Here is a 57,191-nt window from a genome sequence, read left to right as displayed (position 1 = left end):
CCTGATGAGCTCCATTACACTGTTTTAAATAAGTCAAATAAAGAGTGGCAATGGGTCAGCATAGTCGACAAGCAGGTGATGGCTTCATGGTTGGACGATCTGAAAATGATGGGTTGGCTGCAAGTGATTGTGTTGCCTGTAAATAGCTTAATTCCTTTCTGGCCAGAGCAAGATACTGAAGCAGACTTTCTATTTACTTCGGATTTAAATTTGCTTTATAAGGATCAAGATTCGGTTTCTTGTTTACCAAAGCAGGGTGCAAATTATCTTCCTAAACGAGAAAAGTACAATCTTTGCTGTGATCAGGCGGAAGTTGATGGTTTTGGCGCGTTAGCCGCGTCTTTTGAGATTTTATCACCATGGTCTAATCAAAGTGTTAATAGCAAAGGCAAGCTTGAAACCTGGTTATATATTGTCGCTACTAGGGTGCAATCAAATAGTAAATGTTTACTGGCTAACCTGTGTCACGGGGAATTTGGACGTCAAACTCAGTTCTTTTCTCAATTAAAACCTTGGTTATGGGTCGGGGTATTTGCTGTTTTTAGTTTAGCGGTGGAGCTCTACTTAACCCATCAGCAAACACAAGCCTTAAATGCCAAAGCAGATGACATTTACCAAAAAACCAGTACTGCTTTTTTGAAGTTAGCGCCAGATGAAGGGCGTATTTCTTACTTGGATCGACAAATAAAAGGACGAATCCAAAGGGCGAAGCAAGGTGATGCTAAGACGCAGAAGGGGCTGACGGTTTATGAAGTCATGGCTTTGGTCGATCAGGTAAGAGAGCAGGTATCCGGTGAGCATCGCATTACTAAATTTGATTTTGCTAACAAAGAGTACCGTCTAGATTGGCAAGCGGGTCAGCGAGATACATTAGACAGCATTCAAACCGCTTTAGAAAAAAAACCTTTTCAGGTTGTATTTGAGCAGGTAGCTAAACGAGGAGAGGTATATGTTGCCTCTATTAAATTAAAAGAGGAGGCGAAATAATGGCTTGGTTAGAAGCACAAATTCGCAGCAGCAGTCTGCTATTGCCCTTATTGCAAAAGTATCAGGCGCTATCGAAAAGAGAGCAAAAGCTGGTGGCATGCTTAGCGTTCGTTCTTTTTATCTATCTTCTTTATTCTCTTTTATGGGTACCTATTCACCAACAAAAAGAAGTTGCTCAAAAGCGAGTCGATGCAAACTTGAAAAGCTATTATTTATTAGTTGAAAATGCGCCTTTGTTAACTAAAAGCCTTGGCGATTCTGGTGTCAAACTTGAAGATAGAAGTGGTCAAGCGTTACAGGCTTTGGTCAGCCGTACTATGCGAAAACAAAAGTTAGTTGCCCAAAGGATGAATCTTGATGGCGATAGCCGGTTACAAGTTTGGGTTGAAAATACTTCTTATAGCGATATAAACAAGTGGATGACGATTTTGGCAAAAGAGAAGGTTTCAATCTATAGCGTTCAATTTGCTAGTCGTGAGCTTGGGGTTGTCGATATGCGCTTAACTTTAGATTAAGCGCTAACTCACGGGTAGACTTATATTTAACGTCTAATTTAGGTGAGTCACTTACTTATATCTAGATAAAGAGAGGGCGTCGCTATTGCGTCAAGGGGAACGTCCCAATCTTCGATGGGAAGCTTGTCAACTTGTTGGCAATCGTGTGCTAAACCTATCAATCTTGACGACCTCTTAGCAAAGGTTTTGTCATAATAACCTCCGCCCATACCTAACCTTCCACCCTTCAAATCAAAGCCAACTAATGGCATCAAAACCAGATCCATATCATCACCAGATAAAGGTGCTGTATCTATCGGTTCTGCAATGCCAAATTGGTTTTTTTGCCATTGACTATCTGGATGATAATGAGCGAATACCAGTGTTTCGCCATGTATGCTAGGTAAATAAGTGAAAATGTTGTGTTGCCAAAGCCATTGGCAGATAGCGTGTGGTGAAATTTCCCCATCATTGGTGAGATAAAGTGCCACTTTGGATACTGGGGTTAATTCTGCTAGCGGAGCGTGAGCTTGGTCTTTAAGTTGCTTGAGTAAATCGTGAGCGGCGCTTTCTTGCTCTGCTGTTGTTAATTGGTTGCGTGCTTGTCTGAGTTGACGACGTAATTGGCTGCGAGAAGTCATGATAGGGTTTCCCAAGTTGCCGCACCGACTATAGGCCTTGAACCCAGTGGTTCAAGGAGGAAAGAATCGAGACTTTTAAGGCTTTCCGACGCACGGACATGCACACCAAATCCACAGACTCTTTCCAGGAGTATACTCATAGGCTCAAGGGCGTTAAGCCGATTCGTACAACCCAGGAAACGGGCAGAGTATAATGTAAAAAAAATAAAAAAACATCTGTGCGATATCATTTTCAAAGCAAACTAAAATATAATTTTATCGGTTTGAATGCTTTGTAATCAAAGCTGTTTAAAGCCTGATCAATGAGTTAGCTTAAAGTTAACCCGCTTTAGATTTATTTGTTAACGCTGTATCTAGCTGTGAGGTTAATTCTCGCAACTGTTGCTCGTTTTTACGAGTATATTTACGGCTTGAAAGCATGTCGTGGGTGATATTTAGTGCTGCAATTATTGCGATTTTTTCCATCCCAATAATTTTGCCGCTCGCCTTAATTTCTCGCATTTGATTATTAAGATATTCTGCCGCATCTTGCAGTTCTGACTCGTGACCTTTTGGGCAACTAATCTTAAATTCTTGGCCCAGTATGTCGACTGAGACAGTTGGCTTTTCCATGATGATACCTTTTTGTTAATCCGACCCTAAAAAATGGTTTATTTTTAAACATTGTAAGGCTAATAGGATTTTATGATGCTGGTAAATTCGTTACAATCGCAGGTTACGAATATTTACCCTGATTTATAGCAAATTGAAGCCGAGTATGGAAATCAATCCGATCATATCTAAGATAAAAGAACTGTCTGAGCGCTCCCTGACTCTTAGGGGGTATCTTTGACTACGAAACAAAGCAAGAACGACTGGAAGAAGTTAGCCGAGAGCTAGAAGACCCAAATGTCTGGAATGATCCAGATTATGCCCAAAAATTAGGTAAAGAGCGCTCAACCTTAGAAGGGGTTGTTAGTGTTTTAGATACTATGGAAAGCGGTTTGGTCGATGCCAAAGAGCTTTTGGATATGGCGGTCGAAGAAGACGATGAAGATTCTGTTGAAGCTGTCACTATGGAGCTGGAAGAACTAGAGGCTCAATTAAGTAAACTTGAATTTCGTCGCATGTTTTCTCAGGAAATGGATCCAACCAATGCCTTTCTTGATATTCAGGCTGGCTCAGGTGGAACTGAAGCGCAAGATTGGGCAAATATGCTATTACGCATGTATTTGCGCTGGGGTGAAGATAAAGGTTTTAAAGTTGAGTTGATGGAAGTCTCCGCAGGCGATGTGGCTGGTATTAAATCCGCAACAATTCGTTTTGAAGGTGAATATGCCTTTGGTTGGCTAAGAACAGAAACAGGTGTACACAGATTAGTGCGTAAATCACCTTTCGATTCAGGTAGCCGACGTCACACTTCTTTTGCTTCTGTCTTCTTGTCACCTGAAATCGATGATAATGTTGAAATTGACATTAATCCTGCCGATTTGAGAACCGATACTTATCGATCTTCTGGTGCGGGTGGTCAACACGTAAATACAACTGATTCAGCGGTACGTATTACTCATATACCGACTGGAATCGTTGTGCAGTGTCAGAATCAACGTTCTCAACACGCTAACCGTGATTTTGCCATGAAGCAATTGCGAGCAAAACTGTACGAGTTTGAAATGCAAAAACGTACTGAAGCTGCGCAAGCCGTTGAGGATACCAAGTCTGATATAGGATGGGGCAGTCAAATTCGCTCTTATGTATTAGACTCTTCACGCATAAAAGACTTACGTACCGGTGTTGAAAGTTCAAACACAGGTGCGGTGTTAGACGGAAACCTAGATCAATTTATTGTCGCAAGTTTGAAACAAGGCCTGTAATACGGCCTTATTGAAAACAACCAAATATTATTTTATACGAGAATTTAAAACACCATGGCCAATGAAAACAGCCCAGAACAAAACGCTACTGAAGACAATAAATTGATTGCAGAGCGTCGCGCTAAACTGACAAGCATTCGCGAAAAAGGCAATGCTTATCCTAATGACTTCCGTCGTGATGCTTATGCTGAAGACCTGCAAAAAGAATTTGCTGATAAAGAAAAACCTGAATTAGAAGCATTAGATCATAAAGTTAGCATTGCTGGGCGTATTGTACGTAATCGTGGTGCCTTTATGTTGCTGCAAGATATGTCTGGCCAAATTCAAGCCTATGTTAACCGTAAAGCCCTAAGCCCAGAGTTATTAGCAGATCAAAAAACTTGGGATCTTGGTGATATCATTGGTATTAAAGGGCCTGTGCATAAATCTGGCAAAGGCGATCTTTATGTTGATATGCAAGAAGCCGTTTTATTAACGAAAGCTTTGCGTCCATTACCTGATAAGCATAAAGGCTTAGCAGACATGGAAACACGCTATCGTCAGCGTTATGTTGACCTTATCGTTAATGAAGAGTCTCGCAAAACTTTCCAAATGCGTTCACAAATTGTATCTACTATTCGTCGCTTCCTTGAAGACCGTCGCTTTACCGAAGTCGAAACCCCTATGATGCAAACAATTCCAGGAGGCGCTTCTGCTCGTCCTTTCGTGACGCATCATAATGCGATGGATATGCAAATGTTCTTGCGTATTGCGCCTGAGCTTTACCTAAAACGCTTGGTTGTAGGTGGCTTCGAGCGAGTTTTCGAAATTAACCGCAACTTTAGAAACGAAGGTGTTTCGACTCGTCATAACCCAGAATTTACTATGATAGAGTTTTACCAAGCGTATGCAGACTATAAAGATCTAATGGATCTGACAGAAGATATGCTGCGTGATGTTGCTGAAAAAGTGCTAGGTACGACCAAAGTCACTTATCAAGGTTCTGAGTATGACTTTGGTGCACCCTTTATTCGTATGACCATGGTTGAGTCTATTTTGCACTTTAACCCTGAATTAACAGAAGCCGATATCAGTACCTTAGAAGCTGCAACAGAAGTGGCTAAAAAGCTAGGTATTCAGGTTAAACCTATTTGGGGGCTTGGTAAGCTACAAACAGAAATTTTTGAAGAGACAGCAGAATCTAAATTAGATCAGCCTACTTTCATTACCGCTTACCCAGCAGAAGTGTCTCCTTTAGCTCGTCGTAATGATGATAACCCTTTCATTACCGATCGCTTTGAATTCTTTGTGGGTGGTCGTGAGATTGCCAACGGTTTCTCTGAGCTTAATGACCCAGAAGATCAAGCTGACCGTTTTAACAAGCAGGTTGCTGAAAAAGATGCCGGTGATGATGAAGCCATGCATTTTGATGCTGACTATATCAATGCCCTTGAGCATGGTCTTCCGCCTACAGCTGGTGAAGGTATTGGTATCGACCGCTTGGTTATGTTGTTTACCGATGCGCCTTCTATCCGTGACGTTATCTTGTTCCCGCATATGCGTCGCCAAGACTAGTCTAGAGTGCTTTAAAGTTAAACAATAGGGCCTCTTTTGAGGCCTTATTTATTTCTACTACCGTTTTTTAAAATATGATTAGCCCAAATGCATTATTCGTATCTGGGTTCATTTGGAGAGGATAATGAGTCGTTTTTGGACTAATAAAATCGCAAACCTAGACCCTTATGTGCCAGGTGAGCAGCCACAAGATAAGCAATATATAAAACTTAATACGAATGAAAGCCCTTATGGGCCTTCACCTAAAGCCATTGCAGCTATGCAAGAGCAAGTGGGTGATGATTTACGTCTTTACCCTGACCCTAATTGTATGCAGCTTAAAACAGCGCTTGCAAATGCATATTCGCTAGAGACTAACCAAGTATTTGTTGGTAATGGCTCTGATGAGGTTTTGGCGTTGGCTTTTATGGGTTATTTCACTTCAAATGAAGGTGAAGCCAAGCCACTCGCTTTTGCTGATATTACTTATAGTTTTTATAAGGTGTATGCCAACTTGTATGGTATTGAGCCTAAGCTGATTCCTTTAACTGACAACTTTGATATTGATATAACCCACTATCAAGATCTTGATGTGTCAGGTGTCGTTATTACTAACCCGAACGCTCCAACAGGTAAGGCGTTGCCTTTGGATGATATCGAGCAGGTGCTGATAGCTAACCCAGATAAAGTGGTATTAGTCGATGAGGCCTATGTCGATTTTGGCGCGCAAAGTGCTGCGAGTTTGGTTAACCAATACGCTAATTTGCTAGTGGTACAAACCTTGTCTAAATCACGGGCTTTAGCTGGGATTCGAGTCGGCTATGCGTTAGGGCATCCAGATTTAATCGAAGGTTTAGAAAGGCTTAAAAACTCTTTTAACAGTTATCCTATTGATAGAGTTGCGCTTGCAGGCGCTGCGGCATCTGTTGAAGACAGCGACTACCTTGCTGACTTATGCAATAAAACGATCAAAACACGAGAAGTGACGACTGAAGCGCTAGAAGCACTTGGTTTTTCAATCATTCCATCTTCAACTAACTTTGTATTTGTTACTCACCCAGATTACGAAGCAGAAAATATCTATCTGGCATTAAAAGAGGCAGGTGTATTAGTAAGGTACTTTGGTAAGAAGGCTAGGATAGATCAATATCTTCGAATTACCATAGGCACTGATGCTGAAATGGAAGTCTTAGTGGCTGCTTTGAAAAAGGTTTGTGTCTAACAGAAAATGGCTCTAGTTGCGTCGTCTAGCTAATAAGAGCCTAGAGCCATTCTTGATAAAGATTATGTCCGCTCGCTTGACTTTATAGTTCAACAGCAGGCATAACTTGAGTGTTTTTTAGGCTTTCGACCTTATCCGCAATTTGTTTTTGAATCCCATCTTTATCAAGGCCAACACGTTTAAGCATAGCGCTATGACTTGCGTGTTCTTCATATTGATCAGGCAGTCCAATATGTAAGGTTGGGCACTGAATATTATTAGATAGTAAGAACTCACTAACTGCAGAGCCTGCGCCACCCATGATGGAATTTTCTTCCACTGTAACAATAAGCTTATCACCTGCTAAAGCAAGAAGAGTGCTTCCATCGAGGGGTTTTACAAAGCGCATATCTAATAATGTGGCATCAAGCGCTTTTGCAGCTTGCATAGCCGCATGCGTTGGACTGCCGAAACCACAGATAAGAATGTTCGCTTGTCCTGTGTGCAGGGTGCGTGACTTACCTATTGCCAATGTGCTTAGACTCGGGTCGATTTCAGCGCCAATACCTGTACCTCTTGGGTAGCGAACAGCTGCTGGACCTTTATATTCATAGCCAGTATGCAGCATTTTACGGCATTCATCTTCGTCAGAAGGGGCCATCACCAGCATGTTTGGAATACAACGTAAATAGCTTAGGTCATAAACACCTGCGTGAGTGGGTCCATCTTCACCGACCAAACCTGCTCTATCAATGGCAAATAATACATCGAGGTTTTGCAGGGCGACATCGTGAATAAGTTGATCGTAGGCCCTTTGTAAGAAGGTAGAGTAAATGGCAACAACAGGTTTAACACCATCGCAAGCCATACCCGCAGCTAAAGTCACAGCATGCTGCTCAGCAATAGCAACATCAAAATAACGTTTAGGGAAACGCTCAGCAAACTCGATTAAATCTGAACCTTCTTTCATCGCAGGTGTAATTGCCATTAAGCTGTCGTCTTTCTCGGCAGCATCACATAACCAGCGACCAAATATATTGCTGTATTTAGGGTGGCTTTTAGTGGTTTTAGCCTCTTTTAGAGTGGCAGGCTGTGCTTCTGGCTCAATTTTATTAATGGCATGGTAACCAATAGGGTCACCTTCAGCTGGCTCAAAGCCTTTACCTTTTTGAGTGATAACATGTAATAACTGGGGGCCAGATCTATCTTTCATATTGGAAATTGTAGTAATCAATGACTCCATGTCATGACCATCTATGGGACCAATATAATTAAACCCAAGTTCTTCAAACAGTGTGCCTGGTGCTACCATACCTTTCATGTGTTCTTCAGCTTTTCGGGCAAGTTCTAATGCAGAAGGCAAACCTTTCAGTACTTTTCGGCCACTTTCGCGTACGGTTGCATATGTTTTGCTTGCCCAAATCCTGGCAAAATACTTAGATAATGCACCAACAGGTTTAGAAATGGACATCTTGTTATCATTTAGGATAACCATCATATCCGCATTCACATCTCCAGCGTGATTTAGCGCTTCAAATGCCATACCTGCGGACATGGCGCCATCGCCAATAATAGCCACTGCTTTGCGGTCTATACCCATGCGATTAGCGGCAATGGACATACCTAATGCTGCGCCAATTGAAGTGCTTGAATGGCCAACCCCAAAGGTATCGAATTCACTTTCATCTCTTTTAGGAAAGCCTGAAATGCCATGTTCATGACGAATACTGAGTAATTCTTCGCGTCGGCCAGTTAAAATCTTATGAGGGTAGGTCTGATGGCCAACGTCCCATACTAGCCTGTCGTCTGGCGTATTATAAATATAGTGAAGTGCTATTGTGAGTTCGATTACCCCAAGACCTGCACCGAAATGCCCGCCAGTCTGGCCGACACTAAAAAGCATAAATTCACGTAGTTGGCTGACTAGATCAGAAAGCTGTTCTTTTGACAGTTCTCTTAAGTTTGCTGGTGAATTGATTTGGTCTAATAGCGGCGTACTAGGTCGCTGCGTTGGGATTTCTTCGAACATGTGCAAGTTGAGTCTTCACTTTATTAATCAAATTGGCGCGCTAGTATATCAGTGGTTACGGTCAATAATATAGTTAGCTAGGTCGGTTAATGGTTGGCTTTTGTCACCAAACTCAGAAATTTGAGCAATAGCTTGCTCATGAAGCCTTACTACTAGGGCTTTAGCGCCATCTAACCCTAATAACTTAGGATAGGTTGCTTTATTAGCTTCAGCATCTGAAAACTGTGTTTTACCTAAGGTTTCAGTGTCGCTGGTTAGATCAATAATGTCATCTTGAACTTGAAAGGCTAGGCCTATTGCATGGGCATAAGCATCCAATTTCGCTAATTGCTCAGGCTTTACCTGTCCTGTAGAAAGTGCACCCATACGTACGCTGGCTTTTATCAGAGCCCCTGTTTTGTGTACGTGCATTTGTTCAAGTTCAGCAAGACTAATATTTTTATTTTCCGAACTCAGATCTATCATTTGACCCGTAATCATGCCGTTACGACCTGATGCAACGACTAGCTCTTGGATTAATTTTATGGCTAGTTCAGGTTGAGCTGAAGTTGGGTTAGATAGTAACTCAAAAGCGAAAGTTTGCAGGGCATCACCCGCTAAAATTGCAGTTGCTTCGTCAAATTGGATGTGACAGGTAGGCTTTCCGCGTCTAAGCTCATCATTATCCATGGCGGGTAAATCATCATGAATTAAAGAGTATGCATGGATAGATTCTAGTGCAGCAGCACTGGCATCGGTAAGAGAGGAAATGTCTCCAACCAGTTGAGCACTGGCATAAGTCAACATGGGGCGAATACGTTTACCGCCATTAAAAAGGCTATACCTCATTGCATTATGCAGTTGATTTGCTGGAGCATAATCGCTAAGTTGTTGTTCTAAATATTGATCGACGCGACTTTGGGTGTAGGTAGAAAATTGCTTTAGGTTCACTGATTCGGTTCCGGATCAAAAGGCTCTAGGCTTTCATTGCCCTGTTGCTCAAGTAATATTTGTACTTTCTGTTCCGCTTGAGTAAGTACAGATTGGCAATCTTTACTGAGTTTGACGCCTTTTTCAAATGCTTTTAAAGCATCTTCAAGAGATAATTGATTTGACTCTAACTGGTTGACTATATTGTCTAACTCAACCAAATTATCTTCGAAGTGTCGAACGCTGGTTTTACGTGACATAGTATATTCTCTTAATAAGACTACATTTTGTAACAGAAAATTGATTATTCTTCGAGCTTTCTGCTGTAAGAAATACAAAAATCTAGAGTAAGGGTCTAACCCTATCTCATTACTTTGGTTTAGAATTGTACCAAGTTTGGCATAGCAATCTACTCGTTAGGAGATTAGTTTGGATTTAGCAACGTTAGTCGGTTTGGTTGGGTCGTTTGCGATCATCATTTCGGCAATCATATTAGGTGGTTCTGCGGGTATGTTTTTGGACCCCGCCTCCTGCCTAATTGTGTTAATCGGTTCTACTTTTGTAGTGCTAATGCAGTACCCGCTGAGTCAGTTTCTCGGTGCAGGTAAAGTGGCGGCTAAAGCCTTCATGTTTAAAAGCGTACCACTCGATGCGCTTATCGATGAAATTTTCAATCTTGCTGATGCTGCCCGTAAAGGTGGTCTCCTGTCTCTTGAAGGTATGGATGTTAGTCACCCTTTCATGTCTAAGGGCATACAAATGCTTGTGGACGGTCATGACGGCTCTGTTGTTAAAAGCCAAATGAATAAAGACATGAAAATGGCTTTTGAACGACATGATGCTGGCGCTAAAGTTTTCAAGGCTTTAGGTGATACAGGCCCTGCTATGGGGATGATAGGGACTCTGATCGGCTTGGTTCAGATGCTTGCTAACATGGATGATCCCAAGTCCATTGGTCCTGCGATGGCGGTTGCGCTTTTAACGACACTCTATGGCGCTATGCTCGCAAATATGGTTGCTATACCGATTCAGGCAAAGCTTGAAAATCGGGCAAACGAAGAGCTAAAAGCACAACAATTGATTATTGATGCCTTGCTTGCTATTCAAGCAGGTCAAAACCCTCGTGTAATTGATGGTCTACTGAAAACCTATATTGCCGAAGGCAAACGTATTGAACGTGAATAAAAGCAATTTAGCTGCTGGAATACCTAACTCATGAGTGATGAAGAAGAATCGGAATGCCCCGAGTGTATCGAGGGACTCCCCGCCTACATGGGAACATTCGCCGACTTGATGTCGCTATTAATGTGTTTCTTTGTATTGCTACTGTCTTTTGCCGAAATGGATGTGTTGAAATTTAAACAGCTTGCTGGTTCTATGCGAGAAGCTTTTGGTGTGCAAAAGCAAATTGAAGCGAAATCGATTCCGACTGGTACCTCTATTATCGCGCAAGAATTTAGCCCAGGTAAGCCTGAGCCAACACCTATAAATGAAGTTCGTCAGAAAGTAGATGAAAGGCCTGAAAATACACTTGAGGTTCTATGTAAACCTGGTGAAGACGATTTAAATGAAAAAGAGGGTGTTGGTGCTCAAGGGGAAGCATATGTTGATAAGTCAACTGCTGACCTTGAAAGAGAAAAACAGGTTAAGCAAACAGAAGAAGATGCTAAACAAATTTCCTCTGTTTTAAGGGAGGAAATCTCTAAGGGGACCGTTGAGGTAGAAACGCAAGAGCGTACTATTACTATTCGCTTAAAAGAAAAGGGTTCATTTGAATCAGGCTCTGCCGAGTTGAATTTTGACTTTATCCCCATTATTGACATGATTCGAGACGTGCTAATTGGTATTCAAGGTACGATTGCAGTGGAAGGCCATACAGATAACATTCCCGTCAATAGTGGACGTTTTGGTTCTAACTGGCAGTTATCATCAGCGCGTGCCATTTCTGTTGCCGAAGAGTTATTCGCTACAGGGCAGTTAGAGCAGAAACGTTTTTCTGTGACAGGTTATGCAGATACTAGACCATTAGCACCAAACGACACCTTTTTTAATCGTGCCAGTAACCGTCGAGTTGAGCTGATTATTAAGCAAAATGATCTCTCAGAAGCGCGTTTTAATAATGCCTTTGATAGCTTTAATAATGCTTTTGAAAACTCTGAAATCGATGGTAATGACGATGATGCTGCGACATTTGAGCTGACTCCTGACGAAATATTTTAGCTTTATTGATGACATTTCTATTGGTTAGAAATGTCATCAAGTATCTCTTCATACTCTGATAGTTTTTTAAGTATTGCTGCTATCTGTTGCTCATCTGCGTATTGCCAAATACGGTACCAATCTTCTTTTTCGCTATAGTTATTCTTGGTAGAAGGTTCCATTGTTTGTAACAAAATAGATTTGATTGATTCTGTTCTTTCTTCTTGGGGGAGCATGCTTGCTGTTTTAAATGCCTTTAACCAAGCGCGATTCTCTGCATGCCAGAGAGGCCTCTGAGCACTGCGTTTGGTATTGATTTGGGTAAGAATCTGAACCTGTTCTTCATTGAGTGATCCATACCAATCTTCTGTTCTCTCTTTCATCTTGCTTAGTCTTTCTTTAAGCGTTTTTGCATTCGAACTCTTTTCATTAATCTGATGAGTGAGGTTCTTAGTAATTTGTTGATACTGCTTATCACTTAACGTTGCTAAAAGGGGAGCTAAATTCGGCTCGATATAATCTCGAATATTCTTCCAAAACTGTCTTACTTCTTGGCGATAATAATCTGCTTTTGTCGGGGAGATGGTCTGTTGTTTGATATCTTGTTTAAACTCATTAAAAAGCCTTTGATACTTAGGAAGCTCACTGCCTCGATGCCACTGAATAAAGCTGTTTGTCGCAGCAGATAAGGCCGCTTTTTGTTTCTTTTCAAGACGGACATAATCAGCAGCATACCAGAGAACAACATAATCAAAATGTTTGTAAGCTGTGCTGCCTAGACTACAAGCAGTTAAGATGACACTGATAAAAATGATCAAGAAGACTTTCATGTTTACTTTCCATGGCTTAAACAGATACTCCTTATCTTATCCTAATTGCTGTCGGAAATAGCTGAGATTTTATTCTGTTTTTGTTATTGTTGGCGGCATAATTAATGTGGGATAAAAAGATGATGCGAGTGGCAATTATTGGCGCTTCTGGGCGTATGGGTAAAAATTTAATTACGGCAGTAAATGATGCCGCTGGCTGTGTTGTTGGTGCTGCAATTGTTAAAACTGGCAGCAGCTTAGTGGGAGCTGATGCGGGTGAAATAGCAGGTGTAGGCAAGCTTAATGTTGCTATGGTTGATTCTCTAGCGGCTTGTGTAAATGATTTTGATGTGCTGATTGATTTCACTACCCCAGCATTAACAATTGAAAATGCTCGGTTTTGTGCTGCTCACCAAAAAGCGATTGTTGTGGGCACAACAGGACTCACTGAAGATGAAAAAGCGGCCCTTGATGAATGTGCTACCCAGACTCAGGTGGTTTTTGCGCCTAATATGAGTGTTGGTGTTAACCTAACGCTAAAGCTATTAGCGACTGCCGCTAAGATCTTGGGTGACGAGTATGATGTTGAAATAGTTGAAGCACATCATAGACATAAAGTGGATTCACCATCTGGCACAGCTATTAAGATGGGCGAAGTGGTTGCCGAAGCATTAGGCCGTGATTTAAAAGAGTGCGCAGTGTATGGCCGTGAAGGTCAAATTGGCCCTAGAACTCAAAAAGAGATCGGCTTTGAGACAATTCGTGCAGGGGATGTTGTGGGTGATCACAGTGTGTGGTTTGCAACCGAAGGTGAGCGTATTGAAATCGTTCATAAAGCGAGTAGTCGTATGACATTTGCTAAAGGCGCTGTGAGAGCTGCTGAGTGGCTAAAAGGCAAGTCTGCAGGTATGTATGATATGCAAGATGTTCTAGATCTTAAATAGCAGAGTAGCGCTACTTTTTAAGAAAAAAGAATATTAAAAAAGGCCGTATTCAATGAATACGGCCTTTTTAGTTTTTGCGATTTGCTTGCCTTGATTAACCTAGTTTGTCGGAAGCAACGGCATAGCTTGGATCTTCTATGTAGTTAACTTCTACTAGGTTGCCTGCTTTTTTCAACAAAAGCTGGCATTCGCGGCTTAGGTGCCTGATATGTAATCGTTTACCTGCTTTTTCATATCTATCAGCCAAGGCGTCGATGGCTTCTAAACCCGAATGATCAGCTACACGAGAACGTAAGAACTCAACGACAACATCATCCGGGTCATTCTTAGGGTCAAATAACTCCATGAAGTTGCTCACTGAACCAAAGAATAATGGACCATCAAGTTCGTATACTTTCCAACCATTCTCATCAAGATAAGACTTGGTTTGAATGTGCTTTGCATGTTCCCAAGCAAATACAAGGGCCGCCACGATAACACCAACAAATACGGCAATCGCAAGGTCTGTAAATACGGTAACAGCAGAAACAAGCACAATAATGAAGGCATCTTGCTTTGGAATCTTTTTGATGATCCTAAAGCTAGACCATTCAAACGTGCCAATAACCACCATGAACATAACACCCACAAGGGCTGCCAGAGGAATCTGTTCAATTAGGAAGGCACCAAATAAGATAAACAACATTAAGCCTACAGCAGCACTGATACCCGATAGTCGACCACGACCACCAGAGTTAATGTTAATCATGCTTTGGCCTATCATGGCACAACCGCCCATACCTCCAAAGAAGCCTGTCACTATGTTTGCAGAGCCTTGAGCAATACATTCTTTGTTACCACGGCCACGGGTTTCTGTCATTTCATCAATCAGACGTAGTGTTAGCAGAGACTCAATCAGACCAATCGCTGCAAGAATAAAAGCGTAAGGCGCTATGATAGCAAGTGTTTCAAAGCTGAAAGGCACCATAGGAATAGAGAAGCTCGGTAATCCACCGGCAATAGAGGCATTGATATCACCTGTCATGGTTGCGACAAAATCAACCACGGTTCTTGCTTCTAAGTTTAGGAAGGTCGATAAGAAGGTAACAAATACTATCGCCGCTAAAGAGGAAGGAATTGCGGTGGTGAATTTAGGTAGGAAGTGAATAATCGCCATTGTTAATGCGACTAATCCTAACATGATGTATAGCTCTGACCCTTGCATCCAGACAAGCGCACCTTCAGCATCTGGCACTTTGAACTGACCTAATTGTGCTAAGAAAATCACAATGGCAAGACCATTAACAAAGCCTAGCATAACTGGGTAAGGTACGATTCGAATGAACTTACCTAAATGGAGTACCCCAGCAAGTACTTGAATGATCCCCATTAGGACAACTGTTGCGAATAGGTATTCAACACCATGATTTGCAACTAGCGCTACCATGACAACAGCCAGTGCACCTGTGGCACCAGAAATCATGCCTGGACGACCACCAAATGCAGCCGTAATAAAACCAACGATCGCTGCAGCGTATAGACCAACAAGTGGAGCAACACCTGCAACAAAAGCAAATGCAACCGCCTCTGGAACTAGGGCAAGTGCAACCGTAAGACCCGATAATAAATCGTTCTTAATATTCGATTTAGACATTTAGTCAGAATCCTGATTAAGTTAGGAAGGAAGGCCGATGATTTTAGTTCAGTTTTTAGTCTGCTTCATCTAAAAATTCAATATTTTCGGAGAAAAACAGCTAGCAAACCATCATCGTCGTAAATTTGGCGCAAGTTTATCAGATTGACATGAGTCATCCAAATATCATTCAGTTAAGTTCGCCTTCTTGCTCTAGTATTGAGTAGCGCAAGTTGCGCGAAAAGCCTGGGGCAAATTAGATCTTGGCTTTTCTAATTAACAAGCGCATCAGCAGTTTAAGCTGTGGTTAAATAGACCGAGACTAAGTTGTGCTCCTGTTGCGCTTTTTGTCATAAGTTAAGTGATTTGACCTAGTCGCTGGATTGGAAGGCTTATTCGCGTCACCTTTTTGCCGCCTATTAATGAGTGGCTGGATGTTTTTGGAGTTTTCGCTGTAAGGTGCGTCTATGCATACCTAGCGCCCTTGCAGTGGCTGAAATATTGCCATTATTTTCTGCCATTACTCTGTGAATGTGCTCCCACTCCATACGGTCAACGGATAAAGGTTTGGTTGCGATACTTACTTCTTCAGTTTTGTTACCAAGCAAGGCTGCATAAATATCATCACCAGAGGCGGGTTTGCACAGATAGTCTTGAGCGCCACGTTTAATAGCTTCGACCGTGGTTGGGATACTGGCATATCCCGTTAGAACCACGACTTTTAAGTCTGGCTGAATACTGAGAAGTTGCGTCAGTATGCCAAGGCCAGACTCGTGTTCTAGTTTTAAATCAAGGGTGGCGTAGGTAAAACTTTCTTTTTCTAATAAAGCATAAGCTTCAGCGCCATTCATCGCTGTAGAGACAAGAAGTCCTCGCCTTTCCATTGCCCGCTTAAGGGTGGAAGTGAGTACATCGTCATCATCAATTATTAACAGCTTAGTATTCATCGTAGTAATTTTTTTCCGTTGCTAGGTTTGTTTTTCGGCAAAAGGGATGGTGATACGAGTTAGGGTTCCACCTTCTTCTACTGGGTATAGCGCAACCGTACCGCCGCGTCTTGCAACAGAGGCATTGGATAGGAAGAAACCGATCCCCATTCCATCTTTTGTCGTTGTTAGCTTTTGTCCCAGCCTTTCAAGTACCTGATTTGATATGCCAGCCCCGTGATCTTTTATGGTGAGAATGAACTCTTCAAGATTCCACTTTGCTTTAATTTCAATGGCATTTGGGTTTGCATCAGCAGCATTGTTTAATAAATTTAAAAAAGCCTGATCTAAAGTGGGATCTACTTTAATAAAAGGGGACGCTCCTGCTTTTACTTGATAGTTTAAGCTGACATCAGGCCTTAAAATTCGCCATTTATCTAATACTTTTTCCATATATTGAGTCGCGTCAGTAATGTCATTATGCCAATGTTCATTAATACGCGCCTCTTCAGACAAGTTGCGCAGGATTTGCGTGCAATTATCTAGTTGAGTTTTTAATTGTTGAACATCTTTATGTGCTGTTTCGTTGTCTTTTATATCTAATAGGAGCTCTTCAATAATTAACTTCATACTGTTAAGTGGCGTTCCTAGCTCATGGGCTGTTCCTGCAGCATGGGTTGCTATGGCCAAAATCTGTTCGTCTTGAAGTAGATGTTCACGGCTATCTGAAAGCCAACTTTGCTGCTTTCTCATATAACCTACGATATGGGTAATAAAGCCAGTAATAAAAATACAGCACATGGCGAAATTAAACCAAAGCGCAAAGTGTGACAGGGTTAGGTTTAAACTTTTTTCAGTAAATTCTGGTAAGGGTAAGTTGTAAACACTCAAAAAACTGAAAGCTATAATGGCACTCACCGCCACACAAACAACGTGGCTTAAGGGCAAAACAACAGCCGAAATACTTAAGGGAACAAGGAAGTAAAAAATGAAAGGGTTATCCGTGCCGCCACTCAAATAAAATATGGCGCTGAGCTCAGCAATATCGAGCAGGATTTGGAATAGATATGATTTGTTACCTGGTAATTCTGGGTTGCGAAGCTGAACCCATAAAATGCCGTTAATTAAGGCATAGACAGCAATGATAGCCGCCATTAATGCGGTGTTTTCAACCGTATCGAAAAAGAGAAAAATAATCAGAACACAAATCGCTTGCCCCATGATGGCAATGGCTCTTAATTGGAGTAGCACACGCCAATTGTGTCTTGGTTCTAATGCTGGATTATCCATAACTTTCCCTCGTGTATGCTGGCCTAAAAATAGATGCGGTATGAGAGTGACTGCTTGTTCTAATAGATTATTATAAGCGAATTAAAGTTTAGATGAAGAATTAGTATTCAGTTCTTAAGAAAAGGCTGATATTTGAAGGGATAGTTTGGATAAATCAAGCTCAGGTTAGTGTCTTACTAACCTGAGCTGGCTTTGGCTAGATTAGGACTCTAGCACTTGAGCTATTTCTGATCTTGGAATACTGCCAACCAACTTGCCTTCTTCACAGGTCACAGGGAGTGCAAAGTTATGACCTAAAGCTTCAGGAATGGCTGATTGCAAAGATTGATCAGGAGATACGCTAGGAACTTTAATCAATAGTTCATCACAACAAATATCCATGGCATTGTCGTTAGCAGCAACTTGTTCTAGTTGTACGCGAGTGACGACTCCTTGATACCCATCTTGGTTGCTAACAAATCCATATTCCTGTTGATTTTCATTCAATGAATGAATTGCAGATTCAACACTTTGAGAACCTAAGATATTACCTATATCTTGCATCAGAGTTTGCGTATTTAATGCACGAGCTCGGTTAACGTCTTTAACAAAAGCTTCGACATAGTCATCAGCTGGATGAAGAAGAATATCAACAGGTTTACCTACTTGAGAAAGAATGCCATCTTTTAAGATAGCAATACGATCACCGATACGTAGCGCTTCATCTAAATCATGGGTGATAAAGATGATGGTTTTTTTCAATTTAGCTTGAAGCTCAATCAGTTGATCTTGCATTTCACTACGAATTAGCGGGTCAAGAGCTGAAAATGCTTCATCCATTAGCAGGATTTCCGCATTTGTGCACAAGGCTCTTGCCAGGCCAACCCTTTGTTGTTGGCCCCCTGATAATTGAGCCGGATATTGATCTCCGTAACCTGCGAGTCCAACCGTTTCTAGCCATTGATTCGCACTTGCAAGACGTTCTTTTTTATCCACATTTTGTATAGCAAGACCATAGGCAACATTGTCCAACACGGTACGGTGTGGCATTAAACCAAAGTGCTGAAATACCATGGACATCTTGTGACGGCGAAACTGAATCAGTTCTTCGTCAGATAATTGCATGATGTCTTCACCTTCAACCTTGATTTGACCTTCAGTTGGGTCAATCAGGCGGTTAAAGTGTCGAATCATGGTGGACTTACCTGAACCAGATAATCCCATGATAACGAAAATCTCACCTCGTTTTACATCTAGGTTAATGTCTCTTAAGCCAACAGTGTGTCCTGTTTCAGCAAGGACTTCATCTTTGCTTTTACCTGCTTTTACCATAGGGAGTACAGACTTGGCTTTGTTGCCAAATACCTGATACAAACCACTAATCTCAATCAGGGTTTCTAAATCAGTAGAGGCCTTATTTAAACTAGTCATTATTCATGCCTCCAAGGTGTTTTTGAGTGCGTTTTGCATAAGTCTGAGATACTCGGTCAAATATGATTGCCAAGGCAACAATTGCCAGACCATTGAAAAGACCTAAAGTAAAATACTGGTTGGTGATTGACTTAAGAACGGGTTGCCCCAAACCTTTTACACCTATCATAGATGCCACCACAACCATGGCAAGTGCCATCATAATTGTTTGGTTAATGCCTGCCATAATAGTTGGCATGGCAAGAGGCAGTTGAATACCGAATAAACGTTGTTTTGCCGTCGCACCAAAGGCGGTAGCGGCTTCTAATGTTTCTTTGTTTACTAGGCGAATACCTAAGTTAGTTAAGCGAATGACAGGTGGAACCGCATAAATAATGACTGCGATAACGCCTGGGATTTTACCTATCCCAAGTAGCATAACGACAGGGATTAAATAAACGAATGCAGGCATGGTCTGCATTACATCAAGTATGGGGGTTACGATAGCTTGTGCTCTATTTGAGCGAGACATCAGAATGCCTGTAGGAATACCTATGCCAATGGAGAGTAAGGTACAGACTGTAATAATACTCAGGGTACGCATGGTGTCATCCCACATTCCCAAAATACCAATTGCCAGTAGGGATGCTAAAACACCGGTGCAAAGTTTCCAAGAGCGGCTCGCTCCGTATACGATAGCTAGAATCACGCCAATGGTAAGCCACCAAGGAGAAGCAATAAGGAGTTTTTCAAACCAAATTAAAAATGTTAGTAAAGGATCAAAAAGGCTTTCAATTGTGTCGCCATAATTGCGAGAGAATTCCCTATAAGCGCCATCGAGTGTTTTTCGTATGGCAATCAGATCGCCACGTTCTAGTTGTGGAAACTTACTTAACCAAGAAGTATCTGACATAGTGAATGTCACCCCGTTATTCGTGTTGCAAAAAATCTTAAGAAAACCCCTATCTAATTTAAATTAGATAGGGGGATAACTAATGTACCGAGAAAGTATTAATTTAGAGACGCTTTAATTTTTGCGGCAACGTCAGCAGACACCCAATTGGTCCACATTTCTTCATTGTTCTTCAAGAAATACTCAGCAGCAATCTCACCATCAGCTTGGTTGAACTCCATCCAAGCTAACAAAACATTCATTTTGTTGTTGGTAAAAGAACGTTTAGTGAAGTAATCATATGCAGCAGGTTCACGTGTCGCAAAGCTTTCTGTTGTCATAGTTTTTACAGGTGCAGGCGGCCACATGCTAGGGCGAGGATCAAGACAGTCTTCTTGGGTTAAACAAGTGGTAAAGTGCTCTTCATCGATGCCAGAACCAAAGTCCACTTTCACCATTTCGTACTTACCTAGTACAGCCGTTGGTGCCCAGTAATAGCCTAACCAACCTTGTCCACGCTCATAAGCACGAGCAATCGAACCAGATAAGCCAGCAGAAGAACCAGGATCAATAATATCAAAGCCTGCTTCTTCCATGCCTAATGCAACATAAAGGTTTTGGGTTGAGATTTGGCAGTTCCAGCCAGCTGGGCAGCTGTATAATGCGCCTAGGCTATCGTCTTCAGGGTGTTTGAATAGTTGAGGGTTTTTCAGGATGCCATCAATGGTTGCTAATGAGCTGTCCATTTCGACTAGGTATTTAGGTACCCAAAAACCTTCTTCGCCACCATCGGATAATGAACTACCAGCAAAGCGTAAACGTTTATCATCAACACCTTTTTGTAGTGCATCACGCATAGCGTTACTCCACATTTCAGGAGCTACATCAGGTTCGCCTTTTTCTATCATGGACGCGCCTGTTGGCATGGTGTCACCAGGAATCAGTTCGATTTCGCAACCATAACCTTCTTCGAGGATGTATTTATCAATATTGGCCATCAAGGATGCTGAATTCCAATTCATATCAGCAATGGTTACTTGACCGCATGAATCAGCAGCAAAACTAGCAGAACTTAATAAGACCATAGCTCCAGCGACAAAAGTTTGTTTATGCATAGAGGGGTACCTTTCTTGTTTAGTTGTTCTATTTAAGGAGATGATTAGTGTTCAAAACATTGAATAGTTTACATCTCTAATTATTAGTGCGCAAATGAATTCAGTAAACGGGCAAGGCGTTGTTTGTTAAAGGTTAGTCGTGATTGGGTAAGTTTTGATCAAATAAAAAAAGCCCTTAAAAATAAGGGCTTTTTTATTGAACTAAAAAAAGAGAAATGCTATTAAAAAGTGTCGCTTGAAACTTCACTTAGTGGGGCTGTGTCGATATTTTCTGCATCCATCATGCTAGCAATTCTTTGTAGGGTAGAAAGGATTTGGTTTTTTTCCCAGCTTTCTAAGTCTTCAAAACGATCAATAAATTTCTCATTTAAAAGTGGTGGGGCATTGTCCAGCATGGTGCGTCCTTCCTCTGTAAGGCGCGCATTTACGATGCGCTTGTCTTTTTGCGCTCGAACCCGCTCTACTAACACCCTGTCTTCTAAGCGGTTTAGGATAGTTGTTACTGTTGCTTGGCTTAGGGAGACATTGTCAGAAATGCGTTTTACCGTGACATCGCCTAGTTCATGGATAGCACTTAACACCATTATCTGCGGTATGGTTAGACCACACTTTTTGACAACTCGCTTAGACTGCAAATCAGTTGCTCTAATTACGCGGCGTAAGTTAATAAGCACATCATGTAATTGTTGTGAATCAGGCATAATTACTTTCTATACAACTTAAAGGTGAGTGTTAAAAATAGTTCGCGGATTATAGGGTTTTGTGCGAACGGTGCAATAGGTATTTAGTAGTTACTAGAGCATTTAGCTCTAATGATTAGATCTCAAAACATTATAGTCATAACTAAATTTATTCAAATGTCATTAAAATGTAAATAGCATTTAATTATTTTTGAAAGTGTTTTCTTCTGCCCGCTGGCTAGCTTCTGCCGTAAATAACTATCAAGACGATTAATAGAATGCATTATCACTGTGTGATTTTCTCGACTAGTATTAAAAAACACAAGCAGGAGTTGGAGCGAATGATGATGGAACCATTAAAATCTAATCTAGAAACTAACAGCATAACCCAATCATTTTTTGATGGCTTAATAGATGTGTTACTACAAAGCTATGAAAGCTACGCCATGAAATAGTTTTTAACATAAGCAATGATATCTTGAGGAAACTGCGATTAAGTCACCTCTTCTAAAAGACATAAAAAAGCCCCAGCCTGGCGTAAGGCGGGGGCTTTTTTTAGCTGAAAGTATTTATTTAAGGTTTAAAACAAATACGATGCTGACAGCAATAGGTGCTACGAAGCGAACTGTAAACATCCATAGGGTATGAAGGCTTTCAGAGATTGCTGTTTCTTCAAGGCTGACTTTCTTAGATACAACCCAACCAGCAAAGAGTGCAGTTAAAATACCACCTAGCGGTAGCATGATGTTTGCGGTTGCATAATCAAGTAAGTCAAACATATTTTTACCGAAGAGTTTGAACTCAGACCATTCGTTAAAGGCTAGTAGGCAAGAAATACCAATCGCCCAAACAATCACACCAAGAATGATCGACGCTTTCACACGAGACCATTTTAGTTTTTCAACTAGGTAAGCAACTGTTGGCTCAAGTAGCGAAATAGCTGATGTCCATGCTGCTACACCCACTAGTAGGAAGAACATGAAGCCAAAGATCTGACCACCAGGCATTTGTCCGAAGGCAACTGGTAAGCTGACAAACATCAGACCTGGGCCTGCACCTGGGTCCATATTGTTAGCAAAAATGATTGGGAAAATCGCTAGACCGGCAATCAAAGCAACAACCGTATCAAGCACTGCAATCGTAATCACTGTATTACCGATAGAGGCTTTTTTCGGCATATAAGCACCGTAAGCCATGATAGTTCCCATACCTAGAGATAAGGTAAAGAAAGAGTGGCCAAGAGCAATTAGTACCGCATCCCAAGATAGCTCACTCGCATCGAAATGGAACATGAAGTCAAAGCCTTCAGCGAAACCATCTGTTGTTGCTGAGTAGCCTAGTAGTATAAGAAGCAAGACGAACAGTGCAGGCATCAAGATACGTGTCGCACGTTCTAGACCTTTATTCACACCACCAATTACAACCACAACGGTCATAATGGCAAACACCGTGTGCCAAAGAAGCATGGTTTTTGGATCGCCTAGCAAACCGTTGAAGATTTCTCCGGCCTTTTCAGAGCTTGCACCAACAAACACACCGCTTCCCATTAGGGCGATATAATGAAGAACCCAACCCGCTACAACAGAGTAGAAAGAGAAAATCATTACGCCAGCTAGCATGCCCATCAAACCTAGGATTGACCATTTGGTTGATTGTTTCGCTTCTTTAGCTAATTCAGTAATGGCATTAATGGGGCTCTTACGTGCACGACGGCCAATAAATACTTCTGCCATCATAATTGGCACGCCCACAAATAAAATACATACAAGGTACATAAGAACGAATGCGCCACCGCCATTCTCACCTGTGATGTAAGGGAATTTCCAAATGTTACCTAGACCAACGGCAGAACCTGTTGCCGCTAAAATGAAGATCCAACGACTCGCCCAGGTGCCGTGGATGGATTGCTTTTCTTGCATAGTTATCTCAACTTATTATCAGTTATCTCATCTTTTTATATGAGCTTTTTTAGGTTGCAGCAAATTAGCTAAAGTTAAATCAAACATGAGACATACCCACATGTCATGTCTGTATTAACACCCTTTATGGGGGGCAAAATGTGCAGGGTGGCGATTATTTCAAAAAGGGCCTCTACTAAGCAACATCTATCTAGTGGATAGCTCTTATTTGTTGAACTTTTGTAGAGAATTTGACGTGATTTTAAGTATTTTAGGTGTTTTTTGGTTAAATTTTGTACTTATTTAGTAGATCTAACAAGGTGTTAAGTTGTTCTGAAGGGAGGGCTTCATTGGATTTATAACAGGTTTGTTCTAGTTGGCCTGCTACCTGAGTAATATCATCAAAACCAAAATTACCCCCACTGCCTTTTAGGGCGTGGGCAAGACGTGCTATTTGCTTGATGTCGATATCGTGTGCGGCAGCTTTCAGGTCAATGACATATTGGTTTAAACCTTCTTGATAGCTCTTTTTCATCTGGGCTAACTCTTTTGCATCAAAGGTGATGTCTTGATTATCTGCTTGGTTATCTAAATAGGTAACGAGTATCTCGTTTAATTTTTTCCTATCGATTGGCTTTGCTAGCCAAGCGTTAAAGCCTAGCTCAAGCAATTGGCTGACTTCATGGTCAAAGACCTGTGCGGTAAAGGCAATAACAGGCGTCTCGCAAGCGGTAGAGCGCATTAATTCTAGCGCTTCCATACCATCCATCACTGGCATTTGAATATCGAGAAAAATTAAATCAAACTCTTGCTCAAGAGTCGCCTCTAGGGCTAATTGACCATTTTCTGCTGTGCTGACCTTGTGCCCCATTTTTTCCAGTAAGGCTTTAATGACCTGACGATTATCTGGATTATCATCGGCACATAAGATGTGTTTAATACGGCTTTCAGATTGTGCTGCGAGTGAATCGAGTGAAAAATTAAGTTCAAGTTGGTTGTTTATATACTCTAAGTGAACTTGATCAATCAATTGGCTAGTTTGGTTAAGTTTTTGGTAGCTGTCACTATCAATTAGAGGCGCTGAAATATTGCTCATGATGAGCTGTGCTTGATTGCTTTCGGTTAGTCGCTCAAATTGTAAACGGCTTGATCCTGCTTGGTAAGATTCTATGTGTAGCTGGATGATTGCGATAAATAGGCGTTGCCATTCATCACTTTGATCTGTTTCACAAAGAGCGAAAATATTCTGGCCCGTTATCTCAAGGTCTATCTCTATACGTTTAGCTTTTTTGCTTAGTCGCCTTTCGCATTTAGTTAAAATCTCAAGAATATTAAAGGCCATGATTACTGCTTCCTACCGTATTTTTTTAAAATAAAATCGATTTTATTAAGAGTGAAAGGCTTCACTAGAAAGCCTTTAGCGCCTAACTTCTTGGCTTTAACTATGTTCTCCACCGTATTGTTGGCAGAGAACATGACGATAGTCGTATTAGGTGATTGCTGTAAAAACTTTGGAATGAGAGTAATGCCTTGCTGATCAGGCAAATCAATATCTAAAAAAATGATATCCGGTCTTAGGAAGGTCATGGTGCGTAATGCTTGTTTGGCATCCGCCGCATCATGGATTTCATAGGTGCCCAAATGGTGTAGAGCTTGCTTGAGAAATTGCCTGACAGAAGAAACGTCATCAACAATTAAAATAGAACTCTCAACTTTACGATTCATAATACATATCTCTTCAAATCAGTCATAAAGCTGAACAAAGAAAAATAATTAGGGAGGTAATTCAGCTGTAGTCATTTTATCTATGAGTCGATAATGAAGCCAGCAAAGCTTACAAAATCCATAAAAATGCTCAAAAAATCAGCATTATTATGGATTTGTAGAGGATTTTTTGCGAATCAGTGCTTTAAGCACCTAATGCTAAGAAGAGTCCTGATAAGGCAATTAAGCTGCCTGTCATACGTGAAACGAGTATTTGATTAAGCGGTGCAATTGCTTTGTTAAACAAAACACCAGCGAGATGGAAAGCAATTGATGCCAATGCAAATCCCATTGCAAAGCCGGTTGCGTGAGCATCGGAAGGAAGCTCCATACCATGCGCTGCACCATGGAAGAAAGCGAAGATGGCAACCAAGCCACTACTAAATACTAAAGGTAGTCGTGCCGAGAAAGCTAATACTAAACCTAGAAAAATCACAGAGGCGATGATGCCTTGCTCAATATAAGGAATGTTCATGCCCGCAATCGCAAGACTAAAGCCCATGATCATAGTAGCAACAAAGGCAAAAGGTGCGGCAAAAATGGCTTTACCCCCAAGGCGTGCTCCCCACAAACCCACAGCAAACATAGCAATAAGGTGATCAAATCCCATCATAGGGTGAAGGAAACCAGACATAAAAGGCATACTGGCATCATGTCCTGAATGGGCGAATGCGCCTGTGGTTAAACTGCCTAGGGCAGCTATCACTAAAAAGTGACTCTTTCTCATAAAGTGTGCTCCATTTAAAGAGAGGTTAAAATTACACAACCGCTTTCGCTGCTGGAATTGTTTTGGATTCTAACATGCCTTGATCAACGATGAATTGAATTATATCGTCTAAACCTTCGGCTTTTTTCAAGTTGGCAAAAACAAAGGGTCTATCTCCTCGCATGCGTTTAGCGTCTTGATCCATGACCTCGAGCGAAGCGCCAACAAGCGGTGCTAAATCGGTTTTATTGATAATCAATAAGTCGGACTTTGTAATACCTGGGCCTCCCTTACGTGGAATCTTATCGCCAGCAGAGACATCAATTACATAGATTGTTAAATCCGATAATTCAGGACTAAAGGTCGCACTTAAATTATCCCCACCGCTTTCGACAAAAACCAAATCTAGGGTTTTATGTCTCTCTAATAAGGTATCTATTGCGGCAAGGTTCATAGACGCATCTTCACGGATAGCAGTATGTGGACAACCGCCGGTTTCTACACCAATGATTCTATCGGCTGACAAGGCCTCATGATGTGTTAAGAATTTGGCATCTTCTTGGGTGTAAATATCATTGGTGACGACGGCGAGGTCATAGTATTCCCTAAGGGCGCTGCATAATGATCTTAATAATGCGGTTTTGCCCGATCCGACTGGGCCACCGACGCCAATTCTTAAGCATTGTTTTTTAGATGTAGACATTTTATTTCCTTGTTAAATTTATTGTTAGGCTGATTTAGGATCTAAATAACCTTGAATACTGTTGTTCATGTCGAGCACTTAAAATGGCAACCATAGGTAAGCCTGCGCCTATATCATCGATAGTCAGCTTTTCAGCCTGCTTTATCGCATGGGGGATGTCGCTTTGCAGCTCCCTTAAAAGTTGTTGTGCTTGTGTTTGGCCTAAGGGAACGAGCTTAGTGGCCGCAGCAACTTGGTTTTCTAACCAGGACCAACTAAAACCTAGAGCCGCAAGAGGATAATCGATTTGCCAATGAGCACATGCAATCGCAAATAAACAGACAAAACTGACTTCGTCTCCTTTTTGAAAAGGAATCCCTATCTCTAAACTCGTTAATAGTCGAGCTAACGCTTCACCCATTGCGGTATCGGTTAACCTGAGTTCTTTACTTTCTCTACAGGCTAAAGATAAGTCGTTAAGTTCATTTAAAGCAGGCCAATCTTTTGCTCGTGCAACAGTCAGGGCATGGTGTAACAGTGCTAGATCCAATTGGCTTAAGTTATGCTCTAATTGAGACTGGATCCAGCCATGTACATCTGCTTCTTTTTTGAGTAAGCCTGCTTCAATAGCAAACTCCATTCCTTGGGAGAAGGCATAACCGCCAACGGGCAGACTAGCACTGCTTAGCTGCAAGAGTCTGAGTAGGCTAGTGTCCGTGGTGAGCATCTTTATACGCTCCAGATTCAGGGACAAAAATGGCCTCTTTATGAGACAGTGTCAGTCCTAAATTTTGTAACATCTCCTCTAGCACATGATCTGGTGTAATGCGCAACCAGCGTTCGCCTATTTGCATTTTGACATGTCGATTTCCAAGGTGGTAACAGGCTTTACTAAAGGTATGCCAGTCTTGGCATTCTGCTTGGGCGACAGCTTCTATTTTACCCGCGACTTGGATATATTTGCCGCATTCAGATTTTAGGTATTCACCGACTTCAAGCGTCTTTCCTCTTTCTAAAAAAATCCGCACTTCTTCCCCGTTTTTACCCAATAGCTTTAACCGTCCTTTACTTCTTTGTTCATGATTAAGCTCTATTTGAGTATGAATATCCTGATGGCAGTGGGTGCCTAGCCTTTGATAAATTTCTAGCATCTTAAAATCCTTAAAATAGACAATACAATTGTGCTAAAGGCAGTTCATTAGATGGCTCACAGGTGAGTAATTCCTTATCTGCCTTTACTTCATAAGTTTGAGAATCAACACTGATATTGGGAAGCCAATCATTAAGTATCATGTCTTTCTTGCTAATAGATCGGGTGTTTTTACAGGCAACCAATTTTCGCTCTAGCTTGAGCTCTTCCTCAATGCCATTGTCTAAGGCTGCTTGGGAGACAAACGTTAAGGACGTTTTGGCTCCCGCTTTACCAAATGAGCCAAACATAGGGCGGTAATGCACTGGTTGCGGGGTAGGAATTGAGGCATTTGGATCTCCCATAGGTGCATTTGCTATCATGCCTCCTTTGATAATAAGAGAAGGTTTAATGCCAAAAAAAGCGGGCTTCCAAAGTATTAAATCGGCAAGCTTACCGGCTTCTATAGAGCCTACTTCATGGGCTATACCATGAGTAATTGCTGGGTTGATTGTGTATTTTGCAATATAGCGACGTGCTCTATAATTATCAGCTTCACGCTCTTTGTCTTCTTTTAAATATCCAAATTGTTGCTTCATTTTATGGGCAGTCTGCCAAGTCCGAGTGATAACTTCACCCACACGTCCCATTGCTTGAGAGTCTGATGAGATCATACTGAAAGCGCCACGGTCATGAAGGATATCTTCAGCAGCAATCGTTTCTTTACGAATACGCGAATCTGCAAAGGCAACATCTTCGGCAATATTAGCGTCCAAGTGATGGCACACCATCAACATGTCTAAATGTTCGTCTACCGTATTATGGGTATAGGGTCTTGTCGGGTTGGTTGATGATGGTAATACATTTGGGTGCGCGCAGGCTTGAATGATGTCGGGAGCATGGCCCCCACCAGCACCTTCAGTGTGATAGGTATGAATCACTCGATTTTTAAAGGCACCTAAAGTGGAATCAACAAAGCCAGACTCGTTTAACGTATCCGTATGTATTGCCACTTGTACATCGTATTTATCTGCCATACTCAGACAATTATCAATTGAGGCTGGCGTGGTGCCCCAATCCTCGTGTAATTTAAGGCCACATGCACCTGCTATTAATTGTTCTTCTAACGCTGCATGTAAACTTGCGTTTCCTTTACCTAAAAAGCCTAAATTCATCGGCATGCTGTCCGTTGCTTGTAGCATCTTATGCATGTACCAAGGACCGGGAGTGACTGTGGTTGCATTAGTGCCTGTGGCAGGTCCAGTACCGCCTCCTATCATGGTGGTGACACCAGAGGTTAGTGCTTCTTCAATTTGTTGCGGGCAGATAAAATGAATATGCGCATCAATACCGCCAGCGGTTAAGATTGAGCCTTCACCAGCGATGACTTCCGTACCTGGGCCGATATTAATATCAATATTATTTTGGATATCTGGATTACCGGCTTTGCCTACTTTGTGAATACGACCATCTTTAATACCGACATCTGCTTTAACGATACCCCAATGATCTAAGATCAAGGCATTGGTAATGACTAAATCAATACTGTCTTTACGAGTTACTTGGCTTTGACCCATGCCATCTCGGATGACTTTGCCGCCACCAAATTTCACTTCATCTCCATATTGAGTAAAATCTTTTTCTACCTGTATCCAAATATCCGTATTACCTAAACGGACTTTATCACCTGTTGTTGGGCCGAACATCTGAGCATAACTTTCTCTATCCATAGTGACTTGATGATGGCTAATAACGCTGTCGGGAATTGTTTGTTTGTGCTCAGTGACAGGCCCCATTATTTCACCGCGAAAACCATAAATGGTCTGACTGCCCGCGTATTCAACTAACTCGACGCTACGGGCTTGACTTGGCTCAAAGCGAACCGCTGTGCCAGATGCAATATTTAGGCGATAGCCTTTAGTCACTTCTCGTTCAAAAGAAAGCGCAGGGTTAACCTCGTAGAAATGGTAGTGAGAACCAATTTGTACGGGTCTATCTCCGGTGTTTTGTACCGTGATTTTAATTTTATTGCGGCCTTCATTAAGCTTGATATCACCAGAAGCGACTCTAATTTCGCCAGGAATCATAGTATGTGTAGATGTCATCTGCTTTCCTTAATGAGGTATTAATTTATTGGGTTATGTACAGTGACTAACTTGGTTCCATCCGGAAAAGTAGCCTCAACCTGTACTTCTTGAATAAGCTCAATGACCCCATCCATAACCTGTTCAGCATTAAGTAGGGTTTTGCCATAACTCATAAGCTGAGCCACGGTTTTACCATCTCTTGCACCCTCAATAATCTCCATGGTGAGATAGGCCATGGCCTCAGGGTAATTTAATTTCAATCCTCTATTGAGGCGTCTTTCAGCTAATAAAGCGGCGGTAAAAACAAGCAGCTTATCTTTTTCTCTTGGTAATAATTCCATCTTATATTCCTTTTATGTCGCCCAAATTCGGGGTATACAAACGTCACGTTTAAGTAGTAAAGGGCGGACTTTTTGCCAACACGCCAGATACATTTGTTTGGCTTGTTCCGATGATTGGCCCAGATAACGAATCAATAGGAAATTTCCAGTTAAGCTCACGCTGGCCATTGCACGGGTATCTTGGCACTGATTAATCTCTTCACAGCTTTTTTGTAAGCTGTCTATCAGGCTTTCAAGTGTGGAATCTTGTTGGTGGCCGTTTGATTGCTCAAAAGGACCGGCAACCATAAGCCCATTGACGGTTTGCTGATTTAGCCCTGCTAGTTGAGTTAATAAACTCAATTTTTTCTGATTGATAAGGATGCGTTCTCGTAATTTGATCCGGCCCTGTTGGCGTATTTCGAGCGTTTGATCTAACTCTCCTTTTTCAAAGGTCTGCTGACTTGCCGGTAAGCCAAAACATGTTATCTCCCAAGCAATAACTTGAGCGCCTTTGGCAAGGTCGATTTGTGTTGTTAGTTTCGCTTTAACATCTGGAAAAAGGATGGTTTCTTGTGGCAGCCATTCTAATTTTGCATTCTCATTTAAGTGAAAGTGATTAGATTGTGATTGCAAACTTTTATCTTTTCTTGCCTTGTATACTCGACCAGCACCTGGAGTGGTGATTAACGTATGAGTTTGCTTTTCTTGTCTGCACTCTAATGTGAGTTGGTCCCCAGACACTAAGCCGCCTGGGGGATGTAATATGTATAAGTGTGCGACTTGTCTACCTTCAGGGTAAAAGGGCTTTTGGATATAAAGTGGCCCTTTATGCTCGCTGTGTTTGAGTACAACGCCTCTCTCTGTTAACGCTAAATTAAGATGTAGAAATGCGTGCCATTGGCTCCCAGTAAGCTTGGCTTTGGGTTCTGTTTGAATAGAACTTGCCTCTAAGGTCGTCGCTAAAATCGGGCTCATTAATTTGGGTCTATCCTTGTTTAAAACAGATTAATTTAGGATAGATAGCAATAAATATTCCAATATCTATAAATGTTGAAATTTAAGTATCGTTGAGAGAGGGAGGCTTAGATTTAGTAGACTAAATCAGGTTTGAAAAATCAAAGCTAGTGAAGAAATGCTTTGTCTTAATGTGTTGGTGCCTTTTTTTGGTGCGATTTGCTGTTTTTATCTAGGTGTGTTGAAAAATAGTGTTCATTATTGGTGCGTTGTGAATGTTTTACTCTTTTTGTCTATTCAATAGGTGAATAAATGAATGAATGTTCTAATGCTCGAAATACTAAGTAATGCTTGAAGTACTACGTAATGCATGGAATAAAAAGCGAGAAACCAAACTCAGGCTCCCTAACTTTCAATGAGTCACTTAATGCGTTATCAAGTTTTAAGTTAGGGACGCTTTTGATTATTAATCGCTTGTTTAATTCCAACTTTTCAGTTACAAAACTCCCTATTAAAACTCTGTACACCTTGATCAACTGCACAATTACTCCATAAAACTTTAATACAATTGTCATAGGTAAATTTGTTATAAATCACTATGACTTAGCCCATGTTTATTAAACAAAGGCCATATTTGATAAGTGGGTTAAGTTGAGATAGTTAGCAATTTCGAAGAGCATTAAAGGGTAAGTAATTATGACGATCACAAGTAGTGTATTAGCCTCGCAAAAAGAGGATGCACTACAGCAAAAACTTAATGCTTCAATGCGTAAAAAGTATTCTGGGCAAAGGGCTTATTTACAAAAAAAGTCACCAGAACAGCTCATCAAACAAGCATTAAGGCTGGACGAAATAGAAGTTGCCGCGCGTAAAAATCGTGGCAAAATTCTAAAACGATTGGATTCGAGTACTCATCTTAGCCAAGGGTACCCCTTGCTCAATCAAGAGTCGTATGCTGAAGCGATTAAAATGCTTCAAGAAAAAATCCGTGGCCATGATAATAATGTTTGTGCCAGGTGGATTTCATTATTTGGCCCCTATGTTGATATTGAAGCTGATCGTAAAATTTTGATTATGCTGACTGATCCCAGTGCAATTGAAAATTATGTCCCTGAAGAGACTCGTAAACGTCTAAAAGAAGGTTATGCCCTAACAAGTCGTGATAGGCGTTTTGTTGCAAATACCAAGTTCAAAATGAAAAGTCTGTTTATGCAGTTTGAGCGAATGAAAATTGCGCAGGCTCAACTTGTTTCACTCTCAAAAGATTTAGCGGCAGAATTTCACGGACGTATTTCTTGCCCACCTGGGGCATTCAATGGGTTAAAAAGCTTTAATGGTGCTTTAGATAAAATCACTAACCGTGAAAGAGAATCAGACTTTGGCGATTTAAAAGATATTGCTCGTATGACGGTTGAATTCGACAATGAATTTGATATGAATATGGCCAGAGATAAAATTGAAGGCAGTGATGAATTTAAACAGGTTCGTCAATATGCCAAGTCCTTAAAAAATCGTTATGGCACGTCTTCTGGTGGCAGTGAGCAAGACCCGCATAACTCTGGTGCGTTAAATTCTGGTTATCAAGATATTAAATTTTTCTTACCTATGGATAATGGCATCATAGGTGAGCTCCAGCTCAATACTAAAGGCATGCTGGTGGCAAAAGAAAAAGAACATCTTATTTACGATCTTATGCGTGCTGCTCCAAAAGGCACGGTAGATGGGGCCGGTTTTACCGTCAACAATCCAGAGGTTTTAAAACCTGTGATGCGTAAGATGAATGATGATTGGTTTAAATTTGTTGGGACTAAAGCGCCTATGACCCGCCAATATTTAATTACCATGAGAATCATGATTGCTAGGCTTGTTAAAAATCAAGGTAGGTCCCTAACCATCACTAAAGCTGAAGTGGCTGCTATGAGTGCGGTAAGTAAGCTTATGTACGCGCAGATAGGGAAGGGCCATAAGATCACTAAAAAAGATGCGATGCCGCCTGAATCTATTTCTATGTATCGTCGTATCTGCAATTACTTTTTCCCTTAAGTATTACAAAATACCCTATCAGGCTGATTTTTTAATCTGATTTTTGCTAATCTACAGGCCTTTAATCCTTCTTTCTTATGGAACTTAGATGCGCGCAGATAGTCTAGTCATTCTTGATTTTGAAACCACGGGATTATCACCAGATCAGGGTGATAGAGCCATTGAAATTGGAGCGGTAAAGCTAGAGGCCGGTGAAGTTGTTGCTGAGTTTCAAGCCCTGATGAATCCTGGGTTTAGTGTTACTTCCTTCATTGAAGGTTACACAGGGATTAGCAATGCCATGTTAGCTCAGGCCGATTCTTGTCGTGAAGTGATGGAAAGCTTTGCTGAGTTCATCGCAGATAATAACCTCATCGCGCATAATGCATCCTTCGATCGTCGTTTTCTAGATGCTGAGTTTTCCCGTTTTAATCATGTCTATCAGGGTGACTTTTCTTGTTCTTTATTATTATCCCGTCGAATTTTTCAAGATGCCCCTAGCCATAGTTTAGGGGCACTTGTTAATTATATTAACTTGAGTGGTACTGGTGATTTTCACCGAGCCTTATATGATGCCCAAATGACAGCTAAATTGTGGATGGCAATGTTAGATAACATTGGGGAACGTTATGGGTTATTTGATCTCAACTTTGAGCAGATTCAACAAGTTTGCAAAACGCCTAAAAAGTCCGTTCATAAGCGTCTTGAAAGTTGGCAATGAGTGATAAGGCTAATGACATTATCATTAGCCTTATCTATTTTAAGCTTATAAATTCAGTGAACTGTGGGAAGGTAACGTGCCTTATTAGAAAGGTAATTTAGTCCAGGCTTGTTTGATTTTAGGGAAACGCATAACTAATAATTTGAGAACCCATTTTACAATCGGGTTGATACCGATACCTGAACGAATCTCAAATACTTCATAATGAAAGCGCCTGCTTGGGACTGATTCAGACTTAAACCAAGTTTGCAGGGTTTTACGAAGTTTAGTCGGGCCACAAAACGAGATCGAAGCCTTTTTAATATCAAATCCTATAGCCTCTTTTATTTGCTCAAGACTAATACGCTTACCTTGTGACGATTCACAAAGGTGCAGATGAAAGCGTGAGCACTTAGCGGCAATTTTTTCTAACTCTTCTAAGTGAACGGCTTGTTCTTTGTTTTGAACGCAGTAAAACAGGTGAGTGCTTTTATCCTCGGTGTCTTTTTGTTTTGATAAGGCTTGAGCCATGGCGACAAAAGGTGTGATGCCTATGCCTGCAGCAACCCAAATTTCATCGCGTTTTCCTAACTTTTTGCCAAAATGGCCGTAAGCTTTGCTCACATTGGCTGTCATACCAATTTCTAAATGTTTAGGGAGCTCTTTAGTGTAATCTCCCAGTGCTTTGATGCTGAATCTTAAGTTGCCCTCTTGGGTGGGCGCTTTACTAATTGTAAAAGGGTGAATCTCTTTTAATTTAGGATGATCAAAAGAAATAAAAGAAAATTGGCCCGCCTGATGGCGAATACTTTTTTGTATTGGCGCTATTTCAAAACTGATGATGTCACCAGTAACCTCTTTGTTAATCACTTTATATGCACGAGTTCCCTTTAATGGATTCTGTTTTTTTGATGCCCTAGCAAAGCCAGAAGTTAGGGTGTAAAAATAAGATAAAATACCTAAACCACATATGCTTAAAATGTACAAACCAAGTGGCGAGGTGAGGTCAAAGGGTTTTGGCATCCAAGCAAAGTGTAAAACAGATATGATAAAGAGTACGCCAATAAACTTATGGGTAAATTTCCATAGTGCGTAAGGGATGAGTGTTATAACTGTGATAAGCAATAAAATTTGTAAACCATCAAACCCCAGTCCGCCTAAATCTTCTGCCAGTTCACCCATACTTGGGGAGCCAAGGCTTTTAATCTCGGCATCTATCTGATCATGTAAAAAAATGACGGCGAGAGAACCTAAACCTAACCATTTATGTAAGACATAGGATTTATCAAGGCCACAAAATAGGGTTTCTACTAATTTAAAGCGCGTGGCTAAAATATAGCAATATGACATACCTAATAAAGCTACAAGTCCAAGATAGTGACTGAATGCTGCTTCCATAGGTAATCCGATATAGCTTTGTATTACGCCGAGTGCCGGTATGATTAAGCAAGAAACAATGAGAATGGTGATAGCAATAAACATAGAAGAGTTACCAAGGTGATAATGAAATTTTTAGTATGTTAACTATGAAAGCTTAAGGTTATATTAAGGATTGTTCGATCAGGGAAAATAGAAAGGGGTTAACATGAAACGAATAATAGTGTTTGGCAACTCAGCATCAGGTAAATCAAGTTTAGCTAAAAAGCTTAGTTTGATTCATAAGCTAGCCCATTTGGATTTAGATACCCTTGCTTGGCAATTAGATGCAGATGTTCCCAAAAGAGCCTCTCTAGCAAACTCAAAAAAAGTGATTGATAGCTTTATTCAAGGGAATGATAACTGGGTTATCGAAGGTTGCTATGCTGACTTACTTTCTCTTGTAACTAAGGAGTCTACACAAGCTTATTTTATGGATCTTCCTATCTCTGAATGTATTGAAAACGCAAAAAAAAGACCTTGGGAGCCTCATAAATATGAATCAAAACAAGCCCAAGACGCTAATTTAGATATGCTTATTGAGTGGATAAGGGCTTATGAGACCCGCGAAGATTGCTTCTCTAAGCAGGCGCATATGGCTTTGTATGATGCATTTGAAGGAGAGAAAACTCGCATAGTCAGGAACGATTGAAATGATAATTTCCCATAACTCATGGAATCAAATACCGTGATAAAAAATGAGCCAAACTTAATGACGTTTGGCTGCAAGTGCCTGATATTCAGGTGTGCTTTTGTCATTTTCGATACATAGACTTAGCATATCTTCAATGAAATAATTCAGTGCTCGTCTCTCTATCTTCTGTATTCCTTGTTTTTGATAATCTAATAGGTGCTCATATTTTGAAGCCGCACCGAAATCTCCAAATAAAATATGGTTTTCTTTATTAATTAGGACGTTGTGTGCGTATAAATCACCGTGGCTTATCGCTTTATTTTCAAAGTGTTCAAGCAAGCTTTCCATCTGGAACACTATGCTAGATATTTCATTGATGTTAAAACTTTGGCCTTGAGTAAAGGTATCTCTTGTACAGCTTAAAAGACTTGGCGGCTGACCTAAATTGTAATAATCAGCAGGAATGAGTTCCATGACTAAAGCTGAGTAGTCTGCTTCATTAATTTGGGCTAATGGTTTGACCAAATTAGCGTGGTCACCTATTGATAAGCAGGCATCTAATTCGTCTTCTGGGTATCCATCACTGGTGACTTCACCTTTAAAGACTTTAATAGCAACCTCATCCGGAAAAGCATGCTTGCTCTCGGTTAATGTTGCTTTTGAAATAACGCCAGAAGCACCTTGTCCTAATATTTGATGTAGGTTAAACAAGCTCTTATTTACCGTTTGAATTTTTTGCTCAACTGCATTTCGTTGACAAAAAGGGTTACCAGCAAAAGCAAGCCAAGCTAACTTGGGAAGGTCTAGCAATACATCTGGAAAAGTTTTTAATTCATTTGCAGATAGACGAATTAAGCCTAACTTATGACATTGCGATAAGGATTGAGGTAAAGCGGTTAACTTATTGCCAGATAAGGCGAGCTTTTCTAATTGTGATAGCTCCCCTAGGCGTTTAGGTAACTCGACTATTTGATTGTCAGTGAGAATTAACCAACGGGTTTTCAGGGGTAAAGATGACGCTGGTACTTGCTCAATTTTATTTGATTTAAAGCCTATCATCTCAAGTTTTGGGCAAAGAGACAGCATAGGAGGAAGGCTGGTGAACTGATTGTTTGAACAAAATAGAATCTTTAGCTTTTTCAGCCTTCCTAAATCTTGGGGGAGTTCGCTTAATTGATTATTGGATAGATCAAGTATTTCAAGACTATCAGCAAGGTCAAAAATTTCAGTGGGGAACTGGCTAAGATTTTCACTTAGGTTTAAGCGAACTGTGCCTTTAAGTTCACCATTTTTTAATTGCTCTAGCGTCTGCACTTTAACTTCCTATGATAATTTTGGACGCATGATAACAAGCTAGGGGAGTGGAGAATAGCTCTCTTATCCATCCACATTAAAAAAGCAGGCTCTAATTTTCTAAGGCAAGCTCGTTGAGTTTTAGTTGAATATAATCTTGCATGTATTCTTTTAAACGCTTGGCTCTAGGATTAAGTAAACGACCCGTAGACCAGACGGCAAAGAGCTCTCTTTCTGGCCCCTTCCAGTCTTTTAACACTTGGACAATACGACCCGATGCTAGATGATCTCTTGCTTCATTGATTGGTAAGAGTGAAATTCCCAGACCATCACAGACAAAGTGAGTAATCAGGCTGATGTCATTGGTGAGTGTGGATATTTTTGGGTGATATACACAGCTTCTTCCTGTGCTAATTTGATTGAGCTGCCAATTAGGTAGGGTATGGGTGGCAAGTAAGGTGTGCTCTTCTAGTTCCTCTAGTGTTTGAGGTTCACCTTTTAGTGTTAAATAGCTAGGTGCTGCGACAAATAAAGTGGATAGACTGCCTAACTTTTTTTGATAAAGCTGAGAGTCACTTTGTGGACCAATACGAAGTGCAATATCGGCCTTAGCGGCCAGGAGATCTTCTCTTTGATTATTGAGCTGAAGCTCTAGCCGAATATCTGGATATTGTTTAATAAAAGCTGACCACATGGGCTGTAAAAAGCCTAATGAAATATTAGTAGGGGTAAAGACTTTTAAGCTGCCACAGGTTTCTTGGCTTTCCATATCGAGTGCATTTTTAGAGGCTTCTAATTGCTCAAATATAGGTTCGTAGGTTTGATAATAGGTTTGTCCCTCTGGGGTTAAAACAAACTGCCTTGCCGAGCGGTGTACCAATTGAGTGTTAAGGGTTTGCTCAAGTTTTTGTAAGCGTCTAGTGATGGTTGCAGCGGACATATTTAGTTTTGTAGCTGCTTTTGCTAAGCCTTGATGCTGAACAATTTGTATAAAGAGATTGAGGTCGTCGTACATAGGGTGCCAAATATTATTATGATTTCAAAAATGCAATTTGTTGTTCTGATTTTGTCTATATAAAACAATAATGGAAATAAATATACTTTAAGTCTGTTCAAATTGTTAGGAAATAAGCAATGAAAGAGCGCTTAATTTTTACCCTCATTATGTCTTTTCAACTGTCATTGCTAATGAGTTTTTGGGTGACCTGGTTCAATATAGGTTGGACTGAAGTGTTTGTATTTAGCTGGTTTAAGGCGTTTGCTTTTGCTTGGCCGCTAGCGATGGTGATCTCTTTTATGATTACCCCTTTGTCGCAAAAGTTGACATTAAAGTTATCGGCAAGATAAGCGTTATTTTGCCTCAAGGCTACTGTAATGAAACAAGGAAGGTGCAAAGTAATCGCACCTTCTAAAAAGACTAGCTTTGTTTTTTATCTAATTTAAGGTGTCGGCTGATACCTTTGATTTTATCTTCAGCATGGTGGTTGACGTAAATAACCGTGGTTTCGCTACCTGCACAAATCTTTTCAATGAGGGCTAATACTAGCTGTCTATTAATATCATCTAGTCCTAAGCAGGGTTCATCAAGAATTAATAGGGGAGGGTGCTTTACCATGGCTCTTGCTATTAAGATAAGCCTTTGATCACCATAAGATAACTGGTTGAAAGGTTGATCTGCTTTATGTCCCATGCCTAATAGTTCAAGCCATTGATTAGCAATCGCTTTTTCAATGTCTGTGCTCTTATTATAAAGGCCAATACTGTCGTAAAAACCAGAAATAATGACATTTTTCAAACTGGTTCCTACTCGGTACTCCCATTGTAGAGCCGTCGATACATAGCCAATATACTGCTTAATTTGCCAAATGCTTTCACCGTTACCGCGCTGGAACCCAAACACAAAAATGTCATTAACATAACATTGAGGGTGGTCCCCTGTAATTAAGGATAATAGGGCGGTTTTACCACTGCCATTTGGGCCGCTTAATTGCCAATGTTCTTGTCGATTAATACACCAATTTATGCCATCGAGTATGATGGCATCAGCATATTTTACACAAATCTCTTTTAGGTTTACCAGTGGCTGTGATGCATCAAGGCTATTTAATAAAGACTCAGTACTCGCTTCAGGAATAGAGAGGTCAGTGCTTTTTAAATGCAAGAGTTGGTAAAGGTCATCAAATGCCGCTTTATCGGCTTTAGCAACAGTATGTTTTAATTCCCCGTGATCTACATAAGCGACATGAGTTGTGAATGCCGGAAACTCATCAAACCGATTAAGCACCATAACAATTTGAATGCTGTCTTTTATTTGATCTAGATAGTGTTGCAGCATGGCTAATGTATCAGCATCTAAACCGTCAAAAGGCTCATCTAAGATCAATAACTCAGGTTCACTGGCAAGTGCTCTAACTAGCATGACCTTACGGCTTTCGCCAGTAGAGAGTTTACGAAAAGCTCTATCCAAAAGGTAACCGAGCTGAAATTGTGAGATCAAGTGTTCGACAATTTGAGTATTGATGGCGGTCTCTTGGTCACCTTGTAAAATGTCTCTAACAGGCGTTCCTACTGCCACAACATCCATAATGTCGGCGTCATCTTTTTTAAGCTCATTGCTAATTATTTCTGCTTGAGCTTCAAAGGAAACGATGGCTACTTTTGTGGGCAAACCCATTAATTCACCTTGAGTAATATCACCGTAGCCACATAAGCTTGCGGCCAGTGCTGATTTTCCTGCGCCATTATTTCCCGTAATTACCCAATGTTGCTTTGGCTCTATGGTCCAGTTGACCGTTTTGAGAGTAAATTCATTGTCAAATAAAACGGATAAATTACGAGCGTGAATCGTGTGCATTGATCTCTCTTTCAGCAAAAAATTAAATACCCTATTGTAGCCCGAAAACCACTAGTAGCAGTGCTTGTATTTATTTAAAATCCCAGTGATTTCTTTTAATAGACAAGGTGTTAGTAGGGTTTCGTACTTTCACAAGGTATTTGAGGAGAAAATTCTATTTGTTTTATACGCGACAAATGAGTTTAGTTTTTATCTCTAAACGACTTTTTATCTTCCTTTCTTCTTTCTGATATAGATTTGCTTTTTAACTCTAGCGACTAAATCGCCATTTTTATCAAGAATACGGACTTCATATTCAGGTAAGAATTTTTCTCCAGATTCTGTTTTTAAGCGGGCTTCAGCTAGCATTGAATCACTGATGTCAAACTCACAAGTTACCTTACTTGTGCCTGGTTTAATAAACACAATTGCAGCTTTACTATCCCAAACAAGATAATCTTTGCCCAGTATTTGCATGAACATCAGCATAAACCATGGATCTGTCATCGCAAAAAGGCTGCCACCAAAGTGAGTGCCGACATAATTTCGGTTATACCAACGTAAGGGCATCTCGACGTTTAAGTTTCTAAAGTCGCGACTAATGGATGACACCTTGATACCTGTGAATAGATAGGGTGGGTAAAGGTTTATGAGATGTCGAAACAGTGTACTTGGGTGAATTAAGGGAGTCATAAATAGCCTGTTGTTAAATCTTGCTAGGTCGCTTTTTCGTTATGATATAGATCAATCTAAATCTAATACTGACCCTTTTTTAAATTTAGACAATAACAAGCTGGCTCAAAAACAATAGCAATTTCCAGCAAGTTGTTTTCTTATTCGCATCTTCCTTAATAAATATGTGATCTTTAAGGAGGGCTTAATTTAATTACTGAACGCTAATTCAACTTTATAAAGATGTAGTGTGATTATAAAATTTTGTTTGGGTTTCAAATAGCTCAATTTATTTTAAATAATCTTTTCTATTTATTATCAAAACGCTTACGAATAAATGACCTATTTAGCTGTTTTGTATCCTTCCTGAATGTAAATCAAAAAAGTCAGTTGATAGGTTTTTGATGAGCTGGTAACGTATTTTTTTGCTAACTGAGATTTATTTAAGTATTTGACTATGTGAATTTACGTAAAGCGTACTAGTTTTATATAGTTCCGTATTCATTTATTTAATTGAAGAATATGTTGAGGTAGAAAATGGAAGATCGAGTCAATCTAGGTAAAGCAAGTCCCGTCATGTACAAGTCAGTCGTGCAGCTTGATTGCATCGCGACGCAATTCATCGAAGATGCTGGTATTAATGAAGGCTTTAGTCATCTGTTAAAGCTTCGTGCGTCACAAATTAATCAATGTGCTTTTTGCATTCGTTTACATAGTAAGGATGCTTCTGACAGTGGTGAATCTATTGAGAGGATCAGTTTAGTCTCCGCTTGGCGAGAGTCACTTTATTTTGATAATAAGGAAAAGGCGGCTTTTGACTTACTTGAATCTATCACTTTAATTGCTAAAGGGCAGGTACCTGAGTCTGTTTATAAAGCGGCTACTAAGGTACTGACGAAAACACAAATTGCTGCAATAGAATGGTTAAGCATAGTTATTAATGCTTGGAATAGAATTGCGATTTCAAGTCGTTATCCTGTTTTGCCTTCTAGTCCTGATCTAAAACTTCAATTTACTTAAATAGAACATTCTTTGTTTTTGTCGGAACTCAAAAGAAGTAATTTAGTCACTTCTTTCTAAAAGTAAATCGATTTATTGTTAATGATTTCGCTCTTCATAAAACAAAAAAAGAAAGCTAGGCTTCCTTTTTTTGTTTTCATTTATCTGAGCCAGTTAAGAGGCTTGGCAAATATATTCTAAAATACTGACAACTTGCTCAGGTGTTTCTGTGACTGCTAGCGCTTGCGCATCCACTTCTTTGAGTGGGTGGGTTAACTCTGGAGAGTGCATGGTAATTAAGGACTTGCCCAATGCAACGGCTGTACCCGCATCAAAAGCGGCATTCCATTGCTTGTATTTGTCACCAAATCGAACCACGACTATATCGGATTTTTTAATCATATTATTAATGCGAATAGCATTAATTTTGACGGCTTTATGGTCTTTCCAAAAGGCTTTATCTTCTTCGCCTAAAATCACAGACCCCACTTCGTCACTGGATTCATGGTGGCAGTTAGGAGCAAAAATAGTAACAGGAAGGTTTTTTTCAGCGATGCCTTTTTTAATCTGATCACGCCAATCCGAATGAATTTCACCGGATAAATAAACATTATATTGCATTTTAGTCTCCTAGCTTAGAGCCTTTACGGCTCATCAATAATGGCTACATTTTAGTGAAACTAGACCTTAATTGGTATGTAATCATATTCCTTATTCTAAATCTCGATTTCATATGGTGGTTTAAAATCAAGATATGAAAGTGATAGAGTACTTTTTATTAGTGTTTTGAGTTTGCTTATTCGTCTGTGATTCTCTGTCTTATGCGATGATTTTTGAGAAAAATGTTTTCTCTTGATTCACAGGTTCTCTAGAATAGCATTAAATTTAAAGGCGAGTTTATTATGAATACTGAAGTGATCATCTTTGCTTATTGGCTCTTATTTGCCGCAGCGATAGGACGTGTGATTTATATACGTAAAAAAATTATCGTGCCGACATTAAAAGAGTATGGCGCTGATTATCAGGAGTACTTTAGTCCTGTTAAACAGAAAGAGCAGTTACAAGAATACAAAAATATATGCGTCACGCATCAACTAACGAATAAGTATTGGCGTTATATGGAGCTAAGCAGAAAGCTTCATTTCGTTTTGTTTATAGGTTGGATAGCTGTTGTGGCTATCTTCAGCGAGCCCTAGGGTCTGAATAGAGAAGAGAAAGACGCAGTTTGATGCGAACTAATTTTCGCAAAAAAAAGCCAAGACCTTGGTCTTGGCTTTTTTAATCTACTTAAAGAAATCGATTAAACGATTTTCTTCATGTCAGCCATGTGGCCACGTAGCGTATCACCAATTGCTTCAACTGGGTGTGAACGAAGTGCTTTGTTTACTTCGATCAAACGCGCGTTATCAACGCCAGTTTCGCTTGATTCTAGACCACGGCCAATTACGTCAGTCTTGATGTCTTTCATGAAGTCAGCAAGAAGCGGTAGGCAAGCGTGGTTGTATAGGTAACAACCGTACTCTGCAGTATCAGAGATAGTTGCGTTCATTTCATAAAGTTTCTTACGCGCAATCGTGTTAGCGATAAGTGGCGTTTCGTGTAGTGACTCGTAGTAAGCAGAGTCAGCAACGATACCCGCAGCTGTCATTGTTTCGAAAGCAAGCTCAACACCTGCTTTAACCATAGCAACCATCAAGATGCCATTGTCGAAGAACTCTTGTTCAGTGATTTCAACATCGCCTGCTGGCGTTTTTTCGAAGTTAGTCTCAGCAGTCTCTGCACGCCAGCCTAGTAGGTTAACGTCATCGTTAGCCCAATCTTCCATCATAACTCGAGAGAAAGTGCCGTTGATGATGTCATCTTGATGCTTGTTGTATAGCGGGCGCATGATGACTTTCAGCTCTTCAGAAAGATCAAATGCTTTGATCTTAGCTGGGTTAGAAAGGCGATCTAGCATGTTAGTTACGCCGCCATATTTAAGCGCTTCAGTAACCACTTCCCAGCCGTATTGTACCAATTTAGATGCGTAGCCTGCGTCAACACCTTCTTCAACCATTTTGTCGAAGCAAAGGATAGAACCAGTTTGCAACATACCACAAAGGATAGTTTGCTCGCCCATAAGGTCAGATTTAACTTCGGCAATGAAAGAAGACATAAGAACACCGGCTTTATGACCACCAGTACCTACAGCGTAAGCTTTCGCTAGTGCAAGGCCTTCACCTTTAGGATCATTGTCTTCGTGTACAGCGATTAGTGTTGGAACACCAAAGCCACGTACATATTCGTTACGCACTTCAGAACCTGGGCACTTAGGTGCAACCATGATTACGGTTAGGTCATCACGGATTTGCATGCCTTCTTCAACAATGTTGAAACCGTGAGAGTAAGAAAGACAAGCGCCTTCTTTCATAAGAGGCATTACAGCGTTAACAACAGGAGTATGCTGCTTATCTGGTGTTAGGTTAAGAACAACATCCGCTGTTGGGATAAGGTCTTCATAAGTACCAACAACAAAACCGTTCTCAGTTGCATTTTTCCAAGATTGGCGTTTTTCAGCAATGGCAGCAGGACGAAGAGCGTAAGCAACATCACAACCACTATCACGTAGGTTAAGGCCCTGTGCTAGACCTTGTGCACCACAACCGATAACGACCATTTTCTTGCCTTTAAGTGCTTCAACGCCATCGCTGAACTCATCCATAGACATGAAACGACATTTTGCTAGTTGTTCTAGCTGCTCACGAAGTGGCAGGGTGTTGAAGTAATTATTTGACATGAAATCGTCCTAAATAAATAAGATTAAACGGGAATATTATAATAAGGATAATGCTTTTTCCTTAAGGTTGAGCACACTCTACAGAAAGCTTAGTCTTGTGTATATTGATATATAATCATTATAGTGTTGCATTTTATGCAATGATTGTGGGTTTGGCATTAATCATTAAAGGCCGGAGGCTGTGCAGGGGATTTATACAATGTTTTTAACCCTATTTGTAATGTGTTAGTGTGCTTGATTGAGCTTGATCTTATATAGCTTAAACCATTGTTTAGACACGAATATAAGGAAAATTATCATGTCAAATATAAGCCTAAGCTTAAAATTAGGGCTGATCTTTAGTGCCGGATTTTTGCTTGCTTGTCAAAGTACTCAGCTACCCTCAACCGCAAAACATGCAACCACCCATGAAGCGTTAGCACAGACTTATCCTGCTGCAATTATTGAACCTAAGTTGGTGCGCGATGCGATTAAGATAGAAAAGGTCTTAAACGAAAGGCAGGATGTGCCTTTACCAGCCGACCAAAAGAGTTACAAAATTGTAGCTGGTAGCCAGCCTATTATCATTACGGCGCCCCATTCGGTGAGGCCGTATAGAAATGGAAAGTATCGCTTTTCAGATGGGGGTGGAACAGCCGCTTATGCGTTAGCCTTAGCCGAACTTGTTGGTGCTCATGTGATTTATGCACAATATGAGAATAAGACAGATGCCAATTTCGAAGATAATAATGAATTTAAACGTCAGTTAGATAGCTTAATTGAACAGGTAAAACCCAAACTAGTGCTAGATATCCATGGCAGTAATCCAATGCGTTCTTATGATGTTGATATAGGTAACATGAATGGGGATGCTGTGTTAGGGCAAAATGAATTGGTTGCTGATTTGATTGAGCAATTGGCGAAAGAAGGTATTAGCAGTATTTCGTATAATCGCTTTAGTGCAAGTACACAGCAAACTATTGCTAAGTTTGCTAGCAAAAGAGGCGTACCAAGCATTCAACTTGAGGTTAACGCTACCTATTTGATGCCAAGTGAAGGCTCTCTTGAGGCGCAAAGGTTTGCTATTTTGTTACAAGCCTTGACCCGCTACCTTGCTGAAGATGTATTAGATGAAGGTGCTGTGACTTTATAAAGTCAAAATACGTACTTCAATGCAAAAAAGGCAGATTTTTATCTGCCTTTTTTGTCATCAAAGTGTCTGTCTTAAGATACTTTAAATTGTTTTATTAAGTCTTTAAGTTGATGTGCCAACTGGTTTAAATTGAGACTGGCTTCTTTAGTCTGCTCAGCGCCTTCGTTGGTCTGTTTCGTCATTTCGCTGATTTGACTAACATTTAGGTAAATATCGTCTGTTACTGCACTTTGTTCTTCGGTGGTACTTGCAATAAGGGCATTCTGCTCATTGATTTCATGAATCGCCTTGTTAATGCCGATTAAAATATCACTGGTCATTTTCGCTTTTTCAGTCGCCATACCTGCAGTATTTTGACTTTGCTCCATTACGCTAACCGCTTCTCTTGAATCAGTCTGAAGCTTTAAAATCATTTGATTAATTTCTTCAGTAGAAGATTGAGTTTTGCTAGCAAGGTTACGAACTTCATCCGCTACAACAGCAAAACCACGTCCTTGCTCTCCTGCTCGTGCAGCTTCGATTGCTGCGTTTAAAGCCAGAAGATTAGTTTGCTCTGCAATGCCTTGAATAACGTCTAAAATTGAACCGATTTCTTCACTGTTTTGTTCTACTTGAGCGATAACACTGCCAGCATCGCCCACATTTTTTGATAAAACATCGATCTCTTCAATGGTATCTTGCATGGCTTCAAGGCCTTGCTGTGTTCGGCTATTGATATCAACGGTTGATTCGGATGCCGAATTGGCATTAAGGGCAACATCCCTAATGGATTGGCTCATCTGATGAGAGGCCGTAGCGAGTAGCTGGGTTTTATCTGATTGATCTTTTACCGCAGCCGTTGTTTGTTCCGTGATAGCTGAGGTTTGTTGTGAGGTGGCTGAAAGTTGTAGTACCACATCAGACACTTCATCTAGACTTGTTTGAAATTTGCTAAGCATACTGTTAATGGCATCAGCTGTTTGCGCAATTTCTGTTTTATTATCGATGGAAACTCTCGCGGTTAAATCAGACTCTTGTTCAATCTGAGTGATGCTACGAGTTAATGTGTTAAGCGGCCTTAAGATGTTGTTAAGCAAGATGATGGCAATAAAAATCCCAAAGCCAACCGCTACTGCAATAATGATAATGCCTGTGGTAATGGCATTTTCTCGTGTTTTACCTGCATTTTCTCGGTAAACTTCTGCATTATGTACAGAGAACTCAATGATTCTTTCTAGTTCGCTATCAAGTTCATGGAGTTTATCTTCTGCTAAATCGATTTTGTCTTGGGCTGCTTTATTATTAAGGCTAGTCAGAGAAAGAATCTCTTCCTCAAGTTCTATCCAATCTTCAAAGTGCTCAATACTGCTTTTTATTTGGCGTTGAATCTTATCCCCAATAGCTCGTTCCTGAACAAGTTTAAGATCCTGCATGATAAGATCTTCTAAATGATGAATTTCATCTTTTGAGGCTTGTGTTTGGGTCGCTGCATGTCTGTTTTTTTCAACCAAAAGCTCCAACTGAGTTAGCTCAACTTCAGCGGTTAAAGAGGAGCGAGTGACAGTAAAAGGATGATCAAAAACTTTTTCTGTTAGATGGCTTAAGTTCGATATTTGATAGAACGAAAATGAGCCAAGGGCAATAACGATGGAAATAAGTAAAGCCAAACCAAAAACAAGTTGTTGTTTGATTGTTAACTGCTTCAAAATTGACATTGTTCTTCCTGTAAATTTTAGTGGGGGCCTAAATTAGGCGGTTCAAATCCGCAGAAGTTGGTAATTAATAAGTGGCGCTATTCTAGGGTATTTAATTTCTTTTAGTACTTATAATTGTAACTGAAGCATTTACAAAAAGAATATAAAAAATAAAATTACTACTCTTGAATATTGCGATTTTATGATTTTTTTAGGTTTTTTCTGTGTTTTATCAATGAAAGGTATATTTGTTTTAAAAAATATTACTGAGTTGCGTTCAGTTTTTTGCTTTGGATGTTATTTTTTGCATGAAAATTGATCAAACATACTAACTTTTTTGTGATTCAAGTTCTAAAAAGCTCGGTATTTAGATTTTTTAACTCTTTTGCTGTAATACGAATTAATACTTATGCGCTGTTTCCTTAGATAGTTAAAGTAACTTAGACAGCTAGAGCAAGTAGTGCCGATAGCTTTTTGTTGTCTGTATGCTGTTTAGGATAGATCAGGTGTGATTGGAATAAATATGGTGTGCCTGTTACTTGTATTTGGACCAAACTTCCGCGTTTAATTTCCTCTTCTACAACACACAAAGGTAATAGACCAATTCCCATTTTTGCAAGCAAACACCTTTTAATAACTTCTACATTCGAAAAGCTCTGCTTTGGCGTTAGAATAAATCCTGATTCCACAAAATGAAGGTCTGCCGCTCTTCGATAATTGCATTCTGCTTCGGTTGTGATTAACGGGTATTGATTAAGCTCTGCAACCGTCAAAGGGGTACTTGCCCGACAAAAATCAGGGCTAGCAACATAAATAATAGGTTCTAATTTCAGGTGTTTTGACCCCCATTTTTTCTCTTCAATCGCAAGTTCTGATGTTTTACTCATAATGATGGCAGCATTTATGTCATTTTGTTTGAGCGCTGTCTCATAATCGTAAGGCTCATGAATCAATGTAATTTCTAATTCTGGCTCTGATTCTTGCAACTTTTCAATCAGCTTAGGTAATCGATAAATACAGAGTGAACTTGGAGCAAACAAGGTGATATTTCCCTTAAGCGAGCCCTTAAAGTTTTGTGCTATTTGTTTTATTTGTATTTCTTGAGAACAAAATGCCTGAAATTTCGGTAACAGTGAGAGGCCGATGTCACTGAGTTGAATGTTGCGTCCTTTGCTTTCAAAAAGTGGTACTTCTAATTCTGCTGCAAGCTCTTTTAATTGAGCGGAAATGCTTGAAGGTGCTAAGTGTAATCGTTGGGCGGCTTTATTTATGCTGCCATCTTGATGAACTGCGAGTAAGCTGCGGACTTGTTTTGGTGTCATGGAAAATATCTATTCGCTTTTTTCGAATGGTTTGTTCGGATTAATTCGCTTTTATTGTTCTTTATGTCAGCCTAGCATGAGGCTTCTCTTAATCACAAACTTTATAAAGGGGTTTGATAAATGGAATTGTTTATTGCTTATAAGAACTACTCTTCTTGGTCTTTAAGGCCTTGGCTTGCGATGAAGGTGGCAGGGCTAGCCTTTGAAGAAACCATTTTCCCTTTTTATCACGATACATCATTAACAGATTTTGCAAGGCAAGAAGTGATTCCGGCAAGTGTGCCGATTTTAAAAATTGATAATCAAGTTGTTTGGGACTCCATGGCGATTATGGAGGTTTTAGCCGATACCTACCCAGAGGCAAATTTGTGGCCAGAATCTAAACTCTGGCGAGCATTGGCTCGATCGGCATCCGCCGAGATGCATTCAGGTTTCTTGGGGCTCAGAAGTCAGTTTCCTATGAATTGTCGTCGTCAAACTAAGGTAAGTGCAAACGCAGAAAGTTTAAAGGATATTGCGCGTCTCGCTGATTTATGGCGGCAGTTTTATCAGGCTGATGAGGAATTGATATCAAGTCGTAGTCAGGGGCCGTTTTTATGTGGCGCTTTTTCAATAGTCGATGCTATGTATGCCCCCGTTATGTGGCGAATTAGAAATTATGGTTTATTTGTCAGTGATGAATTTGAAGCCTGGTCAAAGGCAATGTATGCACTGCCTGAAATGCAAGAATGGTTGCAAGCAGCAGAGGCTGAAAAGTGGATAATAGAAGCTTATGATGCTGTTAATTAAGATTGTCGCCGATAAAAAAACCGGAGTCATTTTTCATGATTCCGGTTTTTTTTATTTTCGTGTTAGTGGCTGCTTTACAAGTTTTTAGCTAGTTCATCACAATACCAATCAACAAAGTTGATGACCCCAAATTCATAGGTTGGGTGATAGGGGCCTGGTTGGTATGCAATAGAGTTAATACCTTCTTGTGAACGCTCGGCAAGGTCTCTATCTTGTTGATTGGTGTGATCCCATACATGGCGCATGCGCTCCACATCATAATCAACGCCTTCTACTGCATCTTTATGTACTATCCATTTTGTAGTGACGAGGGTTTTTTCAGGACCTAGAGGAAGGACTCTAAAAGTAATAAGGTGATCGCCTTGAAAGTGATTCCATGAATTAGGTAGGTGTAAGAAACGCATTGCACCCATATCTTCATCAGGAATATTACCAAGTAACTTGCTGCACGCGCGTTTGCCATCCATTGTCATAGAGACAACGCCATTTAACAGCGGCATACGAACAATACGATTTCTTAGGCCTTCTTCAATATGCTTATAAGGCACACCTAAACTTTCCCATTTAGCTTCTTTTTCAGCGCAAAGGGCTTTAAATTCATCGGTTGCTCTTGGGTCTGTTGTATCATCAAATTCGATCAAAGAGTTGAGGAGCTCTGGGTGGGAACCATTACAGTGATAACACTCACGGTTATTCTCAATGACTAGTTTCCAGTTGGCATCTTCAACGATATGACTTTCAACAGCGACTTTAGCATTTTCTAAATCATGGATGCCGATATGTGCTTGGGCTTTTTCTGCAAAAGCACCAAAAGGTTCTGGCTCATCTGCAAGGCTGACAAAAATATAGCCTTGTAACACCTCAACAGAGATGGAATGTAAGCTAAATTCTTTTTTATCAAAACCGTCGGTTAGCTCCATAGAGTTAGCAAATAACAATTCACCATCTAGTTCATAGGTCCACTGATGATATGGGCAAACAAGCTTAGCGACTTTACCCGCTTCACCTAATACCACTTTATGGCCACGGTGACGACAAGTGTTATGGTAGCCTTGTATATTGCCTTCTTTATCGCGTACAAGAAAAATAGGATTGTTGCCTATTTCCAATGTCATGTAATTGCCTGTTTTAGGAATTTCACAGGTTAGGCCTGCAAAAATCCAACTCTTACAGAAAATCTCAGACATGTCTAAGTCGTATATCTCTTTGGAGTTATAGAAAGGAGCTTCTAAACTAAAATTACGCTTACGAGATTCTATTAACGCTTTAACGTCTTCTCGAGAGAGGGAAGGGTTGGTGATGTCTGTGAGTGTTATTTTATTTCCCATTGCGACTTCCTCATTATGTATTGGGATTCGAGCGACCTAGAGCTCAAATGAATTTAAAGGGGTAAAGCGTCGTCGCCTTCTCTCGATTATAGTAATTATTTGTATCTTAACTCATAATTTTTTGAGTTAAATTGTTGCTGTAAAGCGTGTGTGCGACTGCGAGAATTCTCGCTTTGAGAGGTTTTTATGGGAATGTTCAAAAACGACACATATTTATCTGTTTATACCTGGCGTGGTCGTTTTTAGCCGCAAGTGACGTTATGTAGAAATAATCGTGAGGAAGCCATTTATTTCTATAAAAAGAGAGAGTGAAACGAGGTGATAATCGCCATATTTTGCTTGCGCAAATATATGGCGAATACTCAATGCCTAAGCAGGCAGTGGAAGTACTGTTTGGTGTTTAATTTGATCTAGAATAACCGTTGATTTTACTTGGCTAACACCCGATAGCGAGACCAGTTGGTCCATCATGAAATCGGAGAAGCTTTTAAGGTCTGCACTGACAACTCTTAAGAGGTAATCGGTATCTCCTGTCACTGAGTAGCATTCAAGAATATTATCTATCTTGTTTATTTCTTCTTGAAATTCCATCGCTGTTTTACCACCTTTTTTGTCTAAGGTGACATTAACGAATGCCATTACATGAAAACCAAGTGAGCTAGGGTTTAAATGAGTAATGTAATTCTCTATTAATCCGCTTTGTTCTAAGCGTTGCAATCGTCTTGAGCATTGTGAAGGGGATAAGCTGACCGTTTCAGATAGGGCGACATTAGACAGACGCGCATTTTTCTGCAGCGCTTTTAAAAGCCTCCAATCATAGTGATCAAGTTCTATAGCTTGCATGTACTCTCCTAAACTAACATCTTAGAGACGATGGACGAAGTAACAATCTTCGCTTTATGATCAATAAGTTATTCCATTAATCTTAATTCTACTGGTTTAGCATAAAAGATAAAGGCCAATAGGTTTTGATAGTGAAAAAGTTATTCTTTTTATAGCGAACTTACAATGCCTAGAACTTCTAATTTAACTTTTCTAGGACTAAAGTAGGGAGCACGATCATTAGCACTATATTATACAATACTAATTAACATGTTCCCAATTTCCTTAGTGTGAAAGATGCCCTGTTAACCAAGATAGGGCTTGATTATAAGGGGTTGGTAGCTTGTCTAATTTTATAAGTGCGTCTTTTAATTCTGCTTGATCGCCACTACAAAAATTTAAATGACCGACTTTACGACCCACTCGGACCTCTTTTTTATACCAATATAGCTCTAAACCGGGAATAGACAACCAATCGTAATCCACAGGAACGCCGATGAGATTAACCATCAAGCTTTGGTTTTTAATGACAGCTTTTGCTAAGGGTAACCCTGCTACAGCGCGCATATGGTTCTCAAATTGGCTTACGCTTGCCCCTGCTTGAGTCCAATGGCCACTATTATGAACTCTAGGGGCTAGCTCATTAATCATGAGTTGATCGCCAACACGGAAACATTCCATTGCCATCACACCAACATAATCCAGGTCATTCATAAGCTTGGCTAGCATCTCTTCAGCTTTAGCTTGTAATGGTGCTAAGCGTTTTAATGGTGCGATAGACGCATACAAGATGCCGTTAATGTGTAGGTTCAGAGTCAAAGGATAAAAATAGGTTTCACCAGACTTGCCTCTTACGCCAACAATAGAAACTTCTTCATCAAAGCCAATACCTTGTTCTGCAATCGCGCAACCTTTCCAGTCATGAGGAACTTCGCTTGGCTGAGACGCTTTTAACCAATGCTGGCCTTTGCCGTCATAGCCACCACGGCGTTGTTTTAATAAGACGCGTTCACCTAAATCCTGGTGTAGTTGCTCTGCACTGGTCTCTTCTGTAACAGGAAACCATGGCGCAGTGGCAAGCTCAAGCTTGTCCAGTAATTGCTTTTGCGTTAAGCGGTCTGCAAGTTGAGGAAAGGTTTGCAAATTAACAAAATTAGCATGTGTTGCTAATTGGTTAGTCGCTGTGGTGCTAGGCCACTCTTCTCTCTCTGCGGTAACAACGTCATCAGCCGCTAAGCTAAGTTGTGCTTGGCTCTCAATATCAACCGTTTCAACGTCAAGTCCAAGTGGATTTGCTGCTTGTTTTAGCATGGCGCCGAGTTGCCCTGCGCCTAATACCCATATTTTAGACATTAGGCCTCCCTAGGATCTGGGTTAGCAAGCACTGTGTCTGTTTGTTCTGCACGGAAAGCTTGAATGCGAGCGGTAAGCTCAGGGTCTGTAATCGCTAAAATTTGGCACGCTAGAAGGCCTGCATTAAATGCACCTGCTGTGCCGATCGCTAACGTACCAACCGCAACACCTTTAGGCATTTGAGCGATAGATAATAAGCTATCCATGCCGCTCAGCGCTTTACTTTGTACTGGTACGCCTAAAACAGGTAGGTGAGTGTGTGCAGCTACCATGCCTGGTAAATGCGCTGCGCCACCTGCGCCGCCAATAATAACTTGAATACCTTTGTCTGCTGCTTGTTCAGAGAATTCTGCCAGTTTTACTGGTGTTCTATGGGCTGAGACAACTTCCACATGATATGGAACCTGAAGTTGGTCCATGATTTGAGCGGCACCTTCCATAGTAGGCCAGTCACTTTTTGATCCCATGATGAGGGCAACTTTAGCTTGCAAAGTAATTCTCCTATAGCACGTTTCCAACCTGGTGGGGGCTCTATTCACTGAGTCGAAACGTTTATATGTGATAGATAGATTGTTCGGTCGAGCTGTTTTTACACCTAAGAAGCAGTGAATGCCGGCTGCTGTTCAAGTGTAAGGATATTGCGGCGCTAATATAGCCGATTATGGGCTTGCGAGCGAGAGAAACAGGGAGTTTAAGTCTGATTCATAAAAAAATTAAATATAAAAAATATGAATGTTGAATATTTATTTCATTGATGTTTATATTTTACAAATAGAATTAATAACTTAGCAAAAGTGAAGGGCGAAATGACAACGCAGAACTATTTTCGATCGTTAGATAAATATCGTGCATATGAGGATGTTATTCACGACCTATTGGCCTCCATTTTAACTAGTTTAGATAGTGAGGTTCTATTGAATGATCCAAAATCACAAAGAGAGACGATTGAGCAGCTTAGTCGAGCTTATCCTTTTGTCGAACTTATTTACTGTCTTGACGTAAATGGTATTCAGCAACAAGAGACAGTATATAGCCCTATGGTGAGTGCAAGAGGGCGGCGCTCTTTTAGTAAGGGTAGTGATCGTAGTCGCAGACCCTATTTTTTAGCAGCTCAAGAAAGCCAAAGTAAAGTGGTAGTGACTCAGCCTTATTTGTCTTCAGCGACGCATCAATTAGCGCTCTCTTCTGTGCAACATGTTATTTCGGCTGAAGGGAAAGATATGGGCTATTTAGTGATTAACTTTAGTTTGATACGTCTCTTATCTTATTTGTTAGGTGATGGCTTAAGAAATCGTATGCACCCTTTCTTTCAAGCTATTTATAGCTTGATTGGTGGTTTTTTGATCTTGGTTTCCTTGTGGCTTCTAGCGGCTGCTTTCATGTCGTTAGTGAAGGGGTTTTCATTATTAGAAGATACGACGAGTAGCTCATTTAGTGTGGTAGTCATGATTACTTTAGGCTTGGCAATCTTTGACCTAGGTAAAACCATTTTAGAAGAGAGGTGTTAGTCAGTAAGGATATTAATCATTACAACTCCACTACGCGCACCATAATGCGTTTTATGTCGGCCATTATTATTGCCGGTGTCGATGAGCTCTTTGCTATGTTCAAGTCGGTACTGAATCCTGCTAATGGGCAACTGATGAATGGGGTTTGGATGTTGTTTTCGGGGGTAGGTTTGCTCGCAGTTTGGGGGTGTATTTAAAACTGAGCCGAGATAGTGAATAGGTAGCGAATAAAGTGAATGGCTGTTAGGTGCTGCCATTCACTATGATCTGGATAAAACTAAAACATTATCAACAATTAATCATCAATACGAGCGGCCAAATAAGCGTCGTAATCAGGTACTGTTCTTTCATATTCGCTTGCAAGTAAAGGTGAAGAAATCAAAAAGTTAGCCGAACTCACACTACAGGCAATCGGAATATTCCATACTGCAGCAACCCTCAGCAATGCCTTAATATCTGGATCATGCGGCATAGGTTCAAAAGGATCCCAGAAGAAGATAAGCACGTCGACTTTACCTTCTGCAATCATGCCGCCAAGCTGTTGATCGCCGCCTAGAGGTCCACTGATTAAAGGGGTAACGGCAACACTTAGTTGTTTTTGGAGTAGATTACCTGTGGTGCCTGTGGCTAATAGTTTATGGCCAACCAGCTTCTCTTTATGGATGTCAGCCCACTCAATTAATTCTGCCTTCATATTGTCATGGGCAACTAGGGCAATGTTTTTAATCGCACTAGTCGTCGCTTGTTTCTTTTGCATTTTCATTCTCCAAACTCGGCATCTTTCTACTCATAGAAGCAAAATAGCCCAGTTTGCTTCCAAACTGGGCTATTTATCATAACAACTAATGGCTTTGCTTGCTTAGTGAACATCACCAATGCGTACAATTTTCATCGCATTAGTGGTGCCACAGCTCACTAGATGATCACCTTTCGTTAAGATCACAAGATCACCATCTTTGACTAAACCTTGAGCCTTAAGTGCATCAACCAAACCTTGGTTTAGGTTGTCACGATTGTATTCCTTAGATGGGAAAGCAATCGGCGTCACACCACGATAAAGGGCTACACGGTTAAGGGCTTCTTGATTAGGTGAAAGCGCATAAATAGGTAGACCAGAACTGATGCGCGACATTAATAGTGGGGTGGTGCCCGATTCAGTCAAGCTAATGATGGCTGACACACCTTCAAGGTGGTTAGCTGCATACATAGCAGACATGGCAATGGTTTCGTCAATGCTGGTAAAAGTCACATCTAAACGGTGCTTAGAGCGGTTGATTGCAGGTTGCTTCTCAGCCCCTTTACACACGCGCACCATGGTTTGGATGACTTCTTCTGGATAATCCCCCGCCGCAGTTTCAGCAGAAAGCATCACAGCATCTGTGCCATCAAGTACAGCATTAGCAACGTCAAATACTTCTGCACGAGTTGGCATCGCACTTGTAATCATGGTTTCCATCATTTGAGTTGCAGTGATAACGGGGCGGTTCAATTGACGACAACGCTTGATCATGTGTTTTTGCACACCGATCAACTCAGCATCACCGATTTCAACACCTAGATCGCCACGAGCAACCATGACAGCGTCAGAAGCAAGAATGATGGCATCCAGTGTTTCATTATCAGCAACGGCTTCAGCGCGTTCTACTTTCGATACTATGCCTGTTTCAAGACCTGCAGCGAGAGCCAGGCTGCGAGCTTCTTCGATATCTTCTGCACTACGTGGGAAAGAAACCGCTAGGTAATCTGCCTTAAGTGCTGCTGCTGTTTTGATATCTTCTTTGTCTTTATCTGTTAATGCTGCAGCAGATAAGCCACCACCTTGACGGTTGATGCCTTTATTGTTTGATAATGGACCACCAACAATGACTTTAGTAATGACTTCTTGGCCTTTAACTTCAAGGACTTCAAGTACCACACGACCATCATCTAATAATAAAATGTTGCCAGGTTCTGAGTCGGTTGCTAGTTGTGGGTAATCAATACCAACACGGGTTTCATCACCGTTATTCTTATCAAAACCGACATCTAAAACAAAGGTGTCACCATCTTTAAGGTTTACCTTGGTGTTTTTAAAACGAGCAATACGAATTTTAGGGCCTTGCAGGTCGCCTAGAATCGCAACATGCTTGCCATTTTTTGCCGCCATTTCGCGAACAATATTGGCACGATTAATATGATCTTCAGGTTGACCGTGAGAAAAGTTAAGGCGGAAAACATTTGCGCCTGCATTAATCAGCTTCTCAATCATTTCTGGTGAACTAGAAGCGGGACCTAATGTTGCGACAATTTTTGTTCTACGAGTCATATTAATATTACCAAGATAAAAAATTAGAAGAAGGGATTATAAGATAGGGAAAGGGCTGCGTCAGCAGCCCTTCAACTAATTACTTAGCATTCATCAAAGCGATGGTGTTATCTAACATTCTGTTAGAGAAGCCCCATTCGTTATCATACCAAGCCATTACTTTTACAAGCTTGCCTTGAACGCGAGTTTGAGTCGCATCAAAATTTGAGGTGAAAGTGCTGTGATTAAAGTCGCTAGAAACGAGAGGTTCATTGTTAACCGCTAATACTTGCGCCAGAGTTGCGTCGTTTGCAATGGCATCAGCAATGATCTGGTTTACTTCTTCAGCTGTTGTTTCGCGTGGTGCTAAGAAAGTTAAGTCAACCAAAGAGACATTGATAGTAGGTACACGTACCGCCATACCATCAAATTTACCTGCTAGTTCAGGAACAACTAAGCCTACCGCAGCGGCTGCGCCAGTTTTAGTTGGGATCATGTTCATTGCTGCAGCACGGGCACGGTAAAGGTCTTCGTGATAGACATCAGATAGTCGCTGATCATTAGTATAAGCGTGAATTGTCGTCATCAA

Annotated in this window: 56 protein-coding genes, 1 other RNA gene and 1 pseudogene (1 of these 58 running past the window's edge); 18 read left to right on the top strand and 40 right to left on the bottom strand. The window is 40.7% G+C overall.

The genetic code is table 11. The features are described from left to right. Both gspL and gspM read left to right on the top strand, forming a co-directional pair. On the top strand, positions 1-987 hold the 3' portion of the coding sequence (gene gspL, locus MED121_RS06445) for a type II secretion system protein GspL (RefSeq protein ID WP_009832831.1). 309 nt of this gene lie to the left of the window's left edge; 987 of the gene's 1,296 nt are visible here — the last part of the coding sequence; the start codon falls outside the window, past its left edge; the stop codon is at positions 985-987. Beyond that, positions 987-1,502, top strand: a complete 516-nt coding sequence (gene gspM, locus MED121_RS06440) for a type II secretion system protein GspM (RefSeq protein WP_009832830.1) — start codon at positions 987-989, stop codon at positions 1,500-1,502. Before gspL ends, gspM begins: the two co-directional genes overlap by 1 nt. A 47-nt stretch (positions 1,503-1,549) precedes the next feature. Here the strand turns inward: gspM and MED121_RS06435 are convergent, their stop codons facing one another. The 3 genes from MED121_RS06435 to MED121_RS06430 all read right to left on the bottom strand — a co-directional run bounded on the left by MED121_RS06435 (position 1,550) and on the right by MED121_RS06430 (position 2,734). After that, on the bottom strand, positions 1,550-2,122 hold the full coding sequence (locus tag MED121_RS06435) for a 5-formyltetrahydrofolate cyclo-ligase (protein WP_009832829.1): 573 nt from the start codon (positions 2,120-2,122) through the stop codon (positions 1,550-1,552). Between the two features lie 4 nt (positions 2,123-2,126). Further along, a non-coding RNA gene (gene ssrS, locus MED121_RS24035) (6S RNA) lies at positions 2,127-2,304 on the bottom strand. Positions 2,305-2,440: 136 nt separating this feature from the next. After that, positions 2,441-2,734 (bottom strand): cell division protein ZapA, encoded by a 294-nt coding sequence (locus MED121_RS06430; RefSeq protein WP_009832827.1) that lies wholly within the window; start codon positions 2,732-2,734, stop codon positions 2,441-2,443. Between the two features lie 145 nt (positions 2,735-2,879). On the opposite strand from MED121_RS06430, the gene prfB reads away from it, so the two are divergent. The 3 genes from prfB (at position 2,880) to hisC (ending at position 6,730) form a co-directional block, all read left to right on the top strand. Beyond that, positions 2,880-3,975 (top strand): peptide chain release factor 2 gene (gene prfB, locus MED121_RS06425; RefSeq protein WP_116371563.1). Its coding sequence is split into 2 segments (ribosomal slippage): positions 2,880-2,951 and positions 2,953-3,975, totalling 1,095 coding nucleotides; the frame shifts between segments, so codons are not numbered across the junction. A 54-nt stretch (positions 3,976-4,029) separates the two neighbouring features. Further along, positions 4,030-5,529, top strand: coding sequence for a lysine--tRNA ligase (gene lysS, locus MED121_RS06420; protein WP_009832825.1), 1,500 nt, complete (start codon positions 4,030-4,032; stop codon positions 5,527-5,529). 124 nt (positions 5,530-5,653) lie between these two features. Then, positions 5,654-6,730: a histidinol-phosphate transaminase gene (hisC, locus tag MED121_RS06415; protein WP_009832824.1), complete on the top strand. Its 1,077-nt coding sequence runs from the start codon at positions 5,654-5,656 to the stop codon at positions 6,728-6,730. An 82-nt stretch (positions 6,731-6,812) separates the two neighbouring features. On the opposite strand, the gene dxs is transcribed toward hisC, so the two are convergent. The 3 genes from dxs to MED121_RS06400 are packed head-to-tail and all read right to left on the bottom strand — an operon-like array spanning position 6,813 to position 9,907. Then, complete coding sequence (dxs, locus tag MED121_RS06410) at positions 6,813-8,738, bottom strand: 1-deoxy-D-xylulose-5-phosphate synthase (protein WP_009832823.1); 1,926 nt, start codon at positions 8,736-8,738, stop codon at positions 6,813-6,815. A gap of 48 nt (positions 8,739-8,786) precedes the next feature. Then, positions 8,787-9,668, bottom strand: coding sequence for a farnesyl diphosphate synthase (locus MED121_RS06405; RefSeq protein ID WP_009832822.1), 882 nt, complete (start codon positions 9,666-9,668; stop codon positions 8,787-8,789). After that, complete coding sequence (locus MED121_RS06400) at positions 9,665-9,907, bottom strand: exodeoxyribonuclease VII small subunit (RefSeq protein WP_009832821.1); 243 nt, start codon at positions 9,905-9,907, stop codon at positions 9,665-9,667. The genes MED121_RS06405 and MED121_RS06400 overlap by 4 nt, the downstream gene beginning before the upstream one ends. Positions 9,908-10,076: 169 nt before the next feature. Here MED121_RS06400 and pomA point away from each other — a divergent pair, with 169 nt between their 5' ends. After that, positions 10,077-10,832 (top strand): flagellar motor protein PomA, encoded by a 756-nt coding sequence (gene pomA, locus MED121_RS06395; protein WP_009832820.1) that lies wholly within the window; start codon positions 10,077-10,079, stop codon positions 10,830-10,832. Between the two features lie 30 nt (positions 10,833-10,862). Beyond that, entirely contained in the window at positions 10,863-11,867 is a 1,005-nt protein-coding gene (locus MED121_RS06390; protein ID WP_036178850.1) for a flagellar motor protein MotB, read from the top strand. 17 nt (positions 11,868-11,884) lie between these two features. Here the strand turns inward: MED121_RS06390 and MED121_RS06385 are convergent, their stop codons facing one another. Beyond that, positions 11,885-12,676 (bottom strand): DUF6279 family lipoprotein, encoded by a 792-nt coding sequence (locus MED121_RS06385; RefSeq protein WP_009832818.1) that lies wholly within the window; start codon positions 12,674-12,676, stop codon positions 11,885-11,887. 122 nt (positions 12,677-12,798) lie between these two features. Between MED121_RS06385 and dapB the strand changes: the two genes are divergently transcribed. Continuing rightward, positions 12,799-13,599 carry a 4-hydroxy-tetrahydrodipicolinate reductase gene (gene dapB / locus MED121_RS06380; RefSeq protein WP_036179542.1) on the top strand — a complete coding sequence of 267 codons (801 nt, stop codon included), beginning with the start codon at positions 12,799-12,801 and terminating at the stop codon, positions 13,597-13,599. Between the two features lie 94 nt (positions 13,600-13,693). Here the strand turns inward: dapB and MED121_RS06375 are convergent, their stop codons facing one another. The 17 genes from MED121_RS06375 to MED121_RS06295 form a co-directional block, all read right to left on the bottom strand. After that, positions 13,694-15,232 (bottom strand): SulP family inorganic anion transporter, encoded by a 1,539-nt coding sequence (locus MED121_RS06375; protein ID WP_009832816.1) that lies wholly within the window; start codon positions 15,230-15,232, stop codon positions 13,694-13,696. A 398-nt stretch (positions 15,233-15,630) separates the two neighbouring features. Further along, positions 15,631-16,158 carry a response regulator transcription factor gene (locus MED121_RS06370; RefSeq protein ID WP_009832815.1) on the bottom strand — a complete coding sequence of 176 codons (528 nt, stop codon included), beginning with the start codon at positions 16,156-16,158 and terminating at the stop codon, positions 15,631-15,633. Between the two features lie 21 nt (positions 16,159-16,179). Continuing rightward, positions 16,180-17,427 (bottom strand): ATP-binding protein, encoded by a 1,248-nt coding sequence (locus MED121_RS06365; RefSeq protein WP_009832814.1) that lies wholly within the window; start codon positions 17,425-17,427, stop codon positions 16,180-16,182. Positions 17,428-17,628: 201 nt separating this feature from the next. After that, positions 17,629-18,837, bottom strand: coding sequence for a glycine betaine/L-proline ABC transporter ATP-binding protein (locus MED121_RS06360; RefSeq protein ID WP_009832813.1), 1,209 nt, complete (start codon positions 18,835-18,837; stop codon positions 17,629-17,631). Continuing rightward, a complete protein-coding gene (locus MED121_RS06355) occupies positions 18,830-19,729 on the bottom strand; it encodes a proline/glycine betaine ABC transporter permease (RefSeq protein ID WP_009832812.1) in 900 nt (299 codons plus the stop codon). Before MED121_RS06355 ends, MED121_RS06360 begins: the two co-directional genes overlap by 8 nt. A gap of 98 nt (positions 19,730-19,827) precedes the next feature. Then, positions 19,828-20,823, bottom strand: coding sequence for an ABC transporter substrate-binding protein (locus MED121_RS06350; RefSeq protein ID WP_009832811.1), 996 nt, complete (start codon positions 20,821-20,823; stop codon positions 19,828-19,830). Positions 20,824-21,044: 221 nt separating this feature from the next. Next, positions 21,045-21,524 (bottom strand): MarR family transcriptional regulator, encoded by a 480-nt coding sequence (locus MED121_RS06345; protein WP_009832809.1) that lies wholly within the window; start codon positions 21,522-21,524, stop codon positions 21,045-21,047. A gap of 548 nt (positions 21,525-22,072) precedes the next feature. After that, positions 22,073-23,422 (bottom strand): sodium-dependent transporter, encoded by a 1,350-nt coding sequence (locus tag MED121_RS06340; RefSeq protein WP_009832807.1) that lies wholly within the window; start codon positions 23,420-23,422, stop codon positions 22,073-22,075. Between the two features lie 265 nt (positions 23,423-23,687). After that, the gene (locus MED121_RS06335; RefSeq protein ID WP_009832806.1) at positions 23,688-24,743 is read right to left on the bottom strand and encodes a response regulator; all 1,056 of its coding nucleotides are present in this window, start codon (positions 24,741-24,743) and stop codon (positions 23,688-23,690) included. Between the two features lie 2 nt (positions 24,744-24,745). Beyond that, entirely contained in the window at positions 24,746-25,126 is a 381-nt protein-coding gene (locus MED121_RS06330) for a response regulator (RefSeq protein WP_009832805.1), read from the bottom strand. A gap of 184 nt (positions 25,127-25,310) precedes the next feature. Continuing rightward, entirely contained in the window at positions 25,311-25,892 is a 582-nt protein-coding gene (locus MED121_RS06325) for a HupE/UreJ family protein (protein WP_009832804.1), read from the bottom strand. A gap of 31 nt (positions 25,893-25,923) precedes the next feature. Further along, positions 25,924-26,574 (bottom strand): urease accessory protein UreG, encoded by a 651-nt coding sequence (gene ureG / locus MED121_RS06320; protein WP_009832803.1) that lies wholly within the window; start codon positions 26,572-26,574, stop codon positions 25,924-25,926. 34 nt (positions 26,575-26,608) lie between these two features. Continuing rightward, a complete protein-coding gene (locus tag MED121_RS06315; RefSeq protein WP_036178846.1) occupies positions 26,609-27,280 on the bottom strand; it encodes an urease accessory UreF family protein in 672 nt (223 codons plus the stop codon). After that, positions 27,261-27,704, bottom strand: a complete 444-nt coding sequence (gene ureE / locus MED121_RS06310) for an urease accessory protein UreE (protein ID WP_009832801.1) — start codon at positions 27,702-27,704, stop codon at positions 27,261-27,263. The genes MED121_RS06315 and ureE overlap by 20 nt, the downstream gene beginning before the upstream one ends. A gap of 10 nt (positions 27,705-27,714) precedes the next feature. After that, positions 27,715-29,787 carry an urease subunit alpha gene (gene ureC, locus MED121_RS06305; RefSeq protein WP_116371562.1) on the bottom strand — a complete coding sequence of 691 codons (2,073 nt, stop codon included), beginning with the start codon at positions 29,785-29,787 and terminating at the stop codon, positions 27,715-27,717. A gap of 20 nt (positions 29,788-29,807) precedes the next feature. Next, positions 29,808-30,110 carry an urease subunit gamma gene (locus tag MED121_RS06300; protein ID WP_009832799.1) on the bottom strand — a complete coding sequence of 101 codons (303 nt, stop codon included), beginning with the start codon at positions 30,108-30,110 and terminating at the stop codon, positions 29,808-29,810. A gap of 12 nt (positions 30,111-30,122) precedes the next feature. Continuing rightward, positions 30,123-31,067 carry an urease accessory protein UreD gene (locus tag MED121_RS06295; RefSeq protein ID WP_009832798.1) on the bottom strand — a complete coding sequence of 315 codons (945 nt, stop codon included), beginning with the start codon at positions 31,065-31,067 and terminating at the stop codon, positions 30,123-30,125. A 675-nt stretch (positions 31,068-31,742) separates the two neighbouring features. Between MED121_RS06295 and MED121_RS23635 the strand changes: the two genes are divergently transcribed. Together MED121_RS23635 and MED121_RS06280 are read left to right on the top strand one after the other, a co-directional pair. Next, positions 31,743-33,089 carry a hypothetical protein gene (locus tag MED121_RS23635; RefSeq protein WP_009832796.1) on the top strand — a complete coding sequence of 449 codons (1,347 nt, stop codon included), beginning with the start codon at positions 31,743-31,745 and terminating at the stop codon, positions 33,087-33,089. Positions 33,090-33,177: 88 nt separating this feature from the next. Continuing rightward, positions 33,178-33,789 carry a 3'-5' exonuclease gene (locus tag MED121_RS06280; protein WP_009832795.1) on the top strand — a complete coding sequence of 204 codons (612 nt, stop codon included), beginning with the start codon at positions 33,178-33,180 and terminating at the stop codon, positions 33,787-33,789. Between the two features lie 84 nt (positions 33,790-33,873). Here the strand turns inward: MED121_RS06280 and MED121_RS06275 are convergent, their stop codons facing one another. Beyond that, complete coding sequence (locus MED121_RS06275) at positions 33,874-35,250, bottom strand: ferredoxin reductase family protein (RefSeq protein ID WP_009832794.1); 1,377 nt, start codon at positions 35,248-35,250, stop codon at positions 33,874-33,876. A 103-nt stretch (positions 35,251-35,353) separates the two neighbouring features. On the opposite strand from MED121_RS06275, the gene MED121_RS06270 reads away from it, so the two are divergent. Further along, positions 35,354-35,836, top strand: a complete 483-nt coding sequence (locus tag MED121_RS06270; protein WP_036178840.1) for an AAA family ATPase — start codon at positions 35,354-35,356, stop codon at positions 35,834-35,836. Positions 35,837-35,893: 57 nt separating this feature from the next. Here the strand turns inward: MED121_RS06270 and MED121_RS06265 are convergent, their stop codons facing one another. Both MED121_RS06265 and MED121_RS06260 read right to left on the bottom strand, forming a co-directional pair. Further along, positions 35,894-37,132, bottom strand: coding sequence for a leucine-rich repeat-containing protein kinase family protein (locus MED121_RS06265; RefSeq protein WP_009832792.1), 1,239 nt, complete (start codon positions 37,130-37,132; stop codon positions 35,894-35,896). A 91-nt stretch (positions 37,133-37,223) separates the two neighbouring features. Further along, on the bottom strand, positions 37,224-38,126 hold the full coding sequence (locus MED121_RS06260) for a LysR family transcriptional regulator (protein WP_009832791.1): 903 nt from the start codon (positions 38,124-38,126) through the stop codon (positions 37,224-37,226). A gap of 119 nt (positions 38,127-38,245) precedes the next feature. Here MED121_RS06260 and MED121_RS06255 point away from each other — a divergent pair, with 119 nt between their 5' ends. Continuing rightward, positions 38,246-38,458: a DUF2798 domain-containing protein gene (locus MED121_RS06255; protein ID WP_009832790.1), complete on the top strand. Its 213-nt coding sequence runs from the start codon at positions 38,246-38,248 to the stop codon at positions 38,456-38,458. 70 nt (positions 38,459-38,528) lie between these two features. Here the strand turns inward: MED121_RS06255 and modF are convergent, their stop codons facing one another. Both modF and MED121_RS06245 read right to left on the bottom strand, forming a co-directional pair. Next, positions 38,529-39,965 (bottom strand): molybdate ABC transporter ATP-binding protein ModF, encoded by a 1,437-nt coding sequence (modF, locus tag MED121_RS06250; RefSeq protein ID WP_009832789.1) that lies wholly within the window; start codon positions 39,963-39,965, stop codon positions 38,529-38,531. A 207-nt stretch (positions 39,966-40,172) separates the two neighbouring features. Then, positions 40,173-40,637, bottom strand: a complete 465-nt coding sequence (locus MED121_RS06245; protein ID WP_036178836.1) for a DUF4442 domain-containing protein — start codon at positions 40,635-40,637, stop codon at positions 40,173-40,175. Positions 40,638-41,153: 516 nt separating this feature from the next. Between MED121_RS06245 and MED121_RS06240 the strand changes: the two genes are divergently transcribed. Next, on the top strand, positions 41,154-41,636 hold the full coding sequence (locus tag MED121_RS06240) for a carboxymuconolactone decarboxylase family protein (RefSeq protein ID WP_009832787.1): 483 nt from the start codon (positions 41,154-41,156) through the stop codon (positions 41,634-41,636). A 153-nt stretch (positions 41,637-41,789) separates the two neighbouring features. Here MED121_RS06240 and MED121_RS06235 read toward each other — a convergent pair whose 3' ends face one another. Next, positions 41,790-42,236: a YtoQ family protein gene (locus tag MED121_RS06235; protein WP_009832786.1), complete on the bottom strand. Its 447-nt coding sequence runs from the start codon at positions 42,234-42,236 to the stop codon at positions 41,790-41,792. 281 nt (positions 42,237-42,517) lie between these two features. On the opposite strand from MED121_RS06235, the gene MED121_RS06230 reads away from it, so the two are divergent. After that, a complete protein-coding gene (locus tag MED121_RS06230; RefSeq protein ID WP_009832785.1) occupies positions 42,518-42,811 on the top strand; it encodes a hypothetical protein in 294 nt (97 codons plus the stop codon). Between the two features lie 104 nt (positions 42,812-42,915). Here MED121_RS06230 and ilvC read toward each other — a convergent pair whose 3' ends face one another. Then, on the bottom strand, positions 42,916-44,391 hold the full coding sequence (gene ilvC, locus MED121_RS06225; protein ID WP_009832784.1) for a ketol-acid reductoisomerase: 1,476 nt from the start codon (positions 44,389-44,391) through the stop codon (positions 42,916-42,918). Positions 44,392-44,689: 298 nt separating this feature from the next. Here ilvC and MED121_RS06220 point away from each other — a divergent pair, with 298 nt between their 5' ends. Beyond that, on the top strand, positions 44,690-45,523 hold the full coding sequence (locus tag MED121_RS06220) for a ketol-acid reductoisomerase (RefSeq protein ID WP_009832783.1): 834 nt from the start codon (positions 44,690-44,692) through the stop codon (positions 45,521-45,523). Positions 45,524-45,594: 71 nt separating this feature from the next. Here MED121_RS06220 and MED121_RS23630 read toward each other — a convergent pair whose 3' ends face one another. Together MED121_RS23630 and MED121_RS06210 are read right to left on the bottom strand one after the other, a co-directional pair. After that, on the bottom strand, positions 45,595-47,217 hold the full coding sequence (locus MED121_RS23630; RefSeq protein ID WP_009832782.1) for a methyl-accepting chemotaxis protein: 1,623 nt from the start codon (positions 47,215-47,217) through the stop codon (positions 45,595-45,597). Positions 47,218-47,636: 419 nt separating this feature from the next. Continuing rightward, entirely contained in the window at positions 47,637-48,518 is an 882-nt protein-coding gene (locus tag MED121_RS06210; RefSeq protein ID WP_009832781.1) for a LysR family transcriptional regulator, read from the bottom strand. 120 nt (positions 48,519-48,638) lie between these two features. Between MED121_RS06210 and MED121_RS06205 the strand changes: the two genes are divergently transcribed. Continuing rightward, a complete protein-coding gene (locus MED121_RS06205; RefSeq protein ID WP_009832780.1) occupies positions 48,639-49,307 on the top strand; it encodes a glutathione S-transferase in 669 nt (222 codons plus the stop codon). A gap of 74 nt (positions 49,308-49,381) precedes the next feature. Here MED121_RS06205 and MED121_RS06200 read toward each other — a convergent pair whose 3' ends face one another. The 4 genes from MED121_RS06200 to purE all read right to left on the bottom strand — a co-directional run bounded on the left by MED121_RS06200 (position 49,382) and on the right by purE (position 53,301). Continuing rightward, positions 49,382-50,635 (bottom strand): aromatic ring-hydroxylating dioxygenase subunit alpha, encoded by a 1,254-nt coding sequence (locus tag MED121_RS06200; RefSeq protein ID WP_009832779.1) that lies wholly within the window; start codon positions 50,633-50,635, stop codon positions 49,382-49,384. A gap of 369 nt (positions 50,636-51,004) precedes the next feature. Then, positions 51,005-51,478 (bottom strand): Lrp/AsnC family transcriptional regulator, encoded by a 474-nt coding sequence (locus tag MED121_RS06195; protein WP_009832778.1) that lies wholly within the window; start codon positions 51,476-51,478, stop codon positions 51,005-51,007. 264 nt (positions 51,479-51,742) lie between these two features. After that, positions 51,743-52,810, bottom strand: a complete 1,068-nt coding sequence (gene purK, locus MED121_RS06190; RefSeq protein ID WP_009832777.1) for a 5-(carboxyamino)imidazole ribonucleotide synthase — start codon at positions 52,808-52,810, stop codon at positions 51,743-51,745. After that, on the bottom strand, positions 52,810-53,301 hold the full coding sequence (purE, locus tag MED121_RS06185; protein ID WP_009832776.1) for a 5-(carboxyamino)imidazole ribonucleotide mutase: 492 nt from the start codon (positions 53,299-53,301) through the stop codon (positions 52,810-52,812). The genes purK and purE overlap by 1 nt, the downstream gene beginning before the upstream one ends. A 315-nt stretch (positions 53,302-53,616) precedes the next feature. Between purE and MED121_RS06180 the strand changes: the two genes are divergently transcribed. Next, a complete protein-coding gene (locus MED121_RS06180; protein WP_009832775.1) occupies positions 53,617-54,318 on the top strand; it encodes a hypothetical protein in 702 nt (233 codons plus the stop codon). Further along, a complete protein-coding gene (locus tag MED121_RS24610) occupies positions 54,312-54,515 on the top strand; it encodes a hypothetical protein (protein WP_242603181.1) in 204 nt (67 codons plus the stop codon). Before MED121_RS06180 ends, MED121_RS24610 begins: the two co-directional genes overlap by 7 nt. Positions 54,516-54,613: 98 nt before the next feature. Here the strand turns inward: MED121_RS24610 and MED121_RS06175 are convergent, their stop codons facing one another. From MED121_RS06175 to MED121_RS06165, 3 genes and pseudogenes are all read right to left on the bottom strand, one after another. Continuing rightward, positions 54,614-55,081, bottom strand: coding sequence for a methylglyoxal synthase (locus MED121_RS06175; protein ID WP_009832773.1), 468 nt, complete (start codon positions 55,079-55,081; stop codon positions 54,614-54,616). A gap of 96 nt (positions 55,082-55,177) precedes the next feature. Then, on the bottom strand, positions 55,178-56,623 hold the full coding sequence (gene pyk, locus MED121_RS06170; RefSeq protein ID WP_009832772.1) for a pyruvate kinase: 1,446 nt from the start codon (positions 56,621-56,623) through the stop codon (positions 55,178-55,180). A gap of 79 nt (positions 56,624-56,702) precedes the next feature. Then, positions 56,703-57,191 (bottom strand): annotated as a pseudogene (locus tag MED121_RS06165) (erythrose-4-phosphate dehydrogenase); the annotation flags it as partial.

Origin of the sequence: Marinomonas sp. MED121, assembly GCF_000153025.1 — a bacterium.
Lineage (GTDB): Bacteria > Pseudomonadota > Gammaproteobacteria > Pseudomonadales > Marinomonadaceae > Marinomonas.
Note: the sequence above shows the minus strand (reverse complement) of the source record. Positions and strands in the feature narration are given on the sequence as shown.

What these genes read in the sequence shown, in the direction of transcription:
- gspM (WP_009832830.1), top strand. Translation starts at nt 987, where the DNA reads ATGGCTTGGTTAGAAGCACAAATTCGCAGCAGCAGTCTGCTATTGCCC.
- MED121_RS06435 (WP_009832829.1), bottom strand. Translation starts at nt 2,122, where the DNA reads ATGACTTCTCGCAGCCAATTACGTCGTCAACTCAGACAAGCACGCAAC.
- MED121_RS06430 (WP_009832827.1), bottom strand. Translation starts at nt 2,734, where the DNA reads ATGGAAAAGCCAACTGTCTCAGTCGACATACTGGGCCAAGAATTTAAG.
- lysS (WP_009832825.1), top strand. Translation starts at nt 4,030, where the DNA reads ATGGCCAATGAAAACAGCCCAGAACAAAACGCTACTGAAGACAATAAA.
- hisC (WP_009832824.1), top strand. Translation starts at nt 5,654, where the DNA reads ATGAGTCGTTTTTGGACTAATAAAATCGCAAACCTAGACCCTTATGTG.
- dxs (WP_009832823.1), bottom strand. Translation starts at nt 8,738, where the DNA reads ATGTTCGAAGAAATCCCAACGCAGCGACCTAGTACGCCGCTATTAGAC.
- MED121_RS06400 (WP_009832821.1), bottom strand. Translation starts at nt 9,907, where the DNA reads ATGTCACGTAAAACCAGCGTTCGACACTTCGAAGATAATTTGGTTGAG.
- MED121_RS06390 (WP_036178850.1), top strand. Translation starts at nt 10,863, where the DNA reads ATGAGTGATGAAGAAGAATCGGAATGCCCCGAGTGTATCGAGGGACTC.
- MED121_RS06385 (WP_009832818.1), bottom strand. Translation starts at nt 12,676, where the DNA reads ATGAAAGTCTTCTTGATCATTTTTATCAGTGTCATCTTAACTGCTTGT.
- dapB (WP_036179542.1), top strand. Translation starts at nt 12,799, where the DNA reads ATGCGAGTGGCAATTATTGGCGCTTCTGGGCGTATGGGTAAAAATTTA.
- MED121_RS06375 (WP_009832816.1), bottom strand. Translation starts at nt 15,232, where the DNA reads ATGTCTAAATCGAATATTAAGAACGATTTATTATCGGGTCTTACGGTT.
- MED121_RS06370 (WP_009832815.1), bottom strand. Translation starts at nt 16,158, where the DNA reads ATGAATACTAAGCTGTTAATAATTGATGATGACGATGTACTCACTTCC.
- MED121_RS06365 (WP_009832814.1), bottom strand. Translation starts at nt 17,427, where the DNA reads ATGGATAATCCAGCATTAGAACCAAGACACAATTGGCGTGTGCTACTC.
- MED121_RS06360 (WP_009832813.1), bottom strand. Translation starts at nt 18,837, where the DNA reads ATGACTAGTTTAAATAAGGCCTCTACTGATTTAGAAACCCTGATTGAG.
- MED121_RS06355 (WP_009832812.1), bottom strand. Translation starts at nt 19,729, where the DNA reads ATGTCAGATACTTCTTGGTTAAGTAAGTTTCCACAACTAGAACGTGGC.
- MED121_RS06350 (WP_009832811.1), bottom strand. Translation starts at nt 20,823, where the DNA reads ATGCATAAACAAACTTTTGTCGCTGGAGCTATGGTCTTATTAAGTTCT.
- MED121_RS06345 (WP_009832809.1), bottom strand. Translation starts at nt 21,524, where the DNA reads ATGCCTGATTCACAACAATTACATGATGTGCTTATTAACTTACGCCGC.
- MED121_RS06340 (WP_009832807.1), bottom strand. Translation starts at nt 23,422, where the DNA reads ATGCAAGAAAAGCAATCCATCCACGGCACCTGGGCGAGTCGTTGGATC.
- MED121_RS06335 (WP_009832806.1), bottom strand. Translation starts at nt 24,743, where the DNA reads ATGGCCTTTAATATTCTTGAGATTTTAACTAAATGCGAAAGGCGACTA.
- MED121_RS06330 (WP_009832805.1), bottom strand. Translation starts at nt 25,126, where the DNA reads ATGAATCGTAAAGTTGAGAGTTCTATTTTAATTGTTGATGACGTTTCT.
- MED121_RS06325 (WP_009832804.1), bottom strand. Translation starts at nt 25,892, where the DNA reads ATGAGAAAGAGTCACTTTTTAGTGATAGCTGCCCTAGGCAGTTTAACC.
- ureG (WP_009832803.1), bottom strand. Translation starts at nt 26,574, where the DNA reads ATGTCTACATCTAAAAAACAATGCTTAAGAATTGGCGTCGGTGGCCCA.
- MED121_RS06315 (WP_036178846.1), bottom strand. Translation starts at nt 27,280, where the DNA reads ATGCTCACCACGGACACTAGCCTACTCAGACTCTTGCAGCTAAGCAGT.
- ureE (WP_009832801.1), bottom strand. Translation starts at nt 27,704, where the DNA reads ATGCTAGAAATTTATCAAAGGCTAGGCACCCACTGCCATCAGGATATT.
- ureC (WP_116371562.1), bottom strand. Translation starts at nt 29,787, where the DNA reads ATGACATCTACACATACTATGATTCCTGGCGAAATTAGAGTCGCTTCT.
- MED121_RS06300 (WP_009832799.1), bottom strand. Translation starts at nt 30,110, where the DNA reads ATGGAATTATTACCAAGAGAAAAAGATAAGCTGCTTGTTTTTACCGCC.
- MED121_RS06295 (WP_009832798.1), bottom strand. Translation starts at nt 31,067, where the DNA reads ATGAGCCCGATTTTAGCGACGACCTTAGAGGCAAGTTCTATTCAAACA.
- MED121_RS23635 (WP_009832796.1), top strand. Translation starts at nt 31,743, where the DNA reads ATGACGATCACAAGTAGTGTATTAGCCTCGCAAAAAGAGGATGCACTA.
- MED121_RS06280 (WP_009832795.1), top strand. Translation starts at nt 33,178, where the DNA reads ATGCGCGCAGATAGTCTAGTCATTCTTGATTTTGAAACCACGGGATTA.
- MED121_RS06275 (WP_009832794.1), bottom strand. Translation starts at nt 35,250, where the DNA reads ATGTTTATTGCTATCACCATTCTCATTGTTTCTTGCTTAATCATACCG.
- MED121_RS06270 (WP_036178840.1), top strand. Translation starts at nt 35,354, where the DNA reads ATGAAACGAATAATAGTGTTTGGCAACTCAGCATCAGGTAAATCAAGT.
- MED121_RS06260 (WP_009832791.1), bottom strand. Translation starts at nt 38,126, where the DNA reads ATGTACGACGACCTCAATCTCTTTATACAAATTGTTCAGCATCAAGGC.
- MED121_RS06255 (WP_009832790.1), top strand. Translation starts at nt 38,246, where the DNA reads ATGAAAGAGCGCTTAATTTTTACCCTCATTATGTCTTTTCAACTGTCA.
- modF (WP_009832789.1), bottom strand. Translation starts at nt 39,965, where the DNA reads ATGCACACGATTCACGCTCGTAATTTATCCGTTTTATTTGACAATGAA.
- MED121_RS06245 (WP_036178836.1), bottom strand. Translation starts at nt 40,637, where the DNA reads ATGACTCCCTTAATTCACCCAAGTACACTGTTTCGACATCTCATAAAC.
- MED121_RS06240 (WP_009832787.1), top strand. Translation starts at nt 41,154, where the DNA reads ATGGAAGATCGAGTCAATCTAGGTAAAGCAAGTCCCGTCATGTACAAG.
- MED121_RS06235 (WP_009832786.1), bottom strand. Translation starts at nt 42,236, where the DNA reads ATGCAATATAATGTTTATTTATCCGGTGAAATTCATTCGGATTGGCGT.
- MED121_RS06230 (WP_009832785.1), top strand. Translation starts at nt 42,518, where the DNA reads ATGAATACTGAAGTGATCATCTTTGCTTATTGGCTCTTATTTGCCGCA.
- ilvC (WP_009832784.1), bottom strand. Translation starts at nt 44,391, where the DNA reads ATGTCAAATAATTACTTCAACACCCTGCCACTTCGTGAGCAGCTAGAA.
- MED121_RS06220 (WP_009832783.1), top strand. Translation starts at nt 44,690, where the DNA reads ATGTCAAATATAAGCCTAAGCTTAAAATTAGGGCTGATCTTTAGTGCC.
- MED121_RS23630 (WP_009832782.1), bottom strand. Translation starts at nt 47,217, where the DNA reads ATGTCAATTTTGAAGCAGTTAACAATCAAACAACAACTTGTTTTTGGT.
- MED121_RS06210 (WP_009832781.1), bottom strand. Translation starts at nt 48,518, where the DNA reads ATGACACCAAAACAAGTCCGCAGCTTACTCGCAGTTCATCAAGATGGC.
- MED121_RS06205 (WP_009832780.1), top strand. Translation starts at nt 48,639, where the DNA reads ATGGAATTGTTTATTGCTTATAAGAACTACTCTTCTTGGTCTTTAAGG.
- MED121_RS06200 (WP_009832779.1), bottom strand. Translation starts at nt 50,635, where the DNA reads ATGGGAAATAAAATAACACTCACAGACATCACCAACCCTTCCCTCTCT.
- MED121_RS06195 (WP_009832778.1), bottom strand. Translation starts at nt 51,478, where the DNA reads ATGCAAGCTATAGAACTTGATCACTATGATTGGAGGCTTTTAAAAGCG.
- purK (WP_009832777.1), bottom strand. Translation starts at nt 52,810, where the DNA reads ATGTCTAAAATATGGGTATTAGGCGCAGGGCAACTCGGCGCCATGCTA.
- MED121_RS06180 (WP_009832775.1), top strand. Translation starts at nt 53,617, where the DNA reads ATGACAACGCAGAACTATTTTCGATCGTTAGATAAATATCGTGCATAT.
- MED121_RS06175 (WP_009832773.1), bottom strand. Translation starts at nt 55,081, where the DNA reads ATGAAAATGCAAAAGAAACAAGCGACGACTAGTGCGATTAAAAACATT.
- pyk (WP_009832772.1), bottom strand. Translation starts at nt 56,623, where the DNA reads ATGACTCGTAGAACAAAAATTGTCGCAACATTAGGTCCCGCTTCTAGT.